Origin of the sequence: Hallella multisaccharivorax DSM 17128 (genome assembly GCF_000218235.1) — a bacterium.
GTDB lineage: Bacteria > Bacteroidota > Bacteroidia > Bacteroidales > Bacteroidaceae > Prevotella > Prevotella multisaccharivorax.
In genome coordinates, this window is sequence record NZ_GL945016.1 from 1 (window position 1) to 41,932 (window position 41,932).

Here is a 41,932-nt window from a genome sequence, read left to right on the forward strand (position 1 = left end):
TGATGAACACACGATACTTCTGGTTGGCTAGTCGGCGTGCGAAATGCTCCCATCCGTCAACGTTCTGTATCTCGTCGAAGAAGAGTATCGGCTTTTCTGAGCGTACCGAATAATAGGCTTGCAGTATGGAGTCAAAATCAGAGGCACTGAAACCCAGCAGCCGCTCGTCATCAAAGTCTATTAGTAAGTGACCAGATCACCGAGGATGTACAACTTCATGATAACCCTGGTATAGCTAGTATGTCTAGTCAATCTAGTGTAATATATAAATAACTTCAATTTTAATCATTTAATTATTAAAGCAATGAAAAGAACTTGAAGAAAGACTTCGATGTGGTGAAGCTTGAGGATCGCTGTGAGATGGTGAACACTGCTATGCCCAGCTATTTGAGTGACATCGAGCTTGGCAAGGGTGAAGCCGCAGTCCAGGCCGTTGACGCACAGAGTATGGCTGCTCCTGGTGCAGCTCAGGTACATTAATTTCTCGTACCTGATAACAGTATCGTAAACATTAAAACAATTGAGACAATGAAAAGAACTTGAAGAAAGACTTCGATGTGGTGAAGCTTGAGGATCGCTGTGAGATGGTGAACACTGCTATGCCCAGCTATTTGACGTTGACCCAGTCGTAGCCTTGGCAAGGTGAGCGCAGTCCAGGCCGTTGACGCACAGAGTATGGCTGCTCCTGGTGCAGCTCAGGTATATTAATTTCTCGTACCTGATAACAGTATCGTAAACATTAAAAACAATTGAGACAATGAAAAAGAACTTGAAGAAAGACTTCGATGTGGTGAAGCTTGAGGATCGCTGTGAGATGGTGAACACTGCTATGCCCAGCTATTTGAGTGACATCGAGCTTGGCAAGGGTAAAGCCGCAGTCCAGGCCGTTGACGCACAGAGTATGGCTGCTCCTGGTGCAGCTCAGGTATATTAATTTCTCGTACCTGATAACAGTATCGTAAACATTAAAAACAATTGAGACAATGAAAAAGAACTTGAAGAAAGACTTCGATGTGGTGAAGCTTGAGGATCGCTGTGAGATGGTGAACACTGCTATGCCCAGCTATTTGAGTGACATCGAGCTTGGCAAGGGTGAAGCCGCAGTCCAGGCCGTTGACGCACAGAGTATGGCTGCTCCTGGTGCAGCTCAGGTATATTAATTTCTCGTACCTGATAACAGTATCGTAAACATTAAAAACAATTGAGACAATGAAACGTACATGAAGGCTTTCGCCAAAGGGAATGAAAATTTTCGTATCTTTGCCACAGATACAGTAACTTCAACCCTTTACAACTATGGCGAAACAACAGAAGAACGAAGTATCCTTCGAAGAAGTCGTAGCTCGCGGATGCGGTCTTGACGTTCACAAGAAGGAGATTGTGGCAACAGTCAGCGGAACGGACATCAAGAAAGAGACGCGTACGTTCCAGTCGACAACGAGATCTTTGACACAATTGAAAGAATGGCTATTGGAACTGGGTGTTACCCATGTAGCAATGGAGAGCACCGGTGTCTACTGGAAGCCTGTGATGAACATCCTTGAGCCCGGCGGATTCACTATCATGGTGGTTAACGCACGCCACATTAAGTATGTCCCAGGTCACAAGACTGACAAGAAAGACTCCGCATGGATATGTAAGCTTTTGCGTGCCGGTCTGCTTAAAGGGAGTTTCATCCCCAGGCGCGACCAGCGCGATCTCCGCGATCTGACACGCTACCGCCGTAAGCTCGTGCAGCAACGGGCGGCAGAGCACAACCGAATGATACGCATCTTCGAGGATGCCAACCTTAAGTTATCAAGCGTGTTTAGCAACATACGTGGCAAAACATGCACTGCTGTGATAGACGAGGTTATAAAGGGTGAGACTGACCCTCAGAAACTTGCAGAGCTATGTACGAATCCGCGCCTTAAGCACTCGCAGGAGGAAATCGCCGAGGCCGTTGAAGGGCACTTCACTGAACATCACAAGTTCATGATTAGGGCAATCCGCAAGAGTATCAAGAACATCGAGGATGAAATCGAAGTCCTCGACAAGGAGACAGACCGACGGATGAAGCCTCTGCAGGGACGTATAGAACAACTCTGTGAAGTGCCCGGCATGCAAAACTCTTCGGTCAAGGAACTCCTCGCCGAGATAGGGGTAGACATGGAAGTGTTCCCCACAGAAGAGCATCTTACCTCATGGGCGGGTCTGGCCCCAGGCAACAACGAGAGTGCAGGTAAAAAAAAAGTTCACACACCAACCACGGCAACAAGGCAACGAAGGCCATCATGACAGAATGTGCGTGGTGTGCAACAAGAACAAAGGGTACCTACTTCTCGGAACGCTACAAGAGACTTGCCGCAAGACGGGGGAAGAAACGCGCGCTGGTGGCAATCGCAGCAGAAATGCTCAAGGTCATCTATCACATGCTCAAGGACGGCACTGTATATCAGGAGCTCGGACCTGACTACATGGATGACAAGCGTAAACAGGCTCAAATCAAGTATTATCAGGATCAGATAAAGAAACTCACCGGAGAGGATTCGCCCGGTAAGGAAAGCGCATAGAGGCGCACGAATCCTAAGGCCGATTTTTACTGGGACTCCAAGCCTGAAAATGAAACTGGCCTAAACGACTGAGAGGCAAAGATTGTTGCTCTGAGCACGCGAATGAAATTTCCTATTTCCCAGTCGTTTTAAAACTATAAAAGCCTTCCGATAGCCGCAGACGGCATGCCGCAGTCTGCTAATTCTTTTGTTGTGTCAAATCAAATAAGTTAAACCCGAATGTCCGATTTATCGGGCGTTCACAAGAAATCATTTTCGAATGAAAAAGAACTTGAAGAAAGACTTCGATGTGGTGAAGCTTGAGGATCGCTGTGAGATGGTGAACACTGCTATGCCCAGCTATTTGAGTGACATCGAGCTTGGCAAGGGTAAAGCCGCAGTCCAGGCCGTTGACGCACAGAGTATGGCTGCTCCTGGTGCAGCTCAGGTATATTAATTTCTCGTAACCTGATAACAGTATCGTAAACATTAAAAACAATTGAGACAATGAAAAAGAACTTGAAGAAAGACTTCGATGTGGTGAAGCTTGAGGATCGCTGTGAGATGGTGAACACTGCTATGCCCAGCTATTTGAGTGACATCGAGCTTGGCAAGGGTGAAGCCGCAGTCCAGGCCGTTGACGCACAGAGTATGGCTGCTCCTGGTGCAGCTCAGGTATATTAATTTCTCGTACCTGATAACAGTATCGTAAACATTAAAAACAATTGAGACAATGAAAAAGAACTTGAAGAAAGACTTCGATGTGGTGAAGCTTGAGGATCGCTGTGAGATGGTGAACACTGCTATGCCCAGCTATTTGAGTGACATCGAGCTTGGCAAGGGTGAAGCCGCAGTCCAGGCCGTTGACGCACAGAGTATGGCTGCTCCTGGTGCAGCTCAGGTATATTAATAGAGTTGCTAATAAAGGTTTCTCCTCCTATTGAGGAGGAGGACCTTATTTGATTTTCTTGTTTGTGTGATGTGTAGTATCCGGATTTCGATGGGCTACGCAAAAAACTGAATTATGAAGATACGTATTTATTGTTTATTATTACTTCTGTTCGTCTTGTTCCAGACAGTTTGTGCACAGACGACGATAAAAGGTGTTGTAAAAGAGATTTCTACTTCACTCCCCATATCTGATGCTGTAGTATTTGTCAAGGATCATCCTTGGGATAGCAGAACCAACGAAAAGGGAGAATACACCATCACGCTGCCTGATAGCATGTTGAATTATCATCTTGTCCTTGTTGCCCATAAACTGAGGTACCTTGATGCAGAGAAGGATGTGACGATTATAGGGGCAGAACAAAACGTTGAATTCATACTCTCTAAAGAGCTTAGCCTAGGTCAGGTCACAGTGACGGCTCAGCAGATGGTAACGATATCTAAGGGAATAAAAGTGGATCGGGCTACCCTGAACATGAACAGTACGGATGTTTCCATATCATCAGCATTGAGAGGTACTTCGGGAACACAGGTCGAGAATCGTGGCGAGGGCTTGCTGGTCCGTGGCGGGCAGGGCTCTGAGACCGGCTTTACCTTTGATGGTATCAGTATCCTCGACTTCTATACATCATCTGCCAATGGCGAATGCCAGTTTTCACGATTCCAGGTAGCAGTCTTTGAGAATGCTGAATATTCTGCAGGAGGCTTTTCTGCAGAGAACGGACAGTATATGTCCGCAATGGTCAATCTAGAGTCTTCTAGTGTGCCGCTGCTTCGCAAGAGCCTGGAGATCACACTGTCGTCAATATACCAGAACATAGATTATTCGAAAAGACTCGGGAAGAACACCATTTGGCTCGGTGGCTCTTATTCTGACTTGTCCCTCTCTAAACAATTGTTTTCCAACAAGAGTTCATATGCTCAATTCGACACGGCCCCGAAATCATTCATAGGTTACTTCATGTTTACACATACGTTTAATCGCAGGAGTTCACTGAATCTCTACACAGATGTTAACCTCTCCAAATATACGGTACACTATCCGAGTCTGACAGATTTTTCTTCTAGGGTTGAGAATCATCAGAGAGGAAAGAGCGTGTTCTCAAAGCTATCGTTCCGTCATAAGGGTGGACACTCTAAGTTGCTTACATCCGGTGGGGTACAGTATATTAATAACATGGACAGAGAGTTCATCCCTGGAAGCTGGACGAACATTGGTAAAGGGATTGATCTGCAGGGACAAGGGCACCTGGACTATTCGTTGTTTACAAAAAGAAGTACATTAAGTTTCGGTGGCGATTACATCTATCGTAGAAACAAAAGTTACGGGGAAGAAACTTTGGAAAACCATTATGTAGGGCTTTATGCCGAGGCCAATTGTAATATCACAAAAGGACTGAACATCATGCCCAATGCGAGGTGGGAATACAATTCTGTTATCAGAAAGCACATCTTTCTGCCCAGACTGAATCTGGTGTATGATTACAATCGCCTCTCGGCACACCTGGACTGGGGTGAGTATGCTCAGGTACCACAATATTCATTCTTGAGGTATCCCGGCAAGCTTACTTACGAGAAGGCTTTCCATCATATTCTTACTGTAGACTATAATGATATCAGTTGTCACGACCTTTTTCTTTCTGGCTCGTTGTATTATAAGCGATACACGGATCTCATCACATATCAGGAGGGAGAGAATAACGACCTCAGTCTGAGTAATGGCGGAGACGGCTATGCTGCTGGTTTTGATCAGTCAGTAGAGTACACGAGGCTTTTTGGCGGAACATTGAAGTTAGGATACTCCATCCTGAGCAGCAAGCGGAGATACGAAGGATATAAGGAAAGGATCCAGCCTACGTTCGTTGCAAACCACATCCTTCTGGTGAAGTACCTAAAGTTTTTCAGTCCGATATCAACATACTTCAATCTTCAGTATTCTTTCTCCAGCGGAAGGGAGTACCAAAACCCATATCATACCGATATGCTGACGACAAGACTTCGGGACTATCATGACGTATCTCTGACGATAGCCCATCTGGCACGAGTTATGAAGATGCAGACAGTATGGGTGGTGAGTTTCCGGAATATGCTCAATTTTAAGAACGAGAATGATTGTATGTTCACTCCAGACAGAATCATCAAGTCTCAACCGATTCTGAATAGGATGATTTATGTGGGTGTCATACTAAACATCAATCATAAATCAAAGAAACAGATCGAGAAAGAACTGTTTGGAGAAAAAACACATAACATTAATTAATAAAAATATATAAAATGATATTAATTTTTAGTATTGATGGCTATGATCAATGTACGGATGCCGTGATTGACTGGCTGTTGTATTATGGAGTGGATTTCCTGAAGATTTCCCCCAAGGACATATATTCTAATAAGGGCAAATGGCTTATAGACGTCAACAGCCATTCGGTTCTCTATAACAATGAGGATCTCAGCGACAAAGTCAAAGCCGTATGGTACAGAAAATGCCCAGTACCTTTCGATATTATCCAAGGCGGAAACAGTTGCATAAATACAGAGATGGCCTTCGAGTATAGAGGCATCGTGAACTATCTGAGCTATATATTCAAAGATAAGTATTCTCTGGGACGAATCAATCAGGATTTTCTTGACAAGATGGAAACACTGAATATCGCGCAGCAGGTGGGCTTTGCCATCCCATCCACCATTATTACCAATGATGTGGATAGGATCCTGAAGTTCCGAGATTTTCATCAGGTCATTAACAAGCAGATTAATGGCTATATCAAGAACATATACTATGAGGGCAAGAACACCTATACCTGTTCTACCCATTCGATCAACGATATTGACATCAAACAGGGTGATGTGGGATTTCCTTCCCTGTTCCAGAAGTTCTATGGCAGAAAGGAGGAAATCCGTGTGACCTATGTAGAGGGCTGGATATATGCGACGAGTTATCTGGATCTATACGACAAGGCTGTTGACAAGAAACGTGTGCTAACGTCCAGCCATATGCATGTAACACCTTACAAACTGGATGAAGATACATGTGAGAAAATTCGGAGGTTCATGCGCGCGGTGAAGCTGAATTATGGTGCGTTAGATTTTATGGTAGGATCAGATGGACAGCTGATATTCCTGGAAGTGAACCCATCTGGACAGTTCTTATATGAGTCGTTACTTTGCTGCTATAATATAGAGCAGTATATTGCAGAGCTACTGATAGCTCAAGACAAGGCATGTTGAAACAACAAATATAGAAGCGTATGAAGATAAATGATGAACGATTGCCATTTTATTTTAAGTTAATGACAAAGACTGAAATTCTGGATGTCGTTGAAGACGACACTCTGGGTAAGAGTACAAAGCATATGACTGATGCTTATTATATCCATGATAGCTATAAGCCTGTTGCTGATCCACAGTTGCTGATTAATCAAAAAAAATAAGCGAAATGAAAAAGAAAATGATTATAACCGTCCTTGTGACATTGGCTGCCCTGATCATGCTCCCGACAATCTACTTCGTATATTGCGATAGAACCTATAAGGGTAAGGAAGACAGCATAAAGGTGTCTTATCTGAAAGACCATATGTTCAAAATCAATGATGAAGAAGTCTACATTCCTCAGGCGTTTGGCACGAAGATCCAGACAGGAAAGGGACATGTCTTCCTCTTCGGGGAGCAGCACGGTTTCTCCCCAAATCATCTACTGGACTCGAAACTGATAATCTATCTGAACAAAAACAAAGACGTTAGGACTTATGGCGCAGAAATATATGCGGAGGATGCTGAGAAACTGAACAGCATCATCAATGATGGTAACCTAGATGAAAAGAAATTGGTCTCCGTAATCCATGATATTGGCAATGATACGCCACAGACCAAGACGGACGAATGCCTGAAGAAATGGAAAGAGATTTATGCTTATAACCGGAATGTAGATAAATCCCATAAGATTCATGTAGTTGGCTTATTGGGCAAGAAGGGAGAACATGAAGGATTACGTCGAGATCAGGTCATGGCGCAGTCGTTGCTGGATTTCATGCAGGATCCTGCAAACAGTAGTCTAGTGAAGAATGGTTGTTACTGTTTCGTTGGGCTGACGCATGCCTTTCAGACACCGTACATGATAGAGGGTGATAAGGTTCAGACTTTTGGAAGCATACTGAAGGAACATCTGCTCAGCGTGACATCAATGGTTCAGATAGCTATTGACAGCAATTGTTATTTCCCTAAGGACGATGAGATGATTATCGCTCCGCCAGATGAATCAACGGAACTTGCTAGCTCTAACGGCCCGGTGAGTTTTTTCAATAATGTGATCAACATAGAAGAAGCTTCAAAGGGTATAAAAACAGCTATATATGCGCTTGACGGTGACGGATCCCCCTACTGGGACTGTAATGATCTAGTTGGTACCAAAGTCAGTCTGTCTTTTCTCAGCCATCCTTTTCAAGGACTGCCATCATATTCTACTTTGGACTATTTCCAGTATGTATTCATGATCAATGAGCATCAAGCTCCCAAATCCTTAAATTCAATAGTCCGTTAACCCAACTTGCAGCTTTTAGCTCATACGCCTGGCTGGACTCTTAAACTTTGTGAACAAAATCACTGTTTTGACCGATATTTGCCTTGTTTTGACCCCATTTGGGGGCGTTGACCTCGTAAAAGATATTAAGCGACTCGTAACCCCCTAAAATGTGTGGTACATCGGGGGTTGCATGGTACCAAGATTTTGCCTAACTTATCAAGGTCCAAACAAGAACAAAAGTCGGTACTGATGGGAAGAAGCATTCCTTCGTTTACCCGAAGCTGTACGAGTCTTACCGTGATTGTGACGGTAAGATTCGCCAGCATTATCTCATACCGCTTGATCTGGACATCCGTCCTGTCTATCATCAGAGCGATGAAGCCATCAAGGCCCACTTCAATCTGGCCGTACTTGCCTACTGGGTTGTATCAACCACTCAGTATCAATTGCGTCGGAAAGGCTGCAAGATATCATGGCGGGAGGTGAAGAGGATTGCCGACACACAAGTTGTCGTAAGCACTATCGCCAAGCGGATTGACGGTAATGAGGTTGAGGTAAGGCAGTGTACTGAGCCTGAGTAACAGCTCTCAGATCTATACAAGAAGCTCGAGTTTACCTCCCCACCGTTAAAACGAAGGCGAAAAATTTGTGTGGTACATTTTTCCTGAAGTCAAAAAAATCAATACTTGAAAATCAGAGAGTTCGATTCCTATAGGCTGCAAGTTGGGTTAAATCTTTATATTTTGCGAAGCTTTCGCCTCTTGGCCAACAGAAATTGTGGCAGAAAACAAACACGGTAAATCTATGGAAGAGAATCTCCATACACTAAACTCACACATTACGCGGTATGTGAGTCTTTATTATTTCTTGATTATTTTATTGTGTAGATTTCTTAGTCGATTCTTTAGGATATTACTTGGGATAAATGTTATTTTCTGATGTTATAAAATAATCTATAATAGATAGTTATAAAGATAAATGTACGGCATAAAGTCTGGCGAAAGTCCGATTATAGGTCGGATGAAAGTATCGATATATACTGGCATGACGCAATCTGCATCTAACATGTAGGAGGAGGGTCGTAGTCATGGATCTCTGGCATACTGGCACCCTCCCAGTATGTTGTGCGATGCTGAAAAGGAGGAAATATTATTGGTATGGCTAGGCAAAAAAGTCTTCGAATAGGGGTTAAATGTTAAAAAAAACAGGTTTAACACAGTTTTTTGGATTTTTCCATCTTTATTTTTGTCAGAGTCGAGTAGAATAGCTACCTTTGCACTTGAAAGGAAGGCGGTTTTAAACCGTATAGGTTCACGCCTTCATAGCATTAATAATTAAGATCATTAACATTTAAGAAGGCGTGAGGAGTCGGACCCCCACGCTTTTTTTTGTGTTAAAATAACGTTTTTTGTTCCAAAAGTTTTGCCAAATCAAAATATTATATTACTTTTGCCCACGATAAGGTAGATGGCGATTGTCCGATATTTATCGTCTGAAGCCAATTTAGATCTTAATTTTAAAGCTATGGAGAAAATCATAGGCATAGGTTTTACCCATCATACATATCAGCAAGATATGGCGACAGTAAAGGTCGTAGCCGACTCTCTGTGTGCATTGCAGGGAGGAGGTTGCTATGGAGAATAAACTGATCAGTCCGCAGAATCAACATTATCTTAATGTGCCGCTGTCTATCATAGACCAGCGTTGGTATTGTAGTGACAATGCTGTACGTGCCTGGTTCTTCTATGCCTGGCATTCCATCCATGAACGGGACACTAAGGTGAAAGGCAAGGTGTTTCACTTGTCGAAAGGCGAGACGATCTGTACGCGCAGTTATCTGGCCAAGTCATTGGGGATAAAGGAATCTGGCGCTAAAGGCAGCACTGATCGCCTTAAGAGATCTGATGCCATAGCAGTGCGTCAGGAAGCCATACCCGTTGATGTAGAAAAGGCTCCCAAGAACAGAGTTAGTAGAGTCTCTGTCAAGGGAATACCGGTACCTGCCGAACCATACATAAAAGTGATCCTTCCGCTTGAGGAAAAGCTCTTTTGGGAAGTACCGGCACTGGCTCAGCTGTACATCTACATGATTTGTTCTGCATATCATAAAGAGAGCTATACGATCGGTACCCGGGGTGAGTCTGTTCGCCTCGTTGCTGGCGATTATATCCTTAATTATACGGAGATCAAGGATGCTCTGCACTGTAAGGAATGGCAGCTGAAGCGCCATCTGCGTACGTTTGAGACCTGCGGTGCTATCACGCGCAGCAAACGTATCGGCAACAAGGGTATACTCATACACCTCAATTACTATCCGGATAAGGCTGTCAGCCAGCCAGGAAAGGTCTCTACAAAAGCTTCTGCAGAGCCGGTTAACAAGCTGAATAACAGCAGATGTAAGGTAGAAGCCCCCGGAAAGGAAACACCTAAGAAGAACATCGAGGTAAAGGCCACTCCTGTGTCTGATACTGTCAGATATCTGTTTATGGACCTTAAGCGCAACAAGGACATTGACAGGTTAAACAGAATCATAGACTATGTTAATCTCAACCTGCCCAAGAATTTCCCCATGGACAAGCTAAAGGAGGCTGTCAAGGGATATTATGAGCAGCACAGATCTGAGTACATCGACGAAGTTAAGCTTGTCGAATATCTGTCTGTCTATAATAACAAATATGTTCAGCATAAGCAATCGCAAAAAGATAATAATTATCGGGAGCAGATACTGAAGAAACGGGCTGCCAAAGAGCGTGAAAACGTCGCCCGATTCAATCGTGACTGGAAGGTGGTTGATAATGTCTACAAAGAATATCAAAAAACAGGCAATGTCAGCTTGTGCCCTGAAGATCAAATCCGCAGCGTTTACTTTACCCTGTGGTGCAGTAACAACCAAGGCCACTATGTTGAGAATTTGAATTCCCATAAAGTGTCTGTCGATAAGGCACAGTATGTGGAGCGGTTCTTCTCTTATATTGGTAGTGAGATTGGACTGCGTTCTATATATCAGAGTGAACGCCAGAAGCTTGTGAATGAATACAATAAAAATATGGCTGCTATACAGGCAGAGTACAAAGAACTAACAGCATAGCTATGGACAATAAAGAGGCAAAAAAGATAGCCAAGGATATCTCCAAGATGTTAGACTGTGAGTGTGAGGTCTACGACTTCGATGACGAGACGCTTTACATCAATACCGGTGAGGATGCCTTAGACTTCGAATCCATTCTTGAGGTGTATAAGAAGTACCACATCGAGGCCATCAATATAGACGACAACTATGAAGGATACCTTATCCTTCAGATAGATCTTCGATCATAGGAGGTCTTGTTGAGATTGTAGCTTTCAGGTTCGATTAACTTAATCCTTAATCGAACTTCCCTTTTTATGAATTCATCCTCGGTCTGCGGACAGTTTTCAAGTTCGATTCCATCACGAAGTTTACACTGTAACAAAATCGAACTTGAAGGCTTATTTTCTGAGCAGCCATTTCCATACAGGGATGACATCTATGTGCAGCTCATCGACATCAATGGCGTCTTCTTCGTCAAAGGTTACAATCTCGGCTTTCTTCAGCGGATGAAGCTTGTTAAGTCCAACAAGAGCTTTTACTTCTCTTTCCTTTGTGTCTTCTTTCGAGAGTGAGAACGACACTTGTACGGCGTAATCCTCTTCGGGAATGTAGAGGTCCACCTCGATGTTCCGGTTGTAGAAATACAGGCGCGGCTCCACGAGATTGTCGTCTATTGTGCCATACCTGCGGAAAAGGTCGATAGCACAGATGTTTTCCAATAGTGATGACTCCGGGTCAGTGAGGAAAATGTTGAGAAGGCCGTTGTCCATAAAATAGTGTTTCTTGTTGGTCTCCTTTTCCACGAATTTTGACTCGAAGTTCTCAATGGTGAACATCAGGCACGCGTCACGGACATACCGCATATAGTCAATCATTGATGCCGTGTTTGTCGATACCCCGGTACTCTTTACCATGTTCGCCAGCCGGTTGTATGCCATGGGCTGCTTCACGCTTTCCGCCATCTTCTTTACGGCAAGCCGCAGAGCCTGTTCGTTCTTGATGCCGTTGCGTTGGATAACATCCCCGAGAATTATCTTCTCATAAAGGCTGTTCAGCCATCCGCGCTTGTTTTTGTACAGGAGCAGCTCAGGAAATCCTCCCCAATAGAAATAATCGCGGAAGAGCTGCTGCACCTGGTTCTTCTGTCTGCCAAATTCCCAGCCATCATCGAGCCGGATTCCTTTGGCTCCGAGATACTCGCCGAAAGAGTAGGGGAGAACCTTGTCGTCAAGATACCTACCGCCAAGAGTTGTAGATATGTCACGGCTGAGCATTCTCGCGTTGCTGCCGGTGATGAACACACGATACTTCTGGTTGGCTAGTCGGCGTGCGAAATGCTCCCATCCGTCAACGTTCTGTATCTCGTCGAAGAAGAGTATCGGCTTTTCTGAGCGTACCGAATAATAGGCTTGCAGTATGGAGTCAAAATCAGAGGCACTGAAACCCAGCAGCCGCTCGTCATCAAAGTCTATGTAGACAATATTGTGTATATCTGTTCCTTCCCGCAGCAATTGTTTTGCACGCTGGTATAGCATGTATGACTTTCCGGCCTGACGGATACCCACAAGAACGTATCTGCCGTTCTCCTCGAAATTGAAAGGGCGCTCATTGAGTTCCACACTCTCCAGAAGTTCCTGCCCCTCTTTGATAAGAGTCTTGAAAATATCTTTTACTATCATCATCTTAACCATTTTTCTATGCAAAGATAGTGATTTATTAATTACCAGTAAATAAAAACACCTAATTTTATTTATTGCCAATAAATAAACAGGTTCAAAGTGCGCTTTGTTTTGCCAAGAATGGCATGTTTGATGCGTTCGTGAATGAATAGACAATAATTATACCTTTTCGGGATTATTCTTTGGTGAAATGAAGTGAAATGAAGAATATTCATTATCTTTGCCCCCGATAAGGTATAAAAGAAACAAATATGGCAATAAGTAAACTTTCTGCAGAAGTGAAAGCTTTGCGTAAACGGTACAATCTCACGCAGGAGGATCTCGCTTTCAAGTCGGGCGTCGGTCTCCGTTTCGTACGCGAGCTTGAGCAAGGCAAGCCGACAGTAAGGCTTGACAAGGTTAACCAAGTGCTGAATCTATTCAACTATGAGATGGTGCCAGTGCAAAAAGAAAGGGATGAACAATGATAAACAGCCACACTATTCATCATCCATGTGCCTGAATGTATAGACGGAGAATACTGCAAAAAAATGCTCGCTTCTTTGTTATTATAATTTTAAATTATTATATTTGCACTCTATAATATCATAGTGCTTATGGAGTTTTTAGACAGAAAAGAGGAGATGGCGAGGCTTCAAAAGGCCTTGAACAAGAAAGAACCATCATTTGTGGTAGTTTACGGAAGGCGTAGGCTTGGAAAATCAACGCTCATACAAAAAATACTTGGTGCGGATGATGTTTTCTTTATGGCCGACAAGAGTGACCAAACGCAACAGAGAAGGTTATTCGCCATGGCTTTATCCTCAAAGTTCGACAATTTTGACAAGCTGCCGTTTACGGACTGGGATAGCCTGTTTACGGAACTCTGCTACCGTGCCAAAGGAGAAAATATGTTCACTGTATGCTTGGATGAGTTTCCCTATTTGGTAAAGTCCTGTCCGGAACTTCCGTCGATTCTTCAAAGGTTCATTGATATGAGGAGATTTCCATTTCATTTGATAATCTGTGGTTCTTCCCAGCATCTTATGCAAGATATTGTCCTCAATCCTTCTGAGCCTTTATATGGTCGCGCCGGCACCATCATCAAGTTACGTCCTCTCCATATTCGTTTTCTTCAACAGGCTTTCAAGGAAGAGCCGGCCGATGAAATCGTGGATGAATACGCCGCATGGGGTGGGGTCCCACGGTATTGGGTTCTCCGTGAGGAAAATGGCAATATGATGGATGCTGTCATGAGCCAGATAGCGAACACCGAAGGAACTCTGTTTGACGAGCCTGACAGACTGCTTGCAGATGATCTTTCAACAACGGTTATCGCATCTTCCATTCTGTCACTAATCGGTAATGGAGCCAACCGCGTCTCTGAGATTGCCTCACGGTTGGGCCGCAAGGCAACCGACCTAAGCGTACCTTTGAATCGGTTGGTGAAACTTGGATACATCGAAAGGGACATTCCGTTTGGTGAAAGTCCACGCAGCACGAAAAAAAGCCTTTACAAGATTTCAGACGAGTTTCTGAGTTTCTATTACCGATTCATCGTGCCGGAAAGGTCGATGATAGGACTTAACAGATATAACGTTGTAAGAAATTATATTACTTCTAATTATCCCGATTTCGCAGGTAAAGAGTGGGAACGCCTTTGCAGACATGCTGTGAGTGGAAACACAGTATTCGGCATTACATGGGACGTTGCTTCTAGATGGTGGGGTACTGTAGCTAAAGGCAAGCAAATAGAACTTGATCTTGTGGCAGAATCCATAGACAAGAAAAGCCTTCTTATCGGTGAATGTAAATGGACGAAAGAAGAGCATGCCGAAAGCTTGCTGGATGACCTGAAAGCTCGTAGTAAAGACTTCGCCTATACCAAAGGACATACAGTCTACTATGCCTTGTTTTTAAGGCATGAGCCTGTTGATGGAAAGAAACCATACGTGATACTGCCGGAGAATATTGTTGATGATTTTGACAGCAGTGTACTGTATATTTCTGACGCTTCCAGGAAGTGATAATTTTGGAGGACTTGTTCGAGAAATGAAATTGGACACAATCAATAATTACACACATGAGTAATATCGGTTATGCAAGGGTATCGACGCGAGAGCAGAACCTTGATATGCAGATAACCGCATTGCGGAAGGCTGGCTGTGAGAAGATATTTTCCGAGAAGGTCTCCGGAGTTAAAGAGCGGCCCGTGCTGAAGAAATGTCTCAGTTATCTCCGCGAGGGGGACACACTTGTTGTCTATAAATTCGATCGCATTGGTCGTTCGCTGAAAGACCTCGTCGACATCTTTGCCGATCTGCACCGCCGTGGCATCATGCTCACGTCGATAGAGGATCATGTCGGCGCATCCTCGCCATCGGGCAAGCTGATGATGAATATCTTCGCCAGTCTTGCCGAGTTTGAGCGCGACCTTATCATCGAGCGCACCAAGGCTGGACGTGAGGAAGCCCGTCGGCAGGGGCGCAGTCTTGGAAAGAGAAAAGGTGCAGGCATCAAGCAGGATAAGGTGGACGCATGCGCTGCGCTATACCGCCAAGGTCTTGCCATAGATGTCATTATGCAGCAGCTCGGCATAAAGTCCAAGTCCACTGTTTATCGCTACTTACGGATGCGGAGGTTAGAACCGTGTCGGAAACTATAACAATCCTGTAAATGGCTGCTCTTGCAGAGAAAAGTATATCTGAGAACTTTCCGGGAGTCTTTAGCTTGTGATACGTTCGTAATAAAAATTAAATATCAGCAAATGTATCAATTTGATGTAACTATTCTGCGGATTCCATTCGGCCTTTTCTGATATCCCCATGCCATCGGGGCGGTTGTGTAATCATGTCTAACGGTTTGGCGGTGATGGTACTCCGGCCGTTTGACGTACGGCTGACGGTCGTTTGACCATGTGGCTGACGGCCGTTGTATATATATCATTTTAGTTATCCAGAGGTAACATACCATACCATACCATGTCTACCATGTCACTTGTCTTTCTGCATTCGCTTCTATATAACTAACCCTGTTATATCAACAACTTGTTATCGCCAAAGGGCGATATGGCAGCTGAATAGTTACAATCCGTCATCATATATATAAAATATATTAAAAAATTAACTTGAACGCACTGAATTAAAAAATATTGCTTACATTTACACAAATAACTAATTTGTAAAGAGGTAACTCATCAAACATTAAAATAGAAAATATGCAAAATTTAACCTACATTTCTTCTATTCGTGGAAGTTCATCTTTTGGATATATTTTTTCTTCATAGAAAGAATATTATGACACTTTTATCCGCTAAATGACGATTTGAAAATTTAATCTTTACTAATATGGTAGTACCAATAATAGAACCAAGTGCTATTACATTTCTAACCACATTCAAATGTACTGCATCTTGTAGAAACTGTTGCTTTCAATGTAATCCAAATGTAACAAAGAGAATGACATATGATGAAATGAAAGGATATGTTGACAAGTGCTTACAAGCTTATCCAAATATTAAAGTTATGGTATTAACGGGTGGAGAATGTACTATATTTTGGGATGATTTAAAAAAGATTATTGAATATGCTTCCAGAAAAGGACTTTCAACACGCATAGTCACGAATGCTTGGTGGGCAACAACATATCGAATGGCAGTACTGAAAATAAAAGAATTGAAGAACTGTGGATTACATGAAATTAATTTTAGTACTGGTGACGATCATCAGCAATGGGTTCCTTTTAGAAGAGTGAGAAACGCTGCACTCGCTTCGGTTCGTTTAGGGCTTGTATGTGCAGTTAATGTTGAGACTAAGGACTATAGTAAGTTTAATATTGACAAAATAATAAGTAAAGATAAAGTCTTGTCTCGTTATGCGACATTTTGTGACAAAAAGGAATTTATAAATGGCAAAGCTATTTATTTTGAAAAAGGGATATGGGCTCCTATGAACAAGAACGAGCAAGAAAATATAACATACAAACAATATGAATGCGGATATAAATTTAAACGATGCGATAATCTTTTTTCCATTATACCAATAAATCCATATGGAGAAGTTTTCGCATGCTGTGGTATTACATGTGAGAGAAATCCTTTTCTCCGTTTAGGTAATATTAATAAAGAAAATATCAAAACCATTTACGAGAGAGCATTTAAGGATATTATAAAGATTTGGTTATATTGTGAAGGTCCAGAAAAGATTGATAGATATATAAAGACATTGAAAGGTGATAAATCAAGTAATTTTCATCCAGAGCATTCATGTGTCTTATGCCAAAGGATTTTTTGTGATCCGAATAACATTAATATTTTAAAAGAAAACAGTTCTAAATTTATTTCTAGAATCTTATTAAATTATTTTATGTTTAATCAGTAAAAAATGAAAGATAAATTTTTTATTACCAGAGGCTCTTTGGGTGTGATATCAAGTGCTTTTTTATTGAATGCATGCACCTCTTCTGATTCTGGGATGAGTTGAATCAGAAATTAGAAGCATATCAAGATGTAAATACAGACAGCTTGGGATATCAGATTTGTATTCCAACCTCTTCTATTAGTGAACAGTATCTGACTTTTTTATCAAAACTGTCTTTAGAGATAAAAAGAAATCCTTGTGTCGCAAGAGAATTTGCAAAAGATCCACAAGCATATAGTGAGGAATTTGGGTTTAATGAACAGATTTCTCTTGATAATGGTTTGTTAAAAATCATCATAGCCTTAGGCGATGATGATATTGTTAAAAGTATCGAACAAGGAAATGCCTCCGAATACGTCAAAATTCTCAAGCAGAAAGGATTTATTAAACCTAGAATCTCTGAAAAATGATCCATATTTAAACGAAATATCAACAATGTTAGAGGAGCGAGAAAAGTTCAATTCTCCACTTAAAAACATGGACATCAGTACCCGTGCTACTCAAAACCAAGACCAAGCTGAGTTTGCTAGTGCCGTATACGGAGCCGTTGCCATCGTGATTGCTGCTATTGCTGTAGAGGCTTTTCTTTGGATTGGTACAACTACCTGGGTAACCCATGTACACGGGAAGGTTGTAGAAAAAGTATCTGACACAACATCCCAAATTAATGAAAATAGCAACAAAGCTGTCCAAGTGTGGGATTTAAAGCAATCTGTAGCAAAAACATACATCCCTTCTGATGATGTTAATGAAGCACTAGTAGAAGAAGGAATGAACATTATCAGGGAAAACTATCCAGAGATTTACAATAAAGTCAACAAACAAGAACTAAGAAATTTGATTCTTTTAAACATAGCAAAGAATGAATAAGAGATTAAGTAATTTTTGTGCGCTCTTACTAATAATTGCTACAGTTATTGTGGCAGTTTACCGTATCATCTTTAGTTCTGAAGAGATTATCTTGCATTGGGATTTTACCGGTAATATTACAAGTTATGGCAACAGATTTGCTTTAATTATTTTACCAATTATTGCATTTATACTTTACCTGATTTTGAATAATTATAAGAGCCATCCATATGATTTACTTCTCCCATCAAGGAAGAAGGTAATTAAAAATGACTTTAATCAGAAAAAATTAATAAAATATATTGACAACATCAATCCTTTGATTTCCCTTCTTGTATTTTATGTAACGATGTGTTCTGCACGATATATACCACTTAAAGCCTGGTTTTTATATGTTGTAGTTATTGGTATCATTGTGTATTTTACTATCGTCTGGCATAGTTTAATACGTAAACATTAAATCGTAGCACAGTGAACTCCCCATGAGCAAAAAACTCATGGGGAGTTCACTTCAAATATTCCTTTGAAATTTGTTTTTCTACCTTACTTGCATTAGCTTCGAGAAAAGTACTCATAACTGCATTTTAGCAAGGTATCCTACATGGAATTTCGTACCATTCAGCCCGGAAAGTCTCAGTTTCTCAAGAGTGTTCATGAGATTAGTATCAAGGTATATTTGGACACCCTTGTCAACACCTTTTCCACGCTTCTCTTTCTGCTTCTGTGCAAGTTCCAAGAAGCGGCTCCATTGATTGCCATTTTTCTTTTTATTTACTCGTTTGCGTAATTGTAACTTCAGAATTATCGGCATTCTTCTCCGATGTAAGATGTTACTTTACTGTATCGCCCATGCTGAAATTGGCCAGAGGATCTGTTACGGATTGTATTGTTTTTTTGTCATAGTGCTTATTCTTTATACCAAAAAACGATCTTTACCTTCTAATGCCACTTTCTCTGTTGATACCGAATTGTTGTTCAAGACCGATGGAACTCTTTACGGCAATCGGAGCATATTGTCTATTTACAAACTCCCAGATAGTTGTCCGACCCTCCTCGAGTCTCTGATAGTCTTCTTGCGTTATGCCTATGTACGTAGTATGGTCAGGGATAGTATGTATCTGCACATACGGTCTCCCATTGCCCCATCTGTATCCCGTGAAAGATGGTCTCTCATCATATTCACTTCGTTCTGGAATGCCCTCAGACTCAATAAGAGCTTGGAATGCGCCCGGCAACAGATTAGCCCTATAATCAAATGCCGTAATCATGGTTTTAACAAGATTCTGATAATCAGCATACTCCTTACTAAACTTATCGTATAGTTCTTTATTGGTATTGTAAACCTTTAAAATCTCACTTTGTTGTTTTTTCAACTTTGCTATTTCAGTTTCTAATTTTAGTTTCTTTTCCTGTAGGCTATCTATTTCCTGCTTGGTTTTTGCCGTTTGTATTTCATCTAGTTTTTTCAGTATTTTTGGCGACAATAGCAGAGCGGCCAGCTGCTCCGCAGTTGCATATCCGTCATTATAGTCTTCAATCTGCTCTTTAGTAAGAACGACACCATTCAGCCACTCTCCATTAACAGCTGCAAAAACTGCCATTTTATTAGTTGTTGAAAGTTCTACGGCAGCATCTAATTTATCGTCAACTTTAGGCAAAACAAAGGACTTATAGTAGTTTATTCTACTATTCTTTACCTTTTTCTCACGTCTCTCAATTTCGTTAAGAGAAGGTACAGCCTTATCACGCTGTTCTCGAGCGATGATGTCATCAAGAGAAGGTACTAATTTATCCCGTCTTTCTCTCTCCATAATACTGGCCAAGGATGGGGCAGCCGCGCCTCTTTTCTCCCGGGCGATAATATCGTCAAGAGAAGGAGCAGCCTTATCACGCTGCTCTCGAGCGATGATGTCTTCAAGAGATGGCACGGATTTATTCCGCCTTTCTCTCTCCATGATGCTAGCCAAGGATGGGACAGCTGCGTCTCTTTTCTCCCGAGCGATAATATCGTTAAGTGAAGGTACAGCCTTGTCACGCTTCTCCCGATCAATAATCTCAGCAAGTGCAGGAGTGGAGTTATTTCTGCGTTCCCTCTCATTAAGCTGTTCTTCTGTAGGAAGTAACTTTATCTTTTTTTTCAGTGAATTGAGGTGATTGTTTTTTGACCGAATCGACTCCTCCAACTCGCTGTTTTCAACATCTAAATTGTTTCGCCGTTTTTCGGCTTCTTTTGCTTCATAGGAATAAACGATGATATCTTCCTTTGCTGCAGCAAGCTCTTCCTTGACATTAGCCAAGGTTGCATTAATTTTCTCTATGGCTTTGTCTATTTTGGCAGCATTGCTCTGTTTGTCCTTGATAGCTCTATCTAATTTATCTCGCTGCAGCTCCAGGTTTTGGTTGCGCTCGGCCTGTTCGACCAGTTTCTTGTCATACTCTTGCACGGCATGAAGCTGGTCCTTCCGCATGTGCCTGCGCTTGCGTCGCTCCTCTGGATCGAGAAGATCTAGGTCGTCACCTCTCTCCAATCCATACTTTTTCCCCACCTTCTCATGATATTCAGTATGGAAATCTTTCATGTACTGCTTGCGCTCCCCATAGTTATCACCGAACACACCTGAATAACTCACTAACTTTTTTGATGCTTTCGTCACAGGAGCATAATTGGATTTCTCTGCATCGGAAAGAGTTTCATACTCTTTCTTCTTGATGATGACGGACTGATTCGACTTTTTCTGATACTTTGTACTTGTCCGGCCACGGGTCTTTCGTTCGGCGACAGGTACCATCAGCAGGTGCATGTGTGGTGTCGTCTCATCGAGATGCACTTCGGCACCGATGATGTAGTCCTCTCCCCATTTTTCACAGGCAAAGCGATAGCTGTCTAAAGCCCATTGATAGATATTGGGCATAGCACTTAGCGAGTAGCCACTGGCAGTGAACTTATAGGCATCAGTGTTTTTTACAGCCTCTGAATTGTCTTTCTCTGCCGTGTAGTCAATATCCTTGTAGGATGCGCCAAATGCCATCTCGCACATACGATCATGGTCTCCTGAGAACACCCAGTCAACACAAGAATTCGGCATGTTCTGTGCACCATCTTTGTAACACTTGAATCCAAGTTCTTCGAGTTTGTCTTGGAGGCGTTCATGAAGTCGTTTCTCTTGCAAACCAAGAGGTTTTATTTCACCTTTGACAATCTCGAAATTCAATCTTTTTCTACTATAGTCATAGTGATTATTCTTATCAAGATCTGCATTTTTTCGAGCATACATTTCCTGCTCCCAACGCCATCTTTCATTCTCGTCAGATGCGTTTTTGGAGAATGCTTTTTGTGGTTGGCCGTGAACGGCTGCTTTAGGCTTTAGAGCTTCCATAGTTCTTCCTTTCAGATAGTCCAGAAATCCGTTCTGGTCGGGTGCAGGGTGAAATCCTGCCGAGAGGTCAAGGGGAAGGGTCATCCTCTTGTCAGGTTCTTAGGGCAGATGCCCTGAGCGGAGGGTCTGGGAGAGGGTCACTCCCAGTCGGGTTTCCAAAGGGCAGACAGCCCTTTGGCGTAATCTGGATTTTTAAGCGAAGTCTAAAATCCATATTACGTTATGGATATTTCGCTGTGCTCAATCCACTCACAAAGTTAGTGTATTCCCGGCACACTTGCAAATGTGTTCGAGGAATTTATTACCATCGTTTCTGTATTTTTAACTTGAAGATGACCCTTGTATCAATATCCGTTAGTTCTCAGCATTCCGACTGAAAATGGATTCTTCGGTTCTATGACATTTTATTATTATATTTTTGTAATTATATCTGTAAGATTAGTTTAAGGATCGGAAGATTCTGCAAACATCAATTTTCCCCGAATTAAACATTTTATTAGTTTGTGTCCGTGTATTTTATTAGTAATATTATAAATTTATGTATACTATGTCTTATAATATCTCTAATAAGATTATTTATTAATAAACTTATGAGTATACTTATAAAAATATGCATGTTAGTTGTAGTAAGATTATTTATAAACTAACCTATAATAATATGAACAAAATACTCATAAATAATGTTATAATAGCTATTATAAATGTATCCATATAATTTTTATTTTCTATCTTTGCAGAAAACCAAAAAATTATGGCAGAAAATAAAATTATTCTTTTTGCTAATATCAAAGGAGGAGTAGGAAAAACAGCTCTATGTAGCTTATTCGCTACATACCTTGCAGAAAAGGGATTGCCAGTGGTCGCCCTCGATGCTGATTTGCAGCAATCACTTTATCGCCATCGAATGCGCGAGCAAAAAGCCGATCCGGATGCATCATTACCTTGGCAGATTGCTTCACTGGATATGTCAGATGAAAAGACCGTCATTAAGGTCATGGATAAGATGAAGCAAGTGCCAGGATATGTTCTAATCGATTGTCCGGGTACGCTCAATGATAAAAATCTCCTGTATATATTCAAGTATGCAGATTTTGTTATAGTGCCGATTTCTTACGATGCGGACACTATTGACGCTACTGGCATTTTCATAAAGATTATGCACAAGACTAATCCGAAGGTCCGTTTTGCCTTCTTACCAAATAGAATTAACGATCAAGAAGGTAAGGCTGCGGAATTGGAACAAAGGAAACATACTATAGAAATACTTGGATCCGTCGGACGTGTTGCACCAAGAATCAAACAGAGTGTTGTAGTTAAACGCTATACTACTCTTTATCCTCTTGATATTTACCAAAGGAGGGCAGTTGAATACAGTTTTGAGACAATTATTGAAGAGATCAACAAATAAAGACATACAAGCATGAAAAAGCAAAGACCAATCATAGAAAACCCGCTCATTGGCCTAAGCCTCGAGGACGAGGTACGTAATATCACCCATGAAGATGAAGTAAAAGAAATCAGCGAGGCAGAGTACAAAGTGAAGCCGAAAAGCACAAAAGTTTCAGTAAAACGTCCGGCAATTAATAAGAGACCTGACAAGAAAAGCTTCCCAAAGGATATCACGGAAAGTATAATCGAGGGCTGCATAACCTACGATAAAAGTTCAGACAGAGGAAAGGCGGTAAGAATACCATCTTCTCTCATAGATGTCCTTCAGGAATACTGTGACAAATACTACAAGCGGCTCTCCGTTCGTACGATGGTGGCTGCTCTTATCCAGACCTTTGTCAATGACTATAACGGCGAAGAGGTTATCGACAAGTTCATGGAACGTGTTCACTATGTAGCCCCAACAGAAGAAGAGCTGGCCGCACGTAAAGAGGCGGCTGAAAAGGCAAAAGCCATGCGTGTCGCAGCAAAGAAAGTCCTGGAAGAGGCAAAGAGTATATAAATCTTTAAAGGCCTTCATAAGGTATAATATAAGATGACTTATAAGTAAATTTATATAGTCATACATGAATAAACAAAGTAAGAAAGAACGGCCCCGGTCGTGTTGTACGCATGGACTGCAAACTTATCAGCAGTAATATCGCATGGTACTCTCGCTATGAGATTACACACAAGATTCTGGTTATGAGTGCCACTGCCGATAACATATCGCAGATCAGCGTTCAGATGATACGACAGTGTGCAAGTGACTTTCTTGATGGGGATGCCGCCAAGACCGTCTGTCGTACTGACACGGAAACGATGGGCAAGCATCTACTGGATCTAGGCATTGTCATCAAGCACCTCCTTGATGCAAAGTCAGATCAGGAAATGGTGCTTCTCCGTAGAGTCTTCAACGAGTAGTCTGAAGTGGACAAGGACGGTAACGGTGCATTGCGTGGCAAAGCCAAGATTTCAGACACAAGCGTACAGAATCCTAATGACACAGACGCTGCATACCGCAGTAAAGGTGGCAAGAAGGTAAAGGGATTCTCAACGAACATCACAGAGACTTGTGATGAGAGCGGCAAGCCTAACCTCATAACTGACGTTCAAGTAAAACCAGCCAGTGCTGCAGATAATGGCTATGTCGGCGATGGCGTCAAGGGAACCGAGGAAGTAACTGACAACAAGGTAGAGAAGCTGCACGCTGATGGGGGCATATCAAAGTCCTGACAACCGTGAGCTGGCAAACGATCCTGAGAAAGAATTCGAGCTTATTGCTAATGGTATCCAAAGCAAGCCAACGCGCTTTGATCTCAACCTACAGGAAGATGGTACCCTGGAGGTTACTGACAAGAAGATCGCAGAGGTCATCAATGCAGAGCAGACCAAGAACGGAAAGAGGACCTATACCGCTATTTTGACGATACTGCTATAGAACGGTGCAAAGTCAGACGCCAAACGGAATCGATTCCCTGGGACGAACGCAAGAAACGAAGCAACGTCGAGGCGACCATCTTTCAATATTGCTTCCATACCCGCAACAACAAGACTCGTTACAGAGGTCTCATCAAACATGCACTTCAGGCTTTAGCGAGATGCGCATGGATCAACATGCGCCGACTCTTCATATATGATGCAGAAATGGCTCTCCAGATAGCGAAATAAATCAAAGATTATCTCTCAATACGAAGGCTTTATATGTTCCTTTTTATAGAAAATATAGTGTTCCATTTTTTGTAATCAGCTGAATATAAGTATATAACGAAAATGGTGCATGAAACACCCAATTTTATTTATTTCATAAAATAATTGGATTGTATTGTCAAAAGTAATATCTTTGCAACGTGATTTTTAAACAACATAATTATTGACTTTATAGAAAAGTATTATTATTAGCAATGTTACTGCTTGGATCAACAACTGCAATTTTCGCAGGTGATGCTAACAGATCTAAGCCTATTGGAACCGATCTTAATCCCGTAATTCACGTACATGGTCCAAGACGTGCTCCTAGTATCAGGCGCATCGTTGATGTTAACTATGACGATAACAATGCAAATTTAGTATTTCTCTCTTCTGTACAGAATGTTGTTGTCTATCTCTATGTGGATGGTATGCTTGCCGATGTGTATGAGGCTGAAAGCGTTTCTCAGGGTGATACTGTTACATTGTGTGGTTCCAATTATGGTTCAAAGATGACTGTAAGCGTACTTGTTGATGGCAACGTTGTCTTCTCGGATAGCTTCTTAGATTAAGAAAGTATATCATCTACTCTATATACCCTCTGTGGAACAGAAACTATTCTGCTCTACAGAGTGGTCAGAAAGGACGCACCCCAGACCGTCCGAGAACTAGATTGTCGCTTAATTGTTGATTGTAAATCGTCCGATTTAGCGCAATATGTAAGTTCAGATGACGTTCGCTTTATCAGAGAGTTTGATTCAGATGACAGTATGACACCATCTAAGGAGCTCTCGGACAGTCTCCCCCGCTAGCGGGAATCGAGTAAAATATCATATTTTTATTAAGTTTTCTCCATTTTTTTTGATGTTTTATATGTCTTTTCCGCAGATATTGTTAACTTTGCAACAAATTCAGTGGAAAAATGTATTTATTGAAACGATTTCAGGCCGCATTAATAATAATTTCAATCATTTCCTGTTTTTTTGCTTGTAGCGGAAACCAGGATGCAAAGTTGCAAGCAGTGGAAAATCTGCTTGACAATCGTAATAACGATTCTGCAAGTCTTGTCCTTAATCAAATAGACAATTACAATCTGAAAGGAGATGCTGAAAAATACAAGTACGCTTTGCTGCGTATCCGGCTTAATAATCAAGAAGGCGTGGTCCTTGAATCAGATTCTATTATCCGCCAATGTCTGAAATATTATGCTTCTCAGAATGACCATAAGAATTCTGCGGAATGCTATTACTATGAAGGCCAATACCACTACGATATGGGACATACCAAACAGGCTTTCTGGAATATGTATTATGCGGACAGAGAGGCAAAGTCTACGGATGATATCACTTTGAAACACAAGATTAAAGAGTGTTTATTGGACTGGAGTAACTCTGACGAAGAATATAAGCAAGCCATAGTTTACGGAAAGGAGAATTATAATCTTTCGCTCTTGTCAGGGAAGAAGGAATGGATAGCATATTCCTATGCGCTAATGGCCACGACATACTATGGACTTGGAAAGACCGACAGGGCTGACGAACTGCTGAACAAAAGCCTAATGTACATTAGCTCGATTCCTCGTAAGGAACAGTCGAATTTTTATGTATCTCTAGGATCGTCTCTAATCTACAAGTCGCCGAAAAAGGCGGAGGTATACTTTAACAAAGCACTAGCAGTTTACCCGCAGCCATCGGTATATTCAGGATTTTGCATTCTGGAGTTCCAGAGAGGTAATGTAGAAAAGGCAGAGGAATATTTCAAGAAGGCATTGCAGGCAAAGGATATGTCGACTATTGAATTTACATACCAAAACATGCAGAGCCTCTATGCTGCGAGTGGCGATTATAAAAAGGCTTATACGACACTGGTGAATTTAACCAGACTTCAGGAAAAGCAGTTCAAGGAAAAAAAAGATAACAATCTCCTAATTATTCAGAAGAACTTTGAAAATCAGATGAAGAATCAGGAGATTCGGGAGATGGCTACCAAGGGCATTTTCATCGTAATATTAGCCATCCTCGCGGTTGTCTCCATTTATTTCTGGCTACATTTCAAGAACGAGAAATGGATGAAGGACTCCCTTCAGACACAGCTGGTGCTAAATGTTTATAAGGAACGACTTGAAAAAATCAAGAAACTGAAGTCTTTGGATAAGAACGACAGTGATTCTGAGCAGGAGGCAAAGATCAAGAAAAAGATTTCGGAATTTCAGGACCTTCAGTCCAAGATTCTATACAAAGGAAAGGCTCTTTACCAAGATATCCTTGACGGAAAGAACACCCATACATGGAACAAGAAGGATTTCGAGCATTTCCTTGAATACTATAAGCTTATTGATCTGCCTTTCATCACGCATCTCCAGACGGATTATGACCATCTCTCCCCCCGGTATCAATTCTTTCTCGTACTGAAAGAGATGGGAAAGACAGACGAAGAGATACAGGGAATCTTGGCAGTCAGCAGTACGACGGTGCGAACTACGAAATCGAGGATAAAATCCAGTAAATTGGATTAGGTCTATACTTCATCTATCCATGCTTTGTGTTCAGAAATGTATACTCAGCTTGAGCATCGTCTATCGGTCGCCAGTTCTAATATCGGGAAGGCTATAGCCAAAGAAAGGCAAGAGCGTTGCGAAATAGAATCTGAAGGAGGCCTGCGGTTAACATCTGACACGGCAGAAAGAAACTTCATATAAGACATATGCCCGTGATGAAATTAAGTCTGCGGTACTGCACCACAATCATTCGATTTTCCCTCAGTTCTCATCATAGATAACACATAATTCTACATAAAAGCCCGTATCTTACAGTAAGCAATCAGTCTGCCCCGTATTTCTCAGTTGAACTTTTCTGACTATCTTTGCGCGACATTAAAATTTAATTCAACGCAAAGCGATATGGAAAACATGAACATTGAAGAGTTCCGCAAGATCTATGCCGATTGGCAGCAAAGCGGATAGAATGTAAGGGCTTATACCCGTTCCATTGGTATTAGGGAGGACAAGTTCTACTATTGGCAGAAGCGGCTCAAGGATATGGAGAAGGATAAGGTGGCCAAAAGTGGCTCCTTTATCAAGATACTCCCTTCCGATTGTCATTCTGGTAAAGGGCCAAACTCTGCCATGACAGCAAAGATACCGGCTCTGTGTGAGCTTGTATATCCCAATGGCGTAATGGTACGCATTACGAGTGACCTATCGCTTGAAGGTCTTCGTCAGTTGATAAACCTTAGCCGGTAAAGTCTATGTTCAGTCTCAATGATAATGACAGATATCATTTCTATCCTCATCCTACAGATATGCGCAAGAGTTTCTATGCGTTCAGCGGCATTGTAAAGAATTAGATGGGCCGTGATGTTCAAAGCGGTGACGTGTTTATCTTCGTCAATCGTTCTCTGACAAGCATGAAGATACTTCATCTAGAATATGGCAGTCTTGTCATCTACAACATGAAACTTGAGAATGGTTGCCTCCGTCTTCCTGATTTGGACATGGACAGTGACAAAATGGAAGTTGAGTCGTAATAGAGTGACCTGATGCTGATGGTCCAAGGGATTGATCCCAACAAAGCAAACAGAGCTCCACGCTGGGTCTCTGAAGGCAGGAAGACGAACGGAAAATGTCCTGAAAACAGATAGATAAAGTCTTGAAAATCTTAGATTTTCTCGATATTTTTGTTACTTTTGCATCATAGAAAACAAGATATAAATGCCAGAAAATCAGCCATCTCAAATAGCTCTCATACAGAAGCTTCTGGACGACCGTGACAAGCTTTACCAGCAAGTCAAGAAAGCTCAGGCGCAGGTGGCTGAGTTAACGGGCAAGGACGCATCTTACAAAGCTTACGAGGCCAGCATCGCTGCCAAGGATGCAGACCTTAAGGTTAAAGATGCAGAGATAAGCAAGCTCTGGGCTGTCATCGGCGAGAAAGACGAGAAGATACGGAACCTCATCTGCCAGTTGGAATACCTTAAAAGGAAACTTTGGGGCAAGATGAGCGAGAAACATAGCTTACCGAATGACCCTAGACAACTTGAAATTGACTTTGGTGAAGGAAAACTCACCAAAGAAGAGAAAAAGGCGGCTAAGGCCACCGCCCAGGAGGTAGAGGCAGACTGCGAAACTCATAAGGTGACAGTTCGTGCGCATGAGAAGGTTATGAGACAGTTGTGTTAGACAAACTACAAACAAACTACAAGCATGCACGTCTGGCATATCTTCTGCTTGTTAAGGAAGCCAAGAATAAAGGGAAGATGGTGCGTGACACTCTTGCAGTGATACTCAACCATTTACATAAAGAATTACGTAAGTTGATGGACTTGTTTGCTAGGAACGATTCCTATTACGATAGCCTGTACTTATATGAGAAGTGCACTCTTACTGCCATCATTAAGATGTGCCATCAGCAAGAGGAGATTTACAGGTCGAAGGTTCATACATTTGCAAATCGTATACTGAGCATCTTTCAGCCACACATCCAAGCTATTGTTCATGGTAAGGCTAAAGCGAAGACGGGATTCGGTGCGAAGATAGGTGCGAGCATAGTCGAAGGCTATACGTTCATAGACCACCACAGTTGGGATGCGTATAACGAGAGTTAGGACCTCTTACTGCAGATTCAACTTTTCAAAGAACGCTTCGGCTGCTTTCCGACTACCATCCTTGCGGATAAGATTTATTTGAACAGAGCGAACCGAGATATAATTGAGGACTTGGAGATCAAATCATACTGCAAACCATTGGGGCGACCACCGGAGACACCTCCTTCCGAGGAAATGAAATTCAAGATGGTCAAAGCGCCATGGAGAACGTAATGAAATCGAATGCTCATTCGTACTGGCAGGAGAATCAATCGGCCAATGACATAAGAGCCAAGCTTCCAGAGACAACACGATGCTGGACGGGAATGTGCTACTTCGTCAAGAACGTGATGAAATTCCTAAGGGACTTTTTCTTGTCCTAACCGAAATATGGCGGATTTTCATTGCCATCACCACTATGAGGAGCTTTGTCTACAACTCTCCGCCTTTGGAGAAATATTAACTCAGCAGACACTAAATAGAAGCATATGATAATCGTTTATTTCCAATTTGAACTATTCCATAAACTTTGTAAGGTGTTGATATATAGTGCGTTGCGGAAAACGGAACAGGTTGCTTGATTATGCAACAGCATGACCGCAAAATGGAACTGGCATTGGAACGCCAATTCTGATTAATCTATTGAAATATTCCCTACTTTTGCATTGTCAACGTACAGGAAACGGTAAGTTCCTATAGCGACTGCAAACGAGTCTCGCATGGTAGATTCATAATGTATTCTATCAGAGAGATAAGAAAATGAAGGACATTCGTTCGCTGTTGAACCAAACAACCTGAAGAGATGCTCCAATTGTTGATAAATGGTGTCTTGAGCGGTAAACTTGTTGACAAGCTGGATCAAAGTAGGAGAGAAGGCGCGTGTAACAGGCGGAGATATAGAGAACCTCGTTGCAAATGTGAAAAAGACTACTGATAGGACAAAGAACTTTGTTGTCAGACTGGACAACTTAGGATGTGCTAAGGTTAGTGTTTGTCATGAATTATCTATAATATAATATAATAAGGTATAATATAATACATTAAAATTATTGAGACATGAAACGTTTAGGTTTTATTTTATTGTTCATGCTGTCCTTGGGGGCGACAGATAGTTTTGCTGCAAGCAATAATAACCGTACAGCTAAAGTAACGGAGATCGTGAATCGATTGAATACTGTAGCCACTGCTGATGCTAACGAAGAAGCCATCTACGAGCTTGATCGTCTGGACAAGATCTACCAGAACGATTGGCTGATCAAGTATTACATCTCTTATTGTAAGTTTCGCAGAGGACTTCTCGATCCTGACAACGCAAAAAACTATTTTGGTCAGGCTCTCACCTATATGAGGAGTTTGGATACAAATCTTGTCAAGGCACACCCTGACCTAATGGCTTTACAGGCCCGTATCATGATCATGGAATTGGCGATAGACTCGTCCAAGGGTGAACAGTACGTTCCTTATATCGCCTATTTGTTGCAGACTTCTCTCGCTAAGGAACCAAAAAACTCCCGCGTAAACTTTGTAGAGGGAATGTTCTGCTATTTCATGCCATCATTCTGTGGCGGAGACAAGGCAAAGGGAAAGGAATTTTTTGCAAAAGCTTATGGATATTATAAAGATGAGCCGAAGGATGAGCTTCCACGATGGCGTAAGGAGTTATACGAGAGCATGATTAACGTAAAATAAAGCGATATGAAAGAGAAGATTATAGATGTGATTAGTCAGGCTATGCCCAACGCGGATATAGAAGCTAACTATCTTTATAACAGTGTAGACTCACTAGGTTTACTGATCATCGCTCAGGCATTGTCAAACGAGTTCAATATTGATATTGACTCAGATGATATAAATCCGAAGAATTTCCGAAACGTAGAGAATCTGGAAATATTAATTAAATCCAAAATGAACCAATCAGCATGAAGTCTTTGGAAGAATATATTGCTCTTTATGCACAGCAGACTCCGGATACGTTGGCAGTGGTTACCAATCAGAGTAGCTTGACATACAGCCAGCTTCAGAAGGTTATTGCGCACAAAAAAGAGGCATACGAAAAAAATGCAGGCCGGACGGTAGTACTCAAGGCAACGCAGGACATGGACTTTCTGTGTAACTACTTTGCTGCACACCTAGCCGGGGAGGGTGTAGCCCTTACAGCTGCAGATGCACCAGATTGTTTTGTTGAGGATCTTGAGGAGAAGATGGCTGGCGTCCGGCTGCCGGAAGGAGTCGCAGACCTACTTTTCACCTCCGGCACGACATGCAGCCCGAAATGTGTGATGCTATCCCATGAGGCGATAATAGCAGACGGTGAGAATCTGATTGAATCTCAAGGATTTAACAAGGAAATGACATACATTATTGCTGGGCCGATGAATCATTTCGGCTGCTTATCGAAACTCTATGCCACGCTCATGGTGGGAGCCACGGTACGCATACTTCCAGGAATGAAGAACATACATGCTTTTCTAGAGTCCATTAGACAAGCAGATCACAAGGTGGGCATCTTTTTGATACCGTCCAATATAAAGATTCTGCTCTCTGTCTGCGCGAAGTCTTTGGTAGAGCTGAAGCACAAGATAGAGTTAATCGAGACGGGTGGAGATTCTTGTTCTACGGAGTTGTTGTACAAACTGCAGGAGAAGTTACCCTATACTCGCCTATATAATACTTATGCATCGACGGAGGCCGGTGTCATGACGACATGCAAATATGATGAGCATTACGTAAGTGGTAATCTTGGAAAGGCATTGCCAAACTCACAGATCTCGATTTCTGAAGACGGACATATCGTTTGCAGTGGAAAGACAGTATTCAGCGGCTACCTAATCCTGGATGGCGACGTCAGCGTGGAGTTGCGCGGTGGTGAACCATATGTTAGTGGAGACCTTGGAGTCCTAGATGCGGAGGGAAATCTCTTCTTCCGGTCTCGGGACAATGACATCATCAAAACGGGGGGGTACAGCGTCTGCCCCCAGGAAGTGGAGACGGCTGCATTAGAGCTGCCAGAGGTCAAGGATTGTATCTGCATATCCCGGAAACATTCAATACTAGGTAATGCCCTCGAGCTTCTCGTGGTACCGGAAAGTAACGGAGATGTTGACGGGAAGAAGCTCTCCAGAGATCTCTTCAGCAAGTTGAACTGTAACTACAAAATTCCATTGTACTATAAGAAGGTTGACTCTCTGAAGTATAGCAGCGGTGGAAAAGTGAACAGAAAGTATTACCAAGCGTTCGCATAATCAGGATGATCTATGAGCAGAATAATATCTGATAACATTATATCTCCTCTGGGAAGTTCCTCAACAGAGAATTACCTACGTATTAAAAACGGGGAGTCAAGGATTGCTGAATATGTTGATCCCTACGGTGTTCCGGGCAAGTTTAGCCTTTCGAGGTTCTCACAGGAGCTGATAAAGACAGTTCCAAGACATCCCGGATATTCTCTCTTTGAGGATTTGATCATCATGTCGGTAAAATCGGCACTGGAGCATACTGATATTAATGCAGGAGCACCATCGACGTTGTTTGTCATCAGTTCAATCATGGGTAATGCGGGCATGATGGGGGGATACATTGAGACTTCAGATGGGAAAGTGGATGCAAAAGCCTATCATGACCAGTTAGGCTTATCAGAGAGTTCCCAGAGGATAACCAATGCATTTGGAAATCCAAACACTCCAGTCGTGATTTCCAACGCGTGTATCTCTGGTGTTAGTGCCCAGCTTCTCGCAGACCGGATACTGTCGATGGGTAGGTTCAAAAATGTGATTGTGACAGGCTGTGATATATTGTCGAAGTTCGTTCTGTCGGGATTCAATTCGTTGCGAGCAGTGTCACGTCATCCGTGCAGGCCATTTGATGAGTGTCGGACGGGAATTAACCTGGGAGAGGCTGCCGCAACGATGGTCCTCTCAGGTGACAGCGATGCCGAAATCGGCAGATACTGGCGACTGGTTGCAGGAGCACAGAGAAATGATTCCTTTCACATCTCTGCTCCGTCACCGAAGGCCGAAGGATGTTTCTCGGCAATCCGAAATGTGTTGAAAGACTATGATGTGAGCAAGATCGCTTGTATCAATGCACATGGCACAGCCACAATGTATAACGACGAGATGGAAGCCATGGCGCTTACGAGGATGGGGTTGCAGGATATTCCAGTATACTCGCTCAAGGGATATGTCGGTCATACGATGGGTGCATCCGGAATCATAGAGTCTATCATCTCCATGAAGGCAGTAGAGGACCATACTGTCATCGGTACCAGGGGCTTTGAAGCCTTAGGCGTGAGAAATCCAGTCCATATTGTGAAAAAAAACCAGTCAACGGACAAGCGGGCATTCCTAAAGATCATCTCGGGCTTTGGAGGAGTTAACGCTGCCGTGATTTACGAGAAGGAGGCAATAAGATGATAAAGATACTACATCATGTTCTAATAGACACGTATAACACGCAGGTAGACGAACATCTTGTTAGCGGAATGGGAACAGGAATAAAACAGATAAAGAATCTGATACGGAAATATCTGCCGGGATGTGACAATATCTATAAGATGAGCAGACTATCGCAGCTCGGCATCCTCGCCGTAGAGTTGCTGAATGATGCGGAGGCTCTTGCTCCATGTGGGGAAGAGAATCATGACCAGACGGAAGAAACGGGTGTCTGCTTGTTCAGTAGCAGCAGCTGCATAACAGCTGATATCGCCTATCAGAAGACGATTCAGGAAGAATTCTTCCCTGTCCCGGGATTATTCGTCTACACGGCTCCTAATGTCGTCGCAGGTGACATCTCTATCAAGAACAACTATTCGGGTGACACCTGCTTCTATATCCTCCCTGGTGAGGACATTGGGGTGATGAAGATGATCATAGAGGCGATCTATAACGGCTTTGAAGGAAACGTCATCGCCGGATGGCTGGATCACTACTCGGATGATAATTATAAGGCAAACATTTACAAGTTAAATTTAAAAAATGGAAACTGAAGCATTAAAATCACAGCTGAAGAGCGACATCGTTAGTTCGCTTAGTCTGATTAACTACAAGCCAGAGGAAATTGCAGACGATGAGACGATTGTTGGTGAGAACGGATTGGGTCTCGACTCCATTGATATTCTTGACCTTCTGACCATGGTAGAGAAGAAATACCATGTACAGGTGCAGAATACCAATGATGCGAAGAAGATTTTTTTAAACATCAATACGCTTACGGATTTCATCCAAAAGAATTCTCCTGATGCGTAGCGTATATATTACAGGGTTGGGTGTGGTGTCTGCCATAGGCAATAATGTCCAGGAGAATCTGCAGAGTCTACGTGAAGGCAGGTCTGGTGTTGCCATGCCAGTCTACTTCAAGACAACGGACGAATATCCAGTAGGAGAGGTAAAGATGAGCAATGAAGATCTCTCGTCAGATTTAGGCATAACTGGTACGGTTTATCCTCGAAATGCTCAACTGGGCATGAAGGCTACCAGAGAGGCGATTCAGAGTGCGCATCTCTCTAGGGAGAAGATGGCTTTTGTATCCGGAAGCTCGGTCGGAGGAAGGGATTTGCTGGAAGAGTACTTCCCTGATCATCTAACGAAGGAAATGATAGAAAAGAATGATAATGGAAGCATAACAGAGGAGATAGCAAGTTTCTTCAACTGCTTTGACTATATCTCTACCATCTCGACGGCCTGTAGTTCTTCGATCAACTCCATCATCGCCGGCTGCGAACTCATCAGAAATGGAGAAAGGGATATTGTTTTGGCAGGCGGATGCGAGAGTCTGGCACAATCTTCCTATAAGGGTTTCGGCTCTTTGAGAATACTAGACACCAAGGTATGTATGCCATTCGATGAGCAGCATGCTGGCCTGAACCTCGGAGAAGGCGCAGGATATGTTGTCTTAGAAAGCGAGGAGTCTGTAAGAAGACGTGGCGTTAGACTTCTTGCTGAGGTACGCGGATATGGCAATGCATGTGATGCTTTTCATAGCACGGCATCCTCTCCTGATGGAAGAGGCGCATACGCTTCGATGTCCACGGCCCTAGATATGGCTCATCTCCAGGCTGATGACATTCAATATATCAATGCGCACGGCACGGGCACTGTGAACAATGATCAAAGTGAGAGCGCAGCCATCACTCGGATATTTGGAGATCAGCTTCCTGCAGTATCTTCTACGAAGAGTCTCACCGGGCATACGACAAGTGCTTGCGGCGGCATAGAGACTGTCTTTTGTGTGCTTGCCCTAATGAACCAGTTCATTCCCGTGAGCAGGAGCTTCCAGAAAGCTGCCGATGGATGCGTCACCCCTGAGATGGAGACTGAAGCGGATCAAGGAATCGTGAACGTGATGAACAACGGCTTCGGCTTCGGAGGCAATGATTCAACAATAGTTATTTCGAAGATCCATGAAGAGAGTATATGTTAATTGTGTAGTAAAGGACGACGGATTAGAGCCTTACAGCACCTATCTGGACCCGATTAAGACTAGAAGACTTAGCCCAATGCTTCAGAGAGCATTGTTTACGAGTCTGAAATGTCTGAAGTGTGTAGGAGTTGAAAAGCCTGATGCAATCATCAATGGTACTTATTTTGGGAATATTGAGTCGCAGTTCTATATACTGAAGAGCGTAACGAATGTCTCTCAGAATCTGAATATGGCATCACATTTTATGTATTCAACGGACAGTGCTGTAGCGACAGCGATAGCAATATACTTGGGGGATACGGGGTATAATTCAACCTATAGCCAGAAGAATATCTCTTTTGAATTGGCTATCCAAGATGCAGTACAGAAGATCAGAAATGGTGTCATTGATAACGCGCTGGTATGTGCCAATGATTTTATACCAGATGAGATTCAAGACATGATGAAGCGGAAAGGTATAGTTGTAAAGGAAGAATGGAATCGATCCATCGCGGTGTTCCTCTCGGCAGACGACCGTCAGGCTTTGGAAGAGATAGAACGTGTTGAGATCGGATTCTCCGCAGAGGAAGGCTCCTGGGCGAGAATCAAAACTAGGAAAATTAACTTATAGCAGAATATCTATGGATACTACAATTGATATAGCATCAAAAGTGCAGATATTCACTTTGAAAGATGTAGATGGTGAAAAGCTGGTTGTATATAACAACAACTGCTATCATATCGGAGATATGCTGTTTGACTGCTTGGTGCAGCTGAAAAATGGCAATTCGTTCAAAGATATAGCATTGGCTTGCAAAAAGAAATATGGATACAAAAGTGATGATATCCTAGAAAATGTGTCACAGGCTGTGGATGCGATAGCTAATTCCTCCGTGAAGAACCAGGTATCCTTTGTGGACAGCATCTATCTAAAAATCAGACTGTTTAAGGAAAGCTTTATCGCAGAGGTAGCTGAGAGAATTAAGTTTCTCTTCAATAAGCGTATCATGGCTGGAGTTATTATAGCATTCATACTTTCTTCAGTACTGGTATGTTCGCGATATATGTCGTACCTAGATCAGACTCCGCACTTCGGCGTAGCGAAATGGGCTAATCTCATTGCAACGAACTACCTGTCACTTCTGTTCATCGCCTTCTTCCATGAATTCGGACATGCAACGGCAAGCTACAGGTGTGGGATACGGCCCAAAGAGATAGGATTCGGCATCTATATGGTATTCCCTGTGTTCTATACGGATGTTTCAAAGATATGGAACATATCGAAGAACAAGCGCCTGCTGGTAAATGTCGGAGGAATCTATTTTCAGATGGTACTGGCGTTACTGTTGACGGTTATGCTCTTCCTGTTCGAGAAACCTGAATATAGGTTCATGCTCATGTCTGTTATCGTAATGAACCTATTCGTGTTGACTTATTCTCTGTTCCCATTCTTCAGGAACGATGGATATTGGGTATACAGTGATTTCTTCAAGATAGATAATCTGTCATATAATTCCAAGCAGTTTCCAAAGGTATTCTTCGGTATTGTGACCAACAAGATGATGCCATGGAAGGAGAAGATGAAGATTCTAAAAGCTGATTTACCGCTGCTGCTGTATTCAATATTTGATTTCTCATTCTCGACAATGATGTATGCGGGCATTATCATGTTCACAGTGATCAACATAAGCGCAATCCTGCAGTTTGTGGAGTTCCGGGAATATATGGAGACGTCATTCGTCATTCGCGAGGTAATAACGTTGAGTCTTTCTATAGCCATCAATTGTTTCTTCCTATATAGAATCTTACGATATATACTTGTATCACTGAAAAATAAATTTCTGCTATGATATATACTGACAAAGATTTTGTGTTACTCTATGCGCATAATGTGCCTGTGAAAGGAGATGACGAAGGAGTGATATACGATTTGCAAAAAGGAAGACTTCTGCACATCCCGGCTGACATTGTTGATGTGTTCAACGATTCTAGGAAACTGAATATGGGACAGCTGAAGAAAAAATACGCACCTTCTGATGAATCCATCATGGACCAGTACATGGAGTACTTCATCGGACAAGACTGGGCCTTTGTCACAAATAATCCTGAGCGCTATCCGGCCCTAGATTTCTCTCATTGCCGCATTCCTAGCTTGGTTTACAATGCGATAGTCGATGTAGGACCGTGGACATCGAAGACGGTAGAACAACTCAGTGCCTGCAACTGTAAGTTCATGGATCTGATGCTTGACCAGATAGAAACAGTATCGTTGCTGCCTTCGATAGCAAAGACTATAGATACTTCTACAATTATTAAGTATAATCTCTATTGTAAGGTAGATATGGATCTGGAAAAAATGAAGCAGCTCCTCAAAAGCGTAAAGGGAATTAAGTTCAGTAAGATGCTGGTGTCTAAAAATAGCACGGCTGGACAGAAACTGTCTGTCGATGGTTTGCCATCAGACAAGATCGTGCTGGTCGATCAGGAGAAACCTATCGGCAAAAAATATGTCAGCTACCAGTATTTTGCAGAAGCGCTATACTACGATACCTATCGACATAAGAAAATTTACGTGGATCAACATGGATACATATATAATGTCCCGGGGGACAATCGAAAACTGGGTAACATCTCATCTGACAACCTCCGGAAGATCTGCAAAGGAAAGGAGTACCTGAATATCTCCAACAGGCCTAATCCTAAGAAGGACTCCTGCTTACGATATTCCTATTTTGCGTCTATTTAAAACTTTAAGACAATGATAAAAACATTAATATTTTCACTCATGATGCTGCTGACGGCATCAGTAACATCACAGGATATATCTAACAACTGCCGTATGGTCGTACATATAGAAAACATTCCTATCCTGACAAATAGAATCTATTTGGCTGTCTTCAAGAATGCTAAGGAATACGATGAAGATAAGCCGTACAGACTGGTCGTCTGCCCTGTCCATAAAAAAAGCATGAGCGTTCGGGTATCATTGCCGAAAGGAACATATTCCGTGAAGATTTTCCAGGATCTCAACAACAACAGGAAGGTCGATACCGTGTTTGGCATCCCTAGGGAGCCCTATGGACTGTCTAATAATATCAATGGCTTCCCGAATTGGAAAAAGACCAAGTTTTATGTAAATGGAACTAAAATTGTTAAAATTAAAATGAGATACAGACTATGAACAAGATGGATGCTTTCTTAGTAGCCAATAAAAGAAATTACTTTGATAGACTCTTTGACGTGAAGATGTCCGATGAGGATTTCATGAAAGCGTTATATTCTTTGAAGAACGAGAATCTATCTGCAATAGTTAAGGGTGCCAATTATTTTCCTATCATTGGTGAAGAAGGTGACTGCAGACATATAGAGTCGGGGAGTCTGTACATAAGTTATCATTACTCGATGTACCTTCTGTTGCCTATCCTCTTTTATAAGATGGGCATCCCATTGACTGTTTTTGCAGCCAATCAAGACGCCTTTCCTTCCTTAGAAGGCATTGAATATTATGGCTCCAATGATACGTTCGTATATCTGAAAATGAGGAATGATTTACAGGCTGGCAAGGCTGTTTTGATCTATGCTGATGCCTATACGGGAAATTCGAAGACATATATGCAGTCATCTTTTCTGAGGAAGACACTGAGGATTGAAAGTTCATTGATGAAGTTCGCCCAACGGGTCAAGAATAAGTATTTCATTATCTCCGAAGGTGTTATGTCCTGGAATTTAGTGGCCAATATTTACAGTTTTCCGAAGGATAATGATATTAAGGCTTGGTCTGATAAGTATGTGAGCATTCTGGAACAGCATGTAAGGAAACACCCCAAGCTATGGCTTCAATGGTCAATTATTGAACGGATGATTCCTAACGAGAACGATGTGAGCACGATGAAGAATAGGACACTGGCGTGGAAGCTGATAATCGGGCACTATAAGAAACGTAATTTCAACAGAAACCGCTACGTGGTATATGAAGAGGAGAAGATTAGCTACCTGCTGGATATGTTGACTTATCATACCTTTCAAATAAGTGAAACCATAAGGAAGTACCTTTCCAGTGGTAGGTATAGCATTGAGAATATGATGAGCATTCTTCCCCGTGAGGATATTAGATTTTTGATTTCAAACAGTGTAATGATTTAACTCATTCTGGTATGAGATATAGATTAAAACTTTGTATACTAGGTCTGCTGACAATGGTTTGTATGCCGTCTTTAGCAGGAGGTAGTAAAGATCAAAAGATGAACAACTGCCAGTTATACAGGATATATCTTAAGGACAAAAAATATTCGGAATACTCGATCAGCCGGCCGTCGCAATTTTTATCCAAGCGCGCGCTCGAACGGCGCCAAAGATATAACATTCACGTAGACAGTACGGATCTCCCTATCTCGAACTACTACAAGAGGTTGATTACGGAGAATGATGCGACTATTCTTCTTGAGAGCAAGTGGAATAACACGATTCTGGTCCGTGCACGTGCTGCTGAGATGTGTGGAAAGGTTAAGAATCTTCCTTTTGTTATGGATATACAGCCTGTATGTACCATGGGAGTTGAAGAGAGTGCGTCAAAGAGGGCCATCACGATGCCTTTTAACGGATTTGCTGTTCCTGCGGATAGATCCATTAGGGATGTAGTGAGTAAGGGACTTAATGGTGAGGCGCTGTATGGGTCGGGACTGGACGGAAGTGGAATACTGATATCTGTCATTGATGGTGGCTTCGCAAACATGAAAGACCTCTCGGCCTTCCAGCAAATGAAGATCGTAGGAACACGTAATTTTGTACCTTATGCTCCATCAGACATATACCTGGGTACAGATCATGGAACGAAGGCTGCCTCCATCCTTGCTGCTAACGTACCGGGAAAGTATTTAGGACTTGCACCAGGTGCAGAGTATTTGCTAATACGGACTGAAGATGCGGAGCGAGAAGTGCTGGCAGAGGAAGACTATTGGGCTGCTGGAGTAGAATATGCGGACTCTATGGGTACGGATTTGATAAGCAGTTCTCTCGGATATAACATGGTCAATGACTCACTCCAGGAGAATAGGTCGGAAGTGCTGGATGGCGAAAGTACATTGATCTCACATACGGCTTCTCTCCTGCAGAAGAAAGGCATCATACTTGTGGTAAGCGCTGGCAATAATGGCATGGACTCCTGGAAAATGATCAACGTACCTGCTGATGCCAAAGACATCATATCTGTGGGTGCTACAGATGGGAAAGGACGAAATGCACCTTTCAGCTCTATAGGCTTTACTTCGGATGGCAGAATCAAGCCAGATGTAACAGCTGTCGGATGTAATGTACCAATCATCAATGGTTTTGGTAAGATAACGACTGGAAACGGAACTTCATTTTCTGCTCCAATCATTGCTGGCCTGACAGCATGCTTATGGCAGCGGCATAGAGAACTGAATGCCGGACAGATTATCAGCATGGTTAAGCATTCCTGTGACCAGTGGAATAAGCCAGATAACATCAGAGGCTATGGAATCCCGGATTATAAGAAAGCATTATACGATAATATTTATTAAATATAAATAAAATTCATTAGTCATGATAAGTAGTTTCAAAAAAGGTTTTGAATTGATTAAACTGGAAGACCGTTGTGAGATTGTGAATACTCCGGTGGTCAGCTTAGTAAGTGACCAGATCACCGAGGATGTACAACTTCATGATAACCCTGGTATAGCTAGTATGTCTAGTCAATCTAGTGTAATATATAAATAACTTCAATTTTAATCATTTAATTATTAAAGCAATGAAAAAGAACTTGAAGAAAGACTTCGATGTGGTGAAGCTTGAGGATCGCTGTGAGATGGTGAACACTGCTATGCCCAGCTATTTGAGTGACATCGAGCTTGGCAAGGGTGAAGCCGCAGTCCAGGCCGTTGACGCACAGAGTATGGCTGCTCCTGGTGCAGCTCAGGTATATTAATTTCTCGTACCTGATAACAGTATCGTAAACATTAAAAACAATTGAGACAATGAAAAAGAACTTGAAGAAAGACTTCGATGTGGTGAAGCTTGAGGATCGCTGTGAGATGGTGAACACTGCTATGCCCAGCTATTTGAGTGACATCGAGCTTGGCAAGGGTGAAGCCGCAGTCCAGGCCGTTGACGCACAGAGTATGGCTGCTCCTGGTGCAGCTCAGGTATATTAATAGAGTTGCTAATAAAGGTTTCTCCTCCTATTGAGGAGGAGGACCTTATTTGATTTTCTTGTTTGTGTGATGTGTAGTATCCGGATTTCGATGGGCTACGCAAAAACTGAATTATGAAGATACGTATTTATTGTTTATTATTACTTCTGTTCGTCTTGTTCCAGACAGTTTGTTGCACAGACGACGATAAAAGGTAGTTGTAAAAGAGATTTCTACTTCACTCCCCATATCTGATGCTGTAGTACTTGTCAAGGATCATCCTTGGGGATAGCAGAACCAACGAAAAGGGAGAATACAC

Annotated in this window: 50 protein-coding genes and 1 pseudogene; 47 read left to right on the plus strand and 4 right to left on the minus strand. The window is 42.3% G+C overall.

All coding sequences use genetic code 11. From position 1 onward, the window contains the following. On the minus strand, positions 1–181 hold a 181-nt coding region (locus PREMU_RS14330), incomplete at its 3' end, for an AAA family ATPase (RefSeq protein WP_156803920.1). A gap of 134 nt (positions 182–315) precedes the next feature. On the opposite strand from PREMU_RS14330, the gene PREMU_RS14750 reads away from it, so the two are divergent. The 14 genes from PREMU_RS14750 to PREMU_RS00080 all read left to right on the plus strand — a co-directional run bounded on the left by PREMU_RS14750 (position 316) and on the right by PREMU_RS00080 (position 11,316). Next, entirely contained in the window at positions 316–480 is a 165-nt protein-coding gene (locus PREMU_RS14750) for a hypothetical protein (RefSeq protein WP_007572107.1), read from the plus strand. A gap of 277 nt (positions 481–757) precedes the next feature. Next, positions 758–934 (plus strand): hypothetical protein, encoded by a 177-nt coding sequence (locus PREMU_RS14755; RefSeq protein WP_007572109.1) that lies wholly within the window; start codon positions 758–760, stop codon positions 932–934. Positions 935–983: 49 nt separating this feature from the next. Continuing rightward, entirely contained in the window at positions 984–1,160 is a 177-nt protein-coding gene (locus PREMU_RS15190; protein ID WP_007572111.1) for a hypothetical protein, read from the plus strand. A 136-nt stretch (positions 1,161–1,296) separates the two neighbouring features. After that, on the plus strand, positions 1,297–2,277 hold the full coding sequence (locus PREMU_RS00045; protein WP_040557886.1) for an IS110 family RNA-guided transposase: 981 nt from the start codon (positions 1,297–1,299) through the stop codon (positions 2,275–2,277). Then, positions 2,274–2,552, plus strand: coding sequence for a hypothetical protein (locus PREMU_RS15350; RefSeq protein WP_040557887.1), 279 nt, complete (start codon positions 2,274–2,276; stop codon positions 2,550–2,552). Before PREMU_RS00045 ends, PREMU_RS15350 begins: the two co-directional genes overlap by 4 nt. 259 nt (positions 2,553–2,811) lie before the next feature. Then, positions 2,812–2,988, plus strand: coding sequence for a hypothetical protein (locus tag PREMU_RS14760; RefSeq protein WP_007572109.1), 177 nt, complete (start codon positions 2,812–2,814; stop codon positions 2,986–2,988). A gap of 50 nt (positions 2,989–3,038) precedes the next feature. Further along, positions 3,039–3,215: a hypothetical protein gene (locus PREMU_RS15195; RefSeq protein WP_007572111.1), complete on the plus strand. Its 177-nt coding sequence runs from the start codon at positions 3,039–3,041 to the stop codon at positions 3,213–3,215. Positions 3,216–3,264: 49 nt separating this feature from the next. Further along, positions 3,265–3,441: a hypothetical protein gene (locus PREMU_RS15200; protein ID WP_007572111.1), complete on the plus strand. Its 177-nt coding sequence runs from the start codon at positions 3,265–3,267 to the stop codon at positions 3,439–3,441. A gap of 114 nt (positions 3,442–3,555) precedes the next feature. After that, entirely contained in the window at positions 3,556–5,739 is a 2,184-nt protein-coding gene (locus tag PREMU_RS00055) for a TonB-dependent receptor (protein WP_007572114.1), read from the plus strand. Positions 5,740–5,753: 14 nt separating this feature from the next. After that, the gene (locus PREMU_RS00060) at positions 5,754–6,707 is read left to right on the plus strand and encodes an ATP-grasp domain-containing protein (RefSeq protein WP_007572115.1); all 954 of its coding nucleotides are present in this window, start codon (positions 5,754–5,756) and stop codon (positions 6,705–6,707) included. Between the two features lie 20 nt (positions 6,708–6,727). Beyond that, the gene (locus PREMU_RS00065) at positions 6,728–6,910 is read left to right on the plus strand and encodes a hypothetical protein (protein ID WP_007572116.1); all 183 of its coding nucleotides are present in this window, start codon (positions 6,728–6,730) and stop codon (positions 6,908–6,910) included. Between the two features lie 5 nt (positions 6,911–6,915). Further along, entirely contained in the window at positions 6,916–8,016 is a 1,101-nt protein-coding gene (locus PREMU_RS00070) for a hypothetical protein (RefSeq protein WP_007572117.1), read from the plus strand. A 1,615-nt stretch (positions 8,017–9,631) separates the two neighbouring features. Beyond that, complete coding sequence (locus PREMU_RS00075) at positions 9,632–11,086, plus strand: hypothetical protein (protein WP_007572119.1); 1,455 nt, start codon at positions 9,632–9,634, stop codon at positions 11,084–11,086. Positions 11,087–11,088: 2 nt separating this feature from the next. After that, positions 11,089–11,316 (plus strand): hypothetical protein, encoded by a 228-nt coding sequence (locus PREMU_RS00080; RefSeq protein WP_007572120.1) that lies wholly within the window; start codon positions 11,089–11,091, stop codon positions 11,314–11,316. Between the two features lie 150 nt (positions 11,317–11,466). Here the strand turns inward: PREMU_RS00080 and PREMU_RS00085 are convergent, their stop codons facing one another. Then, on the minus strand, positions 11,467–12,750 hold the full coding sequence (locus PREMU_RS00085; RefSeq protein WP_223918673.1) for an ATP-binding protein: 1,284 nt from the start codon (positions 12,748–12,750) through the stop codon (positions 11,467–11,469). Positions 12,751–12,998: 248 nt separating this feature from the next. On the opposite strand from PREMU_RS00085, the gene PREMU_RS00090 reads away from it, so the two are divergent. The 7 genes from PREMU_RS00090 to PREMU_RS00120 all read left to right on the plus strand — a co-directional run bounded on the left by PREMU_RS00090 (position 12,999) and on the right by PREMU_RS00120 (position 18,453). Next, entirely contained in the window at positions 12,999–13,214 is a 216-nt protein-coding gene (locus PREMU_RS00090; RefSeq protein WP_007572124.1) for a helix-turn-helix transcriptional regulator, read from the plus strand. A 129-nt stretch (positions 13,215–13,343) separates the two neighbouring features. Then, complete coding sequence (locus PREMU_RS00095; RefSeq protein ID WP_007572126.1) at positions 13,344–14,753, plus strand: ATP-binding protein; 1,410 nt, start codon at positions 13,344–13,346, stop codon at positions 14,751–14,753. A gap of 56 nt (positions 14,754–14,809) precedes the next feature. Beyond that, on the plus strand, positions 14,810–15,391 hold the full coding sequence (locus PREMU_RS00100; protein ID WP_007572128.1) for a recombinase family protein: 582 nt from the start codon (positions 14,810–14,812) through the stop codon (positions 15,389–15,391). 682 nt (positions 15,392–16,073) lie between these two features. Next, a complete protein-coding gene (locus PREMU_RS00105) occupies positions 16,074–17,105 on the plus strand; it encodes a radical SAM/SPASM domain-containing protein (protein WP_007572130.1) in 1,032 nt (343 codons plus the stop codon). A gap of 98 nt (positions 17,106–17,203) precedes the next feature. Then, positions 17,204–17,554, plus strand: a complete 351-nt coding sequence (locus PREMU_RS00110) for a hypothetical protein (RefSeq protein ID WP_040557890.1) — start codon at positions 17,204–17,206, stop codon at positions 17,552–17,554. 67 nt (positions 17,555–17,621) lie between these two features. Next, positions 17,622–18,014: a hypothetical protein gene (locus PREMU_RS00115; RefSeq protein ID WP_156803914.1), complete on the plus strand. Its 393-nt coding sequence runs from the start codon at positions 17,622–17,624 to the stop codon at positions 18,012–18,014. Next, complete coding sequence (locus PREMU_RS00120) at positions 18,007–18,453, plus strand: DUF1648 domain-containing protein (protein ID WP_007572136.1); 447 nt, start codon at positions 18,007–18,009, stop codon at positions 18,451–18,453. The genes PREMU_RS00115 and PREMU_RS00120 overlap by 8 nt, the downstream gene beginning before the upstream one ends. 111 nt (positions 18,454–18,564) lie before the next feature. Here PREMU_RS00120 and PREMU_RS00125 read toward each other — a convergent pair whose 3' ends face one another. Continuing rightward, entirely contained in the window at positions 18,565–18,804 is a 240-nt protein-coding gene (locus PREMU_RS00125; protein WP_007572138.1) for a hypothetical protein, read from the minus strand. Between the two features lie 121 nt (positions 18,805–18,925). Beyond that, the gene (gene mobV, locus PREMU_RS13975) at positions 18,926–21,370 is read right to left on the minus strand and encodes a MobV family relaxase (RefSeq protein WP_169311294.1); all 2,445 of its coding nucleotides are present in this window, start codon (positions 21,368–21,370) and stop codon (positions 18,926–18,928) included. 751 nt (positions 21,371–22,121) lie between these two features. Between mobV and PREMU_RS00135 the strand changes: the two genes are divergently transcribed. From PREMU_RS00135 to PREMU_RS15210, 26 genes and pseudogenes are all read left to right on the plus strand, one after another. Then, positions 22,122–22,778: a ParA family protein gene (locus tag PREMU_RS00135; RefSeq protein WP_007572144.1), complete on the plus strand. Its 657-nt coding sequence runs from the start codon at positions 22,122–22,124 to the stop codon at positions 22,776–22,778. Between the two features lie 12 nt (positions 22,779–22,790). Further along, positions 22,791–23,321, plus strand: a complete 531-nt coding sequence (locus PREMU_RS00140; RefSeq protein WP_007572146.1) for a hypothetical protein — start codon at positions 22,791–22,793, stop codon at positions 23,319–23,321. A gap of 110 nt (positions 23,322–23,431) precedes the next feature. Further along, positions 23,432–23,722, plus strand: a complete 291-nt coding sequence (locus PREMU_RS00145; RefSeq protein ID WP_040557891.1) for a hypothetical protein — start codon at positions 23,432–23,434, stop codon at positions 23,720–23,722. Positions 23,723–23,728: 6 nt separating this feature from the next. Next, positions 23,729–24,034, plus strand: coding sequence for a hypothetical protein (locus PREMU_RS00150; RefSeq protein ID WP_040557892.1), 306 nt, complete (start codon positions 23,729–23,731; stop codon positions 24,032–24,034). Further along, positions 24,012–24,239 (plus strand): hypothetical protein, encoded by a 228-nt coding sequence (locus PREMU_RS00155; RefSeq protein WP_007572149.1) that lies wholly within the window; start codon positions 24,012–24,014, stop codon positions 24,237–24,239. The genes PREMU_RS00150 and PREMU_RS00155 overlap by 23 nt, the downstream gene beginning before the upstream one ends. 32 nt (positions 24,240–24,271) lie before the next feature. Next, positions 24,272–24,469, plus strand: a complete 198-nt coding sequence (locus tag PREMU_RS15910) for a transposase (RefSeq protein WP_473234630.1) — start codon at positions 24,272–24,274, stop codon at positions 24,467–24,469. Positions 24,470–24,702: 233 nt separating this feature from the next. Beyond that, positions 24,703–25,059, plus strand: coding sequence for a hypothetical protein (locus tag PREMU_RS00160; RefSeq protein WP_007572152.1), 357 nt, complete (start codon positions 24,703–24,705; stop codon positions 25,057–25,059). Between the two features lie 449 nt (positions 25,060–25,508). Then, positions 25,509–27,002, plus strand: a complete 1,494-nt coding sequence (locus PREMU_RS00165; RefSeq protein WP_156803915.1) for a tetratricopeptide repeat protein — start codon at positions 25,509–25,511, stop codon at positions 27,000–27,002. 462 nt (positions 27,003–27,464) lie between these two features. Further along, positions 27,465–27,728, plus strand: a pseudogene (locus tag PREMU_RS14765) (IS66 family insertion sequence element accessory protein TnpA); the annotation flags it as partial. Positions 27,729–27,832: 104 nt separating this feature from the next. Next, entirely contained in the window at positions 27,833–28,012 is a 180-nt protein-coding gene (gene tnpB, locus PREMU_RS15425) for an IS66 family insertion sequence element accessory protein TnpB (RefSeq protein ID WP_223918672.1), read from the plus strand. Between the two features lie 184 nt (positions 28,013–28,196). Next, positions 28,197–28,664 (plus strand): IS66 family transposase, encoded by a 468-nt coding sequence (locus tag PREMU_RS14340; protein ID WP_007572154.1) that lies wholly within the window; start codon positions 28,197–28,199, stop codon positions 28,662–28,664. Between the two features lie 1,460 nt (positions 28,665–30,124). Beyond that, on the plus strand, positions 30,125–30,757 hold the full coding sequence (locus PREMU_RS00185) for a hypothetical protein (RefSeq protein WP_007572155.1): 633 nt from the start codon (positions 30,125–30,127) through the stop codon (positions 30,755–30,757). 6 nt (positions 30,758–30,763) lie between these two features. Then, positions 30,764–30,991: a phosphopantetheine-binding protein gene (locus PREMU_RS00190; protein WP_007572156.1), complete on the plus strand. Its 228-nt coding sequence runs from the start codon at positions 30,764–30,766 to the stop codon at positions 30,989–30,991. After that, entirely contained in the window at positions 30,988–32,310 is a 1,323-nt protein-coding gene (locus PREMU_RS00195) for a class I adenylate-forming enzyme family protein (protein ID WP_007572157.1), read from the plus strand. The genes PREMU_RS00190 and PREMU_RS00195 overlap by 4 nt, the downstream gene beginning before the upstream one ends. A gap of 12 nt (positions 32,311–32,322) precedes the next feature. Further along, positions 32,323–33,480 carry a beta-ketoacyl synthase N-terminal-like domain-containing protein gene (locus tag PREMU_RS00200; RefSeq protein ID WP_007572158.1) on the plus strand — a complete coding sequence of 386 codons (1,158 nt, stop codon included), beginning with the start codon at positions 32,323–32,325 and terminating at the stop codon, positions 33,478–33,480. Next, positions 33,477–34,052 carry a hypothetical protein gene (locus PREMU_RS00205; RefSeq protein ID WP_007572159.1) on the plus strand — a complete coding sequence of 192 codons (576 nt, stop codon included), beginning with the start codon at positions 33,477–33,479 and terminating at the stop codon, positions 34,050–34,052. The genes PREMU_RS00200 and PREMU_RS00205 overlap by 4 nt, the downstream gene beginning before the upstream one ends. Further along, the gene (locus tag PREMU_RS00210; RefSeq protein ID WP_007572160.1) at positions 34,042–34,311 is read left to right on the plus strand and encodes a phosphopantetheine-binding protein; all 270 of its coding nucleotides are present in this window, start codon (positions 34,042–34,044) and stop codon (positions 34,309–34,311) included. The genes PREMU_RS00205 and PREMU_RS00210 overlap by 11 nt, the downstream gene beginning before the upstream one ends. Further along, positions 34,304–35,485, plus strand: a complete 1,182-nt coding sequence (locus tag PREMU_RS00215; RefSeq protein ID WP_007572161.1) for a beta-ketoacyl-[acyl-carrier-protein] synthase family protein — start codon at positions 34,304–34,306, stop codon at positions 35,483–35,485. The genes PREMU_RS00210 and PREMU_RS00215 overlap by 8 nt, the downstream gene beginning before the upstream one ends. Positions 35,486–35,561: 76 nt before the next feature. Beyond that, a complete protein-coding gene (locus PREMU_RS00220) occupies positions 35,562–36,095 on the plus strand; it encodes a 3-oxoacyl-ACP synthase (protein ID WP_156803917.1) in 534 nt (177 codons plus the stop codon). A gap of 10 nt (positions 36,096–36,105) precedes the next feature. After that, a complete protein-coding gene (locus PREMU_RS13985) occupies positions 36,106–37,314 on the plus strand; it encodes a site-2 protease family protein (protein ID WP_007572164.1) in 1,209 nt (402 codons plus the stop codon). After that, positions 37,311–38,210 carry a hypothetical protein gene (locus PREMU_RS00230; protein ID WP_007572166.1) on the plus strand — a complete coding sequence of 300 codons (900 nt, stop codon included), beginning with the start codon at positions 37,311–37,313 and terminating at the stop codon, positions 38,208–38,210. The genes PREMU_RS13985 and PREMU_RS00230 overlap by 4 nt, the downstream gene beginning before the upstream one ends. Before the next feature lie 12 nt (positions 38,211–38,222). Continuing rightward, a complete protein-coding gene (locus tag PREMU_RS13990) occupies positions 38,223–38,645 on the plus strand; it encodes a DUF2141 domain-containing protein (RefSeq protein WP_050796315.1) in 423 nt (140 codons plus the stop codon). Further along, complete coding sequence (locus tag PREMU_RS00240) at positions 38,642–39,607, plus strand: hypothetical protein (protein WP_007572170.1); 966 nt, start codon at positions 38,642–38,644, stop codon at positions 39,605–39,607. Before PREMU_RS13990 ends, PREMU_RS00240 begins: the two co-directional genes overlap by 4 nt. Positions 39,608–39,705: 98 nt before the next feature. Then, the gene (locus PREMU_RS00245; protein WP_217179789.1) at positions 39,706–41,004 is read left to right on the plus strand and encodes a S8 family serine peptidase; all 1,299 of its coding nucleotides are present in this window, start codon (positions 39,706–39,708) and stop codon (positions 41,002–41,004) included. A 227-nt stretch (positions 41,005–41,231) separates the two neighbouring features. Next, positions 41,232–41,408, plus strand: coding sequence for a hypothetical protein (locus tag PREMU_RS15205; protein ID WP_007572111.1), 177 nt, complete (start codon positions 41,232–41,234; stop codon positions 41,406–41,408). Positions 41,409–41,457: 49 nt separating this feature from the next. Further along, positions 41,458–41,634, plus strand: coding sequence for a hypothetical protein (locus tag PREMU_RS15210; protein WP_007572111.1), 177 nt, complete (start codon positions 41,458–41,460; stop codon positions 41,632–41,634). Positions 41,635–41,932: the final 298 nt, after the last annotated feature.

What these genes read in the sequence shown, in the direction of transcription:
- PREMU_RS14760 (WP_007572109.1), top strand. Translation starts at nt 2,812, where the DNA reads ATGAAAAAGAACTTGAAGAAAGACTTCGATGTGGTGAAGCTTGAGGAT.
- PREMU_RS15200 (WP_007572111.1), top strand. Translation starts at nt 3,265, where the DNA reads ATGAAAAAGAACTTGAAGAAAGACTTCGATGTGGTGAAGCTTGAGGAT.
- PREMU_RS00230 (WP_007572166.1), top strand. Translation starts at nt 37,311, where the DNA reads ATGATATATACTGACAAAGATTTTGTGTTACTCTATGCGCATAATGTG.
- tnpB (WP_223918672.1), top strand. Translation starts at nt 27,833, where the DNA reads ATGGGCCGTGATGTTCAAAGCGGTGACGTGTTTATCTTCGTCAATCGT.
- PREMU_RS14755 (WP_007572109.1), top strand. Translation starts at nt 758, where the DNA reads ATGAAAAAGAACTTGAAGAAAGACTTCGATGTGGTGAAGCTTGAGGAT.
- PREMU_RS00210 (WP_007572160.1), top strand. Translation starts at nt 34,042, where the DNA reads ATGGAAACTGAAGCATTAAAATCACAGCTGAAGAGCGACATCGTTAGT.
- PREMU_RS00200 (WP_007572158.1), top strand. Translation starts at nt 32,323, where the DNA reads ATGAGCAGAATAATATCTGATAACATTATATCTCCTCTGGGAAGTTCC.
- PREMU_RS13985 (WP_007572164.1), top strand. Translation starts at nt 36,106, where the DNA reads ATGGATACTACAATTGATATAGCATCAAAAGTGCAGATATTCACTTTG.
- PREMU_RS00060 (WP_007572115.1), top strand. Translation starts at nt 5,754, where the DNA reads ATGATATTAATTTTTAGTATTGATGGCTATGATCAATGTACGGATGCC.
- mobV (WP_169311294.1), bottom strand. Translation starts at nt 21,370, where the DNA reads ATGGAAGCTCTAAAGCCTAAAGCAGCCGTTCACGGCCAACCACAAAAA.
- PREMU_RS00145 (WP_040557891.1), top strand. Translation starts at nt 23,432, where the DNA reads ATGGACTGCAAACTTATCAGCAGTAATATCGCATGGTACTCTCGCTAT.
- PREMU_RS15350 (WP_040557887.1), top strand. Translation starts at nt 2,274, where the DNA reads ATGACAGAATGTGCGTGGTGTGCAACAAGAACAAAGGGTACCTACTTC.
- PREMU_RS14340 (WP_007572154.1), top strand. Translation starts at nt 28,197, where the DNA reads ATGCCAGAAAATCAGCCATCTCAAATAGCTCTCATACAGAAGCTTCTG.
- PREMU_RS00120 (WP_007572136.1), top strand. Translation starts at nt 18,007, where the DNA reads ATGAATAAGAGATTAAGTAATTTTTGTGCGCTCTTACTAATAATTGCT.
- PREMU_RS00135 (WP_007572144.1), top strand. Translation starts at nt 22,122, where the DNA reads ATGGCAGAAAATAAAATTATTCTTTTTGCTAATATCAAAGGAGGAGTA.
- PREMU_RS00070 (WP_007572117.1), top strand. Translation starts at nt 6,916, where the DNA reads ATGAAAAAGAAAATGATTATAACCGTCCTTGTGACATTGGCTGCCCTG.
- PREMU_RS00125 (WP_007572138.1), bottom strand. Translation starts at nt 18,804, where the DNA reads ATGCCGATAATTCTGAAGTTACAATTACGCAAACGAGTAAATAAAAAG.
- PREMU_RS00055 (WP_007572114.1), top strand. Translation starts at nt 3,556, where the DNA reads ATGAAGATACGTATTTATTGTTTATTATTACTTCTGTTCGTCTTGTTC.
- PREMU_RS00195 (WP_007572157.1), top strand. Translation starts at nt 30,988, where the DNA reads ATGAAGTCTTTGGAAGAATATATTGCTCTTTATGCACAGCAGACTCCG.
- PREMU_RS00095 (WP_007572126.1), top strand. Translation starts at nt 13,344, where the DNA reads ATGGAGTTTTTAGACAGAAAAGAGGAGATGGCGAGGCTTCAAAAGGCC.
- PREMU_RS15210 (WP_007572111.1), top strand. Translation starts at nt 41,458, where the DNA reads ATGAAAAAGAACTTGAAGAAAGACTTCGATGTGGTGAAGCTTGAGGAT.
- PREMU_RS00080 (WP_007572120.1), top strand. Translation starts at nt 11,089, where the DNA reads ATGGACAATAAAGAGGCAAAAAAGATAGCCAAGGATATCTCCAAGATG.
- PREMU_RS00205 (WP_007572159.1), top strand. Translation starts at nt 33,477, where the DNA reads ATGATAAAGATACTACATCATGTTCTAATAGACACGTATAACACGCAG.
- PREMU_RS00065 (WP_007572116.1), top strand. Translation starts at nt 6,728, where the DNA reads ATGAAGATAAATGATGAACGATTGCCATTTTATTTTAAGTTAATGACA.
- PREMU_RS15190 (WP_007572111.1), top strand. Translation starts at nt 984, where the DNA reads ATGAAAAAGAACTTGAAGAAAGACTTCGATGTGGTGAAGCTTGAGGAT.
- PREMU_RS00185 (WP_007572155.1), top strand. Translation starts at nt 30,125, where the DNA reads ATGAAACGTTTAGGTTTTATTTTATTGTTCATGCTGTCCTTGGGGGCG.
- PREMU_RS00105 (WP_007572130.1), top strand. Translation starts at nt 16,074, where the DNA reads ATGGTAGTACCAATAATAGAACCAAGTGCTATTACATTTCTAACCACA.
- PREMU_RS15195 (WP_007572111.1), top strand. Translation starts at nt 3,039, where the DNA reads ATGAAAAAGAACTTGAAGAAAGACTTCGATGTGGTGAAGCTTGAGGAT.
- PREMU_RS15205 (WP_007572111.1), top strand. Translation starts at nt 41,232, where the DNA reads ATGAAAAAGAACTTGAAGAAAGACTTCGATGTGGTGAAGCTTGAGGAT.
- PREMU_RS00240 (WP_007572170.1), top strand. Translation starts at nt 38,642, where the DNA reads ATGAACAAGATGGATGCTTTCTTAGTAGCCAATAAAAGAAATTACTTT.
- PREMU_RS00190 (WP_007572156.1), top strand. Translation starts at nt 30,764, where the DNA reads ATGAAAGAGAAGATTATAGATGTGATTAGTCAGGCTATGCCCAACGCG.
- PREMU_RS00220 (WP_156803917.1), top strand. Translation starts at nt 35,562, where the DNA reads ATGCTTCAGAGAGCATTGTTTACGAGTCTGAAATGTCTGAAGTGTGTA.
- PREMU_RS00160 (WP_007572152.1), top strand. Translation starts at nt 24,703, where the DNA reads ATGTTACTGCTTGGATCAACAACTGCAATTTTCGCAGGTGATGCTAAC.
- PREMU_RS13990 (WP_050796315.1), top strand. Translation starts at nt 38,223, where the DNA reads ATGATAAAAACATTAATATTTTCACTCATGATGCTGCTGACGGCATCA.
- PREMU_RS00115 (WP_156803914.1), top strand. Translation starts at nt 17,622, where the DNA reads ATGGACATCAGTACCCGTGCTACTCAAAACCAAGACCAAGCTGAGTTT.
- PREMU_RS00100 (WP_007572128.1), top strand. Translation starts at nt 14,810, where the DNA reads ATGAGTAATATCGGTTATGCAAGGGTATCGACGCGAGAGCAGAACCTT.
- PREMU_RS00085 (WP_223918673.1), bottom strand. Translation starts at nt 12,750, where the DNA reads ATGATGATAGTAAAAGATATTTTCAAGACTCTTATCAAAGAGGGGCAG.
- PREMU_RS00075 (WP_007572119.1), top strand. Translation starts at nt 9,632, where the DNA reads ATGGAGAATAAACTGATCAGTCCGCAGAATCAACATTATCTTAATGTG.
- PREMU_RS00140 (WP_007572146.1), top strand. Translation starts at nt 22,791, where the DNA reads ATGAAAAAGCAAAGACCAATCATAGAAAACCCGCTCATTGGCCTAAGC.
- PREMU_RS00045 (WP_040557886.1), top strand. Translation starts at nt 1,297, where the DNA reads ATGGCGAAACAACAGAAGAACGAAGTATCCTTCGAAGAAGTCGTAGCT.
- PREMU_RS00215 (WP_007572161.1), top strand. Translation starts at nt 34,304, where the DNA reads ATGCGTAGCGTATATATTACAGGGTTGGGTGTGGTGTCTGCCATAGGC.
- PREMU_RS00155 (WP_007572149.1), top strand. Translation starts at nt 24,012, where the DNA reads ATGGGGGCATATCAAAGTCCTGACAACCGTGAGCTGGCAAACGATCCT.
- PREMU_RS00090 (WP_007572124.1), top strand. Translation starts at nt 12,999, where the DNA reads ATGGCAATAAGTAAACTTTCTGCAGAAGTGAAAGCTTTGCGTAAACGG.
- PREMU_RS00245 (WP_217179789.1), top strand. Translation starts at nt 39,706, where the DNA reads ATGAACAACTGCCAGTTATACAGGATATATCTTAAGGACAAAAAATAT.